This is a genomic window from Azospirillum sp. UENF 312511 (assembly GCF_058780635.1).
In genome coordinates, this window is sequence record NZ_JBSNCG010000003.1 from 452,698 (window position 1) to 509,041 (window position 56,344).

The 56,344-nt window shown below is 69.9% G+C and carries 49 protein-coding genes, 1 tRNA gene and 1 pseudogene; 30 read left to right on the forward strand and 21 right to left on the reverse strand.

Features of this window, described 5'->3' with window-relative positions:
* Nucleotides 1-10 precede the first annotated feature (10 nt).
* A complete protein-coding gene (locus tag ACWPN7_RS13485; RefSeq protein ID WP_038528724.1) occupies nt 11-202 on the forward strand; it encodes a DUF4169 family protein in 192 nt (63 codons plus the stop codon).
* A gap of 144 nt (nt 203-346) precedes the next feature.
* Nucleotides 347-1,186, forward strand: coding sequence for a DUF2189 domain-containing protein (locus tag ACWPN7_RS13490; protein ID WP_038528727.1), 840 nt, complete (start codon nt 347-349; stop codon nt 1,184-1,186).
* A 175-nt stretch (nt 1,187-1,361) separates the two neighbouring features.
* Here the strand turns inward: ACWPN7_RS13490 and ACWPN7_RS13495 are convergent, their stop codons facing one another.
* Nucleotides 1,362-1,550 (reverse strand): DUF1192 domain-containing protein, encoded by a 189-nt coding sequence (locus tag ACWPN7_RS13495; protein ID WP_014239921.1) that lies wholly within the window; start codon nt 1,548-1,550, stop codon nt 1,362-1,364.
* 184 nt (nt 1,551-1,734) lie between these two features.
* On the opposite strand from ACWPN7_RS13495, the gene ACWPN7_RS13500 reads away from it, so the two are divergent.
* The 5 genes from ACWPN7_RS13500 (at nt 1,735) to ACWPN7_RS13520 (ending at nt 6,782) form a co-directional block, all read left to right on the forward strand.
* Entirely contained in the window at nt 1,735-2,742 is a 1,008-nt protein-coding gene (locus ACWPN7_RS13500) for an NAD(P)H-quinone oxidoreductase (protein ID WP_014239920.1), read from the forward strand.
* A gap of 321 nt (nt 2,743-3,063) precedes the next feature.
* Nucleotides 3,064-3,681, forward strand: coding sequence for a DUF1013 domain-containing protein (locus tag ACWPN7_RS13505; protein WP_014239918.1), 618 nt, complete (start codon nt 3,064-3,066; stop codon nt 3,679-3,681).
* Nucleotides 3,682-3,838: 157 nt separating this feature from the next.
* Nucleotides 3,839-4,432, forward strand: a complete 594-nt coding sequence (locus ACWPN7_RS13510) for a UbiX family flavin prenyltransferase (RefSeq protein WP_041810970.1) — start codon at nt 3,839-3,841, stop codon at nt 4,430-4,432.
* A gap of 57 nt (nt 4,433-4,489) precedes the next feature.
* Nucleotides 4,490-5,182, forward strand: coding sequence for a carbonic anhydrase (locus tag ACWPN7_RS13515; RefSeq protein ID WP_137102645.1), 693 nt, complete (start codon nt 4,490-4,492; stop codon nt 5,180-5,182).
* A 229-nt stretch (nt 5,183-5,411) separates the two neighbouring features.
* Nucleotides 5,412-6,782, forward strand: coding sequence for a flagellar hook protein FlgE (locus tag ACWPN7_RS13520; protein WP_459197979.1), 1,371 nt, complete (start codon nt 5,412-5,414; stop codon nt 6,780-6,782).
* On the opposite strand, the gene ACWPN7_RS13525 is transcribed toward ACWPN7_RS13520, so the two are convergent.
* Entirely contained in the window at nt 6,772-8,553 is a 1,782-nt protein-coding gene (locus tag ACWPN7_RS13525) for a tetratricopeptide repeat protein (RefSeq protein ID WP_459197980.1), read from the reverse strand. The two genes, ACWPN7_RS13520 and ACWPN7_RS13525, sit on opposite strands and share 11 nt — an antisense overlap.
* Before the next feature lie 216 nt (nt 8,554-8,769).
* On the opposite strand from ACWPN7_RS13525, the gene ACWPN7_RS13530 reads away from it, so the two are divergent.
* Nucleotides 8,770-9,162 (forward strand): hypothetical protein, encoded by a 393-nt coding sequence (locus ACWPN7_RS13530; RefSeq protein WP_014239913.1) that lies wholly within the window; start codon nt 8,770-8,772, stop codon nt 9,160-9,162.
* Here the strand turns inward: ACWPN7_RS13530 and ACWPN7_RS13535 are convergent.
* From ACWPN7_RS13535 to ACWPN7_RS13545, 3 genes are read right to left on the reverse strand one after another with little or no spacing between them, the layout of a single operon-like run.
* Nucleotides 9,146-9,730 carry a GNAT family N-acetyltransferase gene (locus ACWPN7_RS13535; protein ID WP_492273320.1) on the reverse strand — a complete coding sequence of 195 codons (585 nt, stop codon included), beginning with the start codon at nt 9,728-9,730 and terminating at the stop codon, nt 9,146-9,148. The genes ACWPN7_RS13530 and ACWPN7_RS13535 overlap by 17 nt on opposite strands.
* Before the next feature lie 13 nt (nt 9,731-9,743).
* On the reverse strand, nt 9,744-10,202 hold the full coding sequence (locus ACWPN7_RS13540) for a TIGR02444 family protein (RefSeq protein ID WP_349621393.1): 459 nt from the start codon (nt 10,200-10,202) through the stop codon (nt 9,744-9,746).
* Nucleotides 10,203-10,231: 29 nt separating this feature from the next.
* Entirely contained in the window at nt 10,232-11,317 is a 1,086-nt protein-coding gene (locus ACWPN7_RS13545; RefSeq protein ID WP_014239910.1) for an ATP-dependent 6-phosphofructokinase, read from the reverse strand.
* 217 nt (nt 11,318-11,534) lie between these two features.
* Between ACWPN7_RS13545 and ACWPN7_RS13550 the strand changes: the two genes are divergently transcribed.
* The 4 genes from ACWPN7_RS13550 (at nt 11,535) to ACWPN7_RS13565 (ending at nt 15,426) form a co-directional block, all read left to right on the forward strand.
* The gene (locus ACWPN7_RS13550) at nt 11,535-11,720 is read left to right on the forward strand and encodes a YdcH family protein (RefSeq protein WP_014239909.1); all 186 of its coding nucleotides are present in this window, start codon (nt 11,535-11,537) and stop codon (nt 11,718-11,720) included.
* A 162-nt stretch (nt 11,721-11,882) separates the two neighbouring features.
* On the forward strand, nt 11,883-12,350 hold the full coding sequence (gene purE, locus ACWPN7_RS13555) for a 5-(carboxyamino)imidazole ribonucleotide mutase (RefSeq protein ID WP_051140162.1): 468 nt from the start codon (nt 11,883-11,885) through the stop codon (nt 12,348-12,350).
* Nucleotides 12,351-12,353: 3 nt separating this feature from the next.
* Complete coding sequence (locus ACWPN7_RS13560; protein ID WP_103041187.1) at nt 12,354-13,436, forward strand: 5-(carboxyamino)imidazole ribonucleotide synthase; 1,083 nt, start codon at nt 12,354-12,356, stop codon at nt 13,434-13,436.
* 274 nt (nt 13,437-13,710) lie between these two features.
* A complete protein-coding gene (locus tag ACWPN7_RS13565; protein WP_492273321.1) occupies nt 13,711-15,426 on the forward strand; it encodes an EAL domain-containing protein in 1,716 nt (571 codons plus the stop codon).
* Nucleotides 15,427-15,492: 66 nt separating this feature from the next.
* On the opposite strand, the gene ACWPN7_RS13570 is transcribed toward ACWPN7_RS13565, so the two are convergent.
* The 4 genes from ACWPN7_RS13570 to fumC form a co-directional block, all read right to left on the reverse strand.
* A complete protein-coding gene (locus tag ACWPN7_RS13570; RefSeq protein ID WP_155903422.1) occupies nt 15,493-15,669 on the reverse strand; it encodes a hypothetical protein in 177 nt (58 codons plus the stop codon).
* A 143-nt stretch (nt 15,670-15,812) separates the two neighbouring features.
* On the reverse strand, nt 15,813-16,526 hold the full coding sequence (locus tag ACWPN7_RS13575; RefSeq protein ID WP_014239904.1) for a DUF599 domain-containing protein: 714 nt from the start codon (nt 16,524-16,526) through the stop codon (nt 15,813-15,815).
* A gap of 103 nt (nt 16,527-16,629) precedes the next feature.
* Nucleotides 16,630-16,833, reverse strand: a complete 204-nt coding sequence (locus ACWPN7_RS13580; RefSeq protein WP_014239903.1) for a ribbon-helix-helix domain-containing protein — start codon at nt 16,831-16,833, stop codon at nt 16,630-16,632.
* Between the two features lie 19 nt (nt 16,834-16,852).
* Entirely contained in the window at nt 16,853-18,253 is a 1,401-nt protein-coding gene (gene fumC / locus ACWPN7_RS13585) for a class II fumarate hydratase (RefSeq protein ID WP_014239902.1), read from the reverse strand.
* Between the two features lie 218 nt (nt 18,254-18,471).
* Here fumC and ACWPN7_RS13590 point away from each other — a divergent pair, with 218 nt between their 5' ends.
* Complete coding sequence (locus tag ACWPN7_RS13590; RefSeq protein WP_103041188.1) at nt 18,472-18,726, forward strand: hypothetical protein; 255 nt, start codon at nt 18,472-18,474, stop codon at nt 18,724-18,726.
* Nucleotides 18,727-19,095: 369 nt separating this feature from the next.
* Nucleotides 19,096-19,311, forward strand: coding sequence for a hypothetical protein (locus tag ACWPN7_RS13595; protein ID WP_038528762.1), 216 nt, complete (start codon nt 19,096-19,098; stop codon nt 19,309-19,311).
* 107 nt (nt 19,312-19,418) lie between these two features.
* On the opposite strand, the gene ACWPN7_RS13600 is transcribed toward ACWPN7_RS13595, so the two are convergent.
* Nucleotides 19,419-19,910 (reverse strand): GNAT family N-acetyltransferase, encoded by a 492-nt coding sequence (locus tag ACWPN7_RS13600; RefSeq protein WP_038528764.1) that lies wholly within the window; start codon nt 19,908-19,910, stop codon nt 19,419-19,421.
* Nucleotides 19,911-20,008: 98 nt separating this feature from the next.
* Here ACWPN7_RS13600 and ACWPN7_RS13605 point away from each other — a divergent pair, with 98 nt between their 5' ends.
* A complete protein-coding gene (locus ACWPN7_RS13605; RefSeq protein ID WP_459197982.1) occupies nt 20,009-21,133 on the forward strand; it encodes a GNAT family N-acetyltransferase in 1,125 nt (374 codons plus the stop codon).
* An 11-nt stretch (nt 21,134-21,144) separates the two neighbouring features.
* Here the strand turns inward: ACWPN7_RS13605 and ACWPN7_RS13610 are convergent, their stop codons facing one another.
* Complete coding sequence (locus ACWPN7_RS13610; protein WP_038528767.1) at nt 21,145-22,227, reverse strand: glycosyltransferase; 1,083 nt, start codon at nt 22,225-22,227, stop codon at nt 21,145-21,147.
* Nucleotides 22,228-22,628: 401 nt separating this feature from the next.
* Nucleotides 22,629-23,705: a CgeB family protein gene (locus ACWPN7_RS13615; protein WP_459197983.1), complete on the reverse strand. Its 1,077-nt coding sequence runs from the start codon at nt 23,703-23,705 to the stop codon at nt 22,629-22,631.
* 334 nt (nt 23,706-24,039) lie between these two features.
* Between ACWPN7_RS13615 and ACWPN7_RS13620 the strand changes: the two genes are divergently transcribed.
* Nucleotides 24,040-24,807 (forward strand): phage tail protein, encoded by a 768-nt coding sequence (locus ACWPN7_RS13620; protein ID WP_149650517.1) that lies wholly within the window; start codon nt 24,040-24,042, stop codon nt 24,805-24,807.
* A 48-nt stretch (nt 24,808-24,855) separates the two neighbouring features.
* Entirely contained in the window at nt 24,856-25,623 is a 768-nt protein-coding gene (locus ACWPN7_RS13625) for a phage tail protein (RefSeq protein ID WP_051657896.1), read from the forward strand.
* 51 nt (nt 25,624-25,674) lie between these two features.
* Here ACWPN7_RS13625 and ACWPN7_RS13630 read toward each other — a convergent pair whose 3' ends face one another.
* The 4 genes from ACWPN7_RS13630 to ACWPN7_RS13645 all read right to left on the reverse strand — a co-directional run bounded on the left by ACWPN7_RS13630 (nt 25,675) and on the right by ACWPN7_RS13645 (nt 30,919).
* On the reverse strand, nt 25,675-26,982 hold the full coding sequence (locus tag ACWPN7_RS13630) for a hydroxyacid-oxoacid transhydrogenase (RefSeq protein WP_103041687.1): 1,308 nt from the start codon (nt 26,980-26,982) through the stop codon (nt 25,675-25,677).
* 82 nt (nt 26,983-27,064) lie between these two features.
* A complete protein-coding gene (locus ACWPN7_RS13635) occupies nt 27,065-29,719 on the reverse strand; it encodes a DUF2339 domain-containing protein (RefSeq protein WP_459197984.1) in 2,655 nt (884 codons plus the stop codon).
* A gap of 44 nt (nt 29,720-29,763) precedes the next feature.
* Entirely contained in the window at nt 29,764-30,534 is a 771-nt protein-coding gene (locus ACWPN7_RS13640) for a DUF72 domain-containing protein (RefSeq protein WP_459197985.1), read from the reverse strand.
* Nucleotides 30,535-30,568: 34 nt separating this feature from the next.
* Nucleotides 30,569-30,919 (reverse strand): hypothetical protein, encoded by a 351-nt coding sequence (locus ACWPN7_RS13645; RefSeq protein WP_038528786.1) that lies wholly within the window; start codon nt 30,917-30,919, stop codon nt 30,569-30,571.
* A 230-nt stretch (nt 30,920-31,149) separates the two neighbouring features.
* On the opposite strand from ACWPN7_RS13645, the gene ACWPN7_RS13650 reads away from it, so the two are divergent.
* Together ACWPN7_RS13650 and ACWPN7_RS13655 are read left to right on the forward strand one after the other, a co-directional pair.
* Complete coding sequence (locus ACWPN7_RS13650; protein ID WP_201044567.1) at nt 31,150-32,460, forward strand: lytic murein transglycosylase; 1,311 nt, start codon at nt 31,150-31,152, stop codon at nt 32,458-32,460.
* A gap of 15 nt (nt 32,461-32,475) precedes the next feature.
* Nucleotides 32,476-32,859, forward strand: a pseudogene (locus tag ACWPN7_RS13655) (YkvA family protein); the annotation flags it as partial.
* Nucleotides 32,860-32,878: 19 nt separating this feature from the next.
* Here the strand turns inward: ACWPN7_RS13655 and ACWPN7_RS13660 are convergent.
* Entirely contained in the window at nt 32,879-33,298 is a 420-nt protein-coding gene (locus ACWPN7_RS13660; RefSeq protein WP_201044568.1) for a secondary thiamine-phosphate synthase enzyme YjbQ, read from the reverse strand.
* 92 nt (nt 33,299-33,390) lie between these two features.
* Between ACWPN7_RS13660 and ACWPN7_RS13665 the strand changes: the two genes are divergently transcribed.
* The 3 genes from ACWPN7_RS13665 to ACWPN7_RS13675 all read left to right on the forward strand — a co-directional run bounded on the left by ACWPN7_RS13665 (nt 33,391) and on the right by ACWPN7_RS13675 (nt 34,815).
* Nucleotides 33,391-33,834, forward strand: coding sequence for an SRPBCC family protein (locus ACWPN7_RS13665; protein WP_038528798.1), 444 nt, complete (start codon nt 33,391-33,393; stop codon nt 33,832-33,834).
* 119 nt (nt 33,835-33,953) lie between these two features.
* Entirely contained in the window at nt 33,954-34,580 is a 627-nt protein-coding gene (locus tag ACWPN7_RS13670) for a nitrogen fixation protein NifQ (protein WP_349621400.1), read from the forward strand.
* Between the two features lie 149 nt (nt 34,581-34,729).
* A tRNA-Tyr gene (locus ACWPN7_RS13675) sits at nt 34,730-34,815 on the forward strand.
* Between the two features lie 74 nt (nt 34,816-34,889).
* Here the strand turns inward: ACWPN7_RS13675 and ACWPN7_RS13680 are convergent.
* The 3 genes from ACWPN7_RS13680 to ACWPN7_RS13690 all read right to left on the reverse strand — a co-directional run bounded on the left by ACWPN7_RS13680 (nt 34,890) and on the right by ACWPN7_RS13690 (nt 36,282).
* On the reverse strand, nt 34,890-35,252 hold the full coding sequence (locus ACWPN7_RS13680; RefSeq protein WP_459197986.1) for a hypothetical protein: 363 nt from the start codon (nt 35,250-35,252) through the stop codon (nt 34,890-34,892).
* A gap of 8 nt (nt 35,253-35,260) precedes the next feature.
* Entirely contained in the window at nt 35,261-35,665 is a 405-nt protein-coding gene (locus ACWPN7_RS13685) for a response regulator (protein ID WP_014239878.1), read from the reverse strand.
* A 236-nt stretch (nt 35,666-35,901) separates the two neighbouring features.
* A complete protein-coding gene (locus ACWPN7_RS13690; RefSeq protein ID WP_459197987.1) occupies nt 35,902-36,282 on the reverse strand; it encodes a hypothetical protein in 381 nt (126 codons plus the stop codon).
* A 621-nt stretch (nt 36,283-36,903) separates the two neighbouring features.
* Here ACWPN7_RS13690 and ACWPN7_RS13695 point away from each other — a divergent pair.
* The 5 genes from ACWPN7_RS13695 to ACWPN7_RS13715 all read left to right on the forward strand — a co-directional run bounded on the left by ACWPN7_RS13695 (nt 36,904) and on the right by ACWPN7_RS13715 (nt 53,430).
* Nucleotides 36,904-38,274 carry an ATP-binding response regulator gene (locus ACWPN7_RS13695; RefSeq protein ID WP_051657897.1) on the forward strand — a complete coding sequence of 457 codons (1,371 nt, stop codon included), beginning with the start codon at nt 36,904-36,906 and terminating at the stop codon, nt 38,272-38,274.
* A 52-nt stretch (nt 38,275-38,326) separates the two neighbouring features.
* The gene (locus ACWPN7_RS13700) at nt 38,327-39,778 is read left to right on the forward strand and encodes a c-type cytochrome (protein ID WP_459197988.1); all 1,452 of its coding nucleotides are present in this window, start codon (nt 38,327-38,329) and stop codon (nt 39,776-39,778) included.
* A 46-nt stretch (nt 39,779-39,824) separates the two neighbouring features.
* Nucleotides 39,825-40,322, forward strand: a complete 498-nt coding sequence (locus ACWPN7_RS13705; protein ID WP_038528813.1) for a (2Fe-2S)-binding protein — start codon at nt 39,825-39,827, stop codon at nt 40,320-40,322.
* Nucleotides 40,322-42,571, forward strand: a complete 2,250-nt coding sequence (locus ACWPN7_RS13710) for a xanthine dehydrogenase family protein molybdopterin-binding subunit (protein ID WP_492273322.1) — start codon at nt 40,322-40,324, stop codon at nt 42,569-42,571. Before ACWPN7_RS13705 ends, ACWPN7_RS13710 begins: the two co-directional genes overlap by 1 nt.
* 506 nt (nt 42,572-43,077) lie before the next feature.
* Entirely contained in the window at nt 43,078-53,430 is a 10,353-nt protein-coding gene (locus tag ACWPN7_RS13715; RefSeq protein ID WP_492273323.1) for an Ig-like domain-containing protein, read from the forward strand.
* Between the two features lie 96 nt (nt 53,431-53,526).
* On the opposite strand, the gene ACWPN7_RS13720 is transcribed toward ACWPN7_RS13715, so the two are convergent.
* Nucleotides 53,527-54,435 carry a LysR family transcriptional regulator gene (locus ACWPN7_RS13720; protein WP_459196999.1) on the reverse strand — a complete coding sequence of 303 codons (909 nt, stop codon included), beginning with the start codon at nt 54,433-54,435 and terminating at the stop codon, nt 53,527-53,529.
* A 107-nt stretch (nt 54,436-54,542) separates the two neighbouring features.
* Here ACWPN7_RS13720 and ACWPN7_RS13725 point away from each other — a divergent pair, with 107 nt between their 5' ends.
* Genes ACWPN7_RS13725 through ACWPN7_RS13735 form a run of 3 tightly spaced genes read left to right on the forward strand, consistent with a single transcriptional unit; the run spans nt 54,543 to nt 56,162 of the window.
* The gene (locus tag ACWPN7_RS13725) at nt 54,543-55,274 is read left to right on the forward strand and encodes an SDR family oxidoreductase (RefSeq protein ID WP_459196998.1); all 732 of its coding nucleotides are present in this window, start codon (nt 54,543-54,545) and stop codon (nt 55,272-55,274) included.
* Nucleotides 55,275-55,299: 25 nt separating this feature from the next.
* Complete coding sequence (locus ACWPN7_RS13730) at nt 55,300-55,809, forward strand: carboxymuconolactone decarboxylase family protein (protein WP_459196997.1); 510 nt, start codon at nt 55,300-55,302, stop codon at nt 55,807-55,809.
* On the forward strand, nt 55,806-56,162 hold the full coding sequence (locus ACWPN7_RS13735; protein ID WP_035672441.1) for an Atu4866 domain-containing protein: 357 nt from the start codon (nt 55,806-55,808) through the stop codon (nt 56,160-56,162). Before ACWPN7_RS13730 ends, ACWPN7_RS13735 begins: the two co-directional genes overlap by 4 nt.
* The last annotated feature ends 182 nt before the right edge of the window (nt 56,163-56,344 follow it).

Consider the following 56,344-nt stretch of genomic DNA (forward strand, 5'->3'; position numbering starts at 1 on the left):
AGAGTCCCCCATGGCCGATGTCGTCAACCTGAACCGCTTCCGGAAGATGCGCCAGAAGGAAGAGCGTGAAAAAAACGCCGAGGAGAACCGCGTCCGCTTCGGGCGCACCAAGGCCGAGAAGCTGCGCGACCGCCAGGAGGCCGAGCGCCGCCAGGCGGAACTCGACGGCAAGAAGGTCGAGGACGGGACGGGCGACCCGTGACGGCCAAGCCCGTGCTTTGGTATCGCTTTTGTGACAATTTGGTACTCTAACAATTCGTCCATAAGACAATCTGGATCGCCGCGGACCGCTTTGCTACAGTTGCGCTCACGAGAGGCGCAATGGGCAAAGGGGAGGACCATCATCATGGTCGACATGTCGTCTCACCGCGGTGCGTCCCAATTCCATCGGCCGGTTCGGCGCAAGGAGCCCTCCGAGTTCCACAAGCCGGCACCCTATCTTCCGCGAATCCGCAGCGTCGACGTCGACCGCCCCTGGGTGTGGCTGAGCGCCGGCTGGCGCGACATGTGCGCCAGCCCCATGATCAGCGCCGCCTATGGCCTGCTGGCGGTGCTGTCCAGCCTCGCGCTGGTGGCCGTGCTGTCGATGCAGGACATGCAGTATCTGGTCCTGCCGATGGCGGCGGGCTTCATGTTGCTGGGGCCGGTGTTCGCCGTCGGCCTCTACGAGACCAGCCGCCTGCTGGAGCGGGGGGAGACGCCGACGCTGATGAAGGTCGCCGGGGCCTACCGCCGCAACGGCGTGCAGATCGCCGGGATCGGGCTGGCGCTGATGCTGGCCATGCTGGCCTGGATCCGCATCGCTTTTCTGATCTTCGCGCTGTTCTTCGCGACGGAGCCGCCGGCCTTCGACCAGCTCGTCGACCGCATCTTCTTCTCGGCCCAGACGATCCCGTTCCTGCTGACCGGCACCATCGTCGGCGGCGTTATCGCCACGGCGGTCTTCGCCATCAGCGTGGTGTCGATCCCGATGCTGCTCGACCGCGAAACCGACAGCTTCACCGCCATGGCGACCAGCGTCGCGGTGCTGCGCGAGAATCTGCGGACCATGGCCGGCTGGGCCTTCCTGATCGTGCTGTTCACCGCGGCGGGGATGGTCACCGGCTTCCTCGGGCTGGCTCTGGCCCTGCCGCTGATCGGCCACGCCTCCTGGCACTGCTACCGCGATCTGGTCGGCGCGGACTGAGATTCAACGGACCGAAGCCCCTCTCCCGTCCCGGGAGAGGGTGGCCCGAAGGGCCGGGTGAGGGTAAGGCCAGGATCATATGACAGCCCGTTGCCGGCACCCTCACCCTTCCCGCGCGGTGCGCGGGCCCCTTCCCTCTCCCGGGGCGGGAGAGGGAAAGTCTTCATTCCCCTTCTCAGGACGGCTTCTTGAAGAAGGCCTCCGCGGCGTTCTTCTGCGCCTCCTTGGCGGTGATGGCGGCGCGGGCGCGGGCGATCTCGGCCTCAAGCCCGGCGATGTAGTCCTTCAGCTCCGCCACGCCCAGCGTGGTCAGGTCCTTGAGCGCCGGCTTGGCCTTGCGCGGCTCCAGATCGTCGATGTCCATAGGGCTTCTCCTCCCGCTTTCACGCATCCCTGCCCCGCGCCGTCCGCTTCCCGCCCGTTGGAAAGGCTGGCGGGGCGTGCTTGTCAGCGCCGATGCGGAATTCTAACTTTGGACGCCTGCGGACACAAACGGCCCGGCCACCCGGAGCGGTGGCACCGCGTCAACGAGGAATGGGGGAGACACCATGGGCATCGCCCTGCCGGACAGCATGACCTGCGTTGAGATTTCGCAACCCGGCGGCCCGGAGGTCCTGCGCACCGTGCAGCGTCCCGCCCCGGTGCCCGGCCCCGGCGAGGTGCTGGTGGCGGTGGAGGCGGCAGGCGTCAACCGCCCGGACATGCTGCAGCGCCAGGGCCGCTACGACCCGCCGCCGGGCGCCTCCGACCTGCCCGGCCTGGAGATCGCCGGGCGCGTCGTCGCCATCGGCGAGGGCGTCACGGAGTGGGCCGCCGACGACGCGGTCTGCGCCCTGATCGCCGGCGGCGGCTATGCCCAGTACTGCGTGGTCCCGGCGCCGCAGCTCCTGCCCGTTCCGAAGGGCTACGGCATGGTCGAGGCCGCCGCCGTTCCGGAGACCTTCTTCACCGTCTGGACCAACGTGTTCGAGCGCGGCGCGCTGAAGCCCGGCGAGACTCTGCTGGTCCACGGCGGTTCCAGCGGCATCGGCACCACGGCCATCCAGCTTGCCAAGGCCTTCGGGGCCAAGGTCTTCACCACCGCCGGCAGCGCCGAGAAGTGCCGCGCCTGCGAGGAGCTGGGCGCCGACCGCGCCATCGACTACAAGACCGAGGACTTCGCCGCCGTCATCCAGAAGGAGACCGGCGGGCGTGGCGTCGACGTGGTGCTGGACATGGTCGGCGGCGACTACATCGCCCGCGACATCGGCATCATGGCTCCCGACGGGCGGCACGTCTCCATCGCCTTCCTCCAGGGGCCGAAGGTCTCCATCAACATGTTCCCGGTGATGACCAAGCGCCTGACCCTCACCGGCTCCACCCTGCGCGCGCGCTCGGTCGAGGAGAAGGGCCGCATCGCCGCCGCCCTGCGCGAGAAGGTCTGGCCGCTGCTGGAAGGCGGCACGGTCAAGCCGGTGATCCACAAGGTCTTCACGCTGGAGCAGGCGGCCGAGGCGCACGCCCTGATGGAATCCAGCGCGCACATCGGCAAGATCGTCATGACGGTTGGCGGCTGACCGCCGCCGCGACCGCTGCTGCACCCGCGAACCATTAAATTGCGAAGGGAATTCCCCGGTTTCACAGCCGGGAATTCCCTTTCAAGCAATTTTTTTCGCTTCATTCTTGTTCCCGGACAGCCGGGTGGGCTTGCTAAAGCGCGCCAAGACGGTTAGCAGAGGGATCGGCGTCCGGGTTTTCCCGGCCGCCTGCCCGAGCACGCTTACATCGACCGGTTCCGGCCCTATATGGAGGGCGAAGCTCGGGACCATCCGGTAAAGTATGGCCGATCGCGCCACCCGCCAGCGGGTGCGGTCGGGTTGGAGTTGTCAGGAGGGACGATGGCACTGCCCTTGATGCCGAAAGCGACGGCCGTCTGGCTGGTCGAGAACACATCCTTGACCTTCGAGCAGATCGCCGCCTTCTGCGGCCTGCATTCCCTGGAGGTCCAGGCCATCGCCGATGGCGAGGTGGCGGTCGGCATGGTCGGGCTGGACCCGGTGGCCAACGGTCAGTTGACCAAGGGCGAGATCGAACGCTGCGAGCGCAACCAGGATCTGCGCCTGAAGCTGCTGGTCCCCGACCTGCCGCTGCCGGCGGCGCGGTCCAAGGGGCCGCGCTACACCCCGATCACCAAGCGCGGCGACAAGCCCGACGCCATCGCCTGGCTGCTGAAGCACCATCCGGAGCTGTCGGACGCCCAGCTCTGCCGCCTGATCGGCACGACCAAGCCGACCATCGCGGCGGTCCGCGACCGCACGCACTGGAACGCCCCGAACATCAAGCCGCGCAACCCGGTGCTGCTCGGCCTGTGCACCCAGCGCGAGCTGGAGGAGGCTCTGGCCCTGGCGGTCCGCCGCGGCGGCGTCCCTCTGTCGCAGGAGGAGCGCGAGGCCCAGGACGGCGAGGACGGCTACGGCGACGAGTCGCCCTATTCGGAGCAGGAAGAGGCGCGCTGACGCCGCCTTCCCGGCCCCTCTCCCCCGGCGGGAGGGGGGCTTTTTGCTTTTGTGCGACCGGGTGCGGCCCGTCCCTCCGCCCCCGGCGCCGGGCCCGTGAAGGGGTCCACAAGACCGCGCTCTGGACGACGCCCGGCCCGCGCGCTACTTCTTCGGCATGACTGCACCCTCCCGTCTTGTCGTCGGCATCAGCGGAGCCTCGGGCGTGATCCTGGGCATCCGGCTGCTGTCCGTGCTGCGCCGGATCGGCGTCGAATCGCACCTCGTCGTCAGCCGCTCCGCCGAAGTCACCCTGGCCCATGAGACGGACATGAAGGTGGCGGAGCTGCGCGCTCTCGCCGACGTGTCCTACGCCGCCGCCGACATCGGCGCGGCCATCGCCAGCGGCAGCTTCCGCGCCATGGGCATGATCGTCGCCCCCTGCTCCGTCCGCACGATGAGCGAGATCGCCACGGGTGTGACCTCCACCCTGCTGACCCGCGCCGCCGACGTCACGCTGAAGGAGCGCCGGCCGCTGGTGCTGATGGTGCGCGAGACGCCGCTGCATCTGGGGCATCTGCGCACGATGACCCAGCTGGCCGAGATGGGCGCGGTGATCGCCCCGCCGGTCCCCGCCTTCTACAGCCGCCCGCAGACCATCGACGATCTGGTGGACCACGCCGTCGGGCGGGCGCTCGACCTGTTCGGGCTGGACGCCGGCATCGTCCGCCGCTGGGGCGAGCCGGCGCCTGCGGAGGTTCTGGAAACATGACCCGGCCTGGGCTATACCGCATCCGCTAAATCCCGACCGAAGAGGGGTATCAGAACGATGCCACACACCCGCGACCAGGACGTTCCGATTCGTCAGCTTCTCGCCGGGATGAAAGGCTTCCGCGCCCGCTATTACGAGCGCCGGCCCGACAGCATGCGCCAGCTCGTCGAGGAGGGGCAGAAGCCGAAGATCCTGATGATCGGCTGCTCCGACAGCCGCGTCGATCCGGCGCTGCTGACCCAGGCGGAGCCGGGCGAGATGTTCGTCGTCCGCAACGTCGCCAACCTCGTCCCGCCCTACCAGCCGGACGGCAGCTACCACGGCACCTCGGCGGCCATCGAATACGCGGTGCGGGTGCTTCAGGTCAGCCACGTCATCGTGCTGGGCCACGCCCTGTGCGGCGGCATCCAGGGGCTGATCCGCCTGCGCAAGGGCGAACCGGACCAGAACGACTTCGTGTCGCCCTGGGTGTCCATCGCCAGCGCGGCGCTCGATCCCTACATCCCGCCCGCCCAGGGGGACACCGACGAGGAACGGCGCAAGGCCGAGTTCGAGCGTCTCCAGCAGAAGCCCGACGTGATCGAGCGCGCCGCCGTCCGCACCTCGGTGGACAATCTGATGACCTTCCCCTTCGTCCGCGAGCGGGTCGAGGCCGGGTCGCTGGAACTGCACGGCTGGTGGTTCGACCTGGACAGCGGCGACCTGTGGGCCATCAATTCCCAGACCAAGATGTTCGAACCGGTCGATTGAGACCAACGAGGGCGCCGGCGGCTGGGCGAAAGCTGCCCAGCGCACGGTGAGGAGCCGCTTCCGCCGGGAAATTTCTGCCCATCCCTTGGTTTCGGCGGCCTGAACAAACCCCTCCCCACCACGGAAGAGGGTTGTTTCAGCGGCTCCCCGCCTTCTGGCACGACGGTTGCAATTCCCAGATCGGCGCGTTCCGGCGGACGCGCGTCGATGGGAATGAGGCGGCCGGACCATGGGCATCACCACGATCTTCAACAATGGCGTTCTCGGGCTGACGGCGCAGAACCGCGCCCTGGGCACCATTTCGAACAACATCGCGAACGCCTCGACGTCCGGCTTCAAGGCGTCGGAGACGCAGTTCTCCGACTTCGTGCTGAGCGACCGCACCGGCAACAAGGACCCCGGCAACGGCGTGCGCGCCTTCGAGCGGTTGGACCACAGCGGCGGCACGGTCACCCGGACCGACATCTCCACCAACGCGGCCATCAACGGCAACGGCTTCTTCATCGTCCAGGATCTGGCTGCCCAGACCGGCACGACCGCGACCGCCACACAGACCAGCGACGGTTCGGTCTTCCTCACGCGCTCCGGCGACTTCTCTCCCGACAAGGAAGGCCGTCTGGTGAACAGCGCCGGAAAGGCGCTGATGGGGTTCAAGCTCGACCCCGCCAGCGGCGCCGGCTCCTTCGGCAGCCTCACCAGCATGACGCCGGTCTCGCTGAGCGGGTTGCAGGACTACCGCGAAGCCTCGACCCAGGCGTCGCTGAACCTCAACCTGCCCTACGACCAAGCCCCGGTGTCCGGCCAGATCACCACGGCGAACACCACCGGCGTCGTTCTGAACATGGTGGACAAGAACGGCGCCGACGGGGCGATGGCGCTGCGCTTCCTGAAGACCGGGCAGGCGGAGGACGGCACCTCGACGTGGCAGGTCTTCAACGCCGGAGTCATCGGCGCCGACGGCAAGCCGGTTGGCAACGGCAACGTGAACGACCCCACCACGTGGCAATCGCTCGGAACGCTGAACTTCGCCCGCAACGGCACGCTGACCGGCGGCCCCACCGGCAGCCCGGTGACCCTGACCCTGAATCCCGGCGGCGATTTCTCCCAGACGACGCTGGATCTCGGTTCCTATGGGAAGATGACCAACTCCATCACCACCATCGCCGGCATGGATCTGGGGATCGTCCAAGGCAACAACGGCATCCGCGCCGGCACCTATCAGGGGGCGGAACTGACCGAGGATGGCTTCGTCGCCGCGAACTTCCAGGGCGGCAGGCAGCGCTACATCTACCGCATCCCCGATGCGACGGTGATCAACCCGACCGATCTGGAAAGCGTGTCCGGCACCATGTTCCGGACCACCGCCAATTCGGGCGCCATCCGTCTGAACTCCTTCGGCAACCTGACCAGTGAGACCGGCACCAGCGCGCCGAAGACCGTCGGGGCGTCACTGAACACGGCCAGCGTCGAGGGCTCCAACGTCAAGATCGAGGAGCAGTTCACCACGCTGATCCAGGCGCAGCGCACCTACTCCGCTGCCTCCAAGCTGGTGTCCACCGCCGACGAGATGACCCAGACGACGATCACGCTCAAGTCGTAAGAGCCACGGCGCGCAACGCGTCGGCGACGCGCCCGCCCACCTCCGCCCAGTCGCCGACGCGGGTCTGGCGGAACAGGCGGGCGGTGGGGTACCAGGGGCTGTCCTCCCGCCCCAGCAGCCAGCGCCAGTCCGGCGACAGCGGCAGCACAACCCAGACCGGCACCCCCAGCGCCCCGGCCAGATGCGCCGGCCCGGTGCAGGAGGAAATGACGAGGTCGAGGTTGGCCATGATCGCCGCGGTGTCGGCGAAATCGGCGATGTCCGGTCCCAGGTCGGTGAAGGTCGAGGGCATCGGTACCCGATCCAAATCCTCCCGCCCCGGTCCCTTCTGGAGGCCGAAAAAGCGCACGCCCGGCGCATCCAGCACCGGTCGCAGCCCGGCCAGCCGGGGCGAGCGCAGAGCGTCGCCGGGAAAGCGCGGGTTGCCCGCCCAGACCAGCCCGACCCGCAGCCCCGGCCCACCCGTCAGTTGCCCGTCCGCCAGCCGCTCGCTCCAGGCGGCGGCGCGTTTCGGGTCGGCGCGCAGATACGGCACGGCGGTGGGCACATCATCCAGCTTGGTGCCGAAGGCGCGCGGCAAGCTCATCAGCGGGCATTCCAGATCGAAATCCGGAAGCGGGTCGCCGCGGGCGATCAGCCGCTCCACCCCCGGCAGGCCCGACAGAACGCTCACCAAGGGCCGTTGCACCTCCAGGATCACCCGCGCGCCGCGCGCCGCCACCAACGGGACGTAGCGGACGAACTGAAGGGTGTCGCCCAACCCCTGCTCGGCGTAGAGCAGGATGGTGCGCCCGGCGATGTCGCCGCCGGTCCAGGTGGGCTGGGCGAAGCTGCGCCAGGGAGGTTCCGCCCGCGCGTCGTGGCGGCGCCAGTCGAACTCCGGCCAGCCGCCCTCGCAATCGCCGGCCAGCAGCCGGGCGAAGCCGCGGTTCCAGCGCATCCCGGCATCGCCGGGGCGGGCCTGCAACACCCGGTCAAAGTCGGCGAGCGCCTCCGCCGGCCGGGCCATGGCAAGCCGCGCGTTGCCGCGCGCCGACCACAGGGACGGTCCGGAAAAACCGCGTTCCTCCGCCGTGGCGAAGGCCGCCAGCGCCTCTTCGAAGCGGCCCAGCCCGGCAAGCAACGATCCGAGATTTCCCCACGCCGCGCCATAGCCGGGTGCGAGGTCCAGCGCCGCGCGGTAGGCGGCCTCCGCCTCGTCCCAGCGCTTCTGCGCCGCGCAGGCGGAACCGAGCATCATCCAGGCCGCCGGCGATCCCGGCGCCAGCGCGGCGGCGCGGCGGGCCGCCCGCTCCGCCTCCTCTCCCCGCCGTCCGGCCAGCGCCGATTCGGCAAGGTTCACCAAGGCGTCCGCCGAGGCCGGGAGCAGCGCCAGCGCCCGCTGCGCCGAACGGGCGGCCTCCGGCACCCGGTTCAGGTCGCGCAAGGCGGCGGCCCGGCTGGCGTGGGCGTCGGCGAGCAGCGGGTCGAGCCGCAGGGCGCGGGCGTAACCGGCCTCCGCCCCCGCCGCGTCGCCCATGGTCTGACGCGCCCCGGCGAGGTTGGAGTGCCCGCCCGCCGAGTCGGGACGCAGCGCCAGCGCCCGGCGCAGCAGGCGCGCCCCGTCGGCCGGCCGGCCCGTCTGTGCGTGGAGCACGCCCAGGAACTGCGCGGCGTCGGGCTGCTCCGGATCGGCTTCCAGAATCCGCCCGTAGAGCGTCGCCGCCTCGGCCAGACGGCCCGACTGGTGGTGGTCGATGGCGGCCAGAAGGGCCTCGATGATCGTCGCCATGGGACGCGCCTGATGATGGAAGGGGTACCGGAAGCCGAAGGACCGGACAGGTCCGCTGACGCATTGGTCACAAGTCCTGCCGTTCCCGCAACCCACCCACGAGAAGCCCCGCGTTGCATTTCACTTTTGCAAAATTTATTCTGCACACCATGCCCTGGAGCATACCGGGGTATTCAGCGCGAGGACCGCGTCCCGCTTATGAAAAGCATTCCGTCGATGACAAGCACCTTGAACGTCTGCGCCCTCGCCCTCACCTGCGCCCTCGTCCCGGCGATCCTGACCGCGGCGCCCGCCGCCGCCAACGAGAAGCCCGCCGGTGGCGGCTGCCCGTGGGCGCAGGACGTCAAGCTGGACCTCAACGGCAAGACCCTCACGTTGAACCAGGAGGCCTTCTCCGCGAAGGGGGAGCCGCTGGATCTCGAGGGCTATCAGATCTTCCCGCTGCTCGACCAGTTGAAACTGCGCATCCTCGGCCCGCGCGGCCAGGAGTGGGAGGCCGGGCTGACCCGCCTGTCCGGCGGCAAGCGCTGCCAAGCCTTCTACGTCGGCAAGCCCTTCCAGGTCTCCGACGAGACCGGCGACCGCAACAGCCTCATCCTGGTCCGCTGACACCAGCGCCGATCCCGTCCCGCCAGCGGCCGCGCCCGATCCGGTAGAGGACGTGCCGCTTCAGGCGATGCCCATCGGGAACCCGCGGGTGATCGAAGTCGCCCGCCGCGTCGCGCTCCATCCCCAGCCGCTCCATAACCCGCTGCGACCGCCGGTTCTCCGGCACGGTGAAGGCGACGATCTCGTCCAGCCCAACCGCGCCGAACCCGTGGGCCAGCGCCAGCCCGGCGGCCTCGGTCGCCAGCCCTTGCCCCCAGTGGGCGGGGTCGAGCCGCCACCCCACCTCCACGGCGGGGGCGAAGGGCGCCTCCCACGTCACGCGGGCCAAGCCGACGAAGCCGATAAAGGGGCTGTGGCCGGGCCGCTCCACCGCCCAAAAGCCGAAGCCGTGTTGGTCGAAATGCTCGCCGATGCGCTGAATCACCGCGTCGCTGGCCGCGCGATCGGAAAGCGGCAGCAGATGCTCCATCACCGCGGGATTCCGTGACAGCGCGTGAAAGGCGTCGCCGTCCCCGTCGCGCCAGGGACGCAGGATCAGGCGCGCGGAGGTGAGCGTGACATGCGGCATCGCACCGGTTCCGTCAGGGCTCAGGCGGCGTGTCGAGCGCCGCCAGCAACGCCATCACCGCCGGGTCGCCCTCCGGCACCAGCCGGTAGAGATTGACCGCGGCCAGCGCGACGCCGCCACCCGGCGTGGGGGTAAGTCCGGACAGGGCGAAGAGACGGTCCTGCTGGACGCGCTCCGCCTCCAGCTCCACCGCCTTCAGGCGCTTGTAGAGGGCATCGTCCTCCCCCTTCGCCCGGCGGCGGACGGCGCGCAGCGGGCGGACCACCTCGTCCCGCCAAGGGGCGACCGCGGAGTCGATCCGCGCCAGTTCGCCCGCCGGAAGGTCGGCGTTGCAGGCCATGCCCGCCCAGGCGGCGAACAGCAGAAGGTTCACGTCCTGGCCGAGCCGGTCCTGAAGATCGAGGCAGGCGGCGGACACGCCGGGCCGTCCGTAGACGGCGAGCGAGAAGTCCCAGAGCGGGTTTTCCGACATCGCCGCGCCTGCCTCCCCGAAGTCGCCGCTCAGTCGCCCAGGCTGATGCCCAGGCCGCGGGCGGTCTTGACCATGGCGCCGTCCAGCTCCACGCAGGCGTACTTGGCGATCGCCTCGGTGATCGGCACGTCGATGACGCCGCGGTCCGACCAGGCGACCATGCGGTCGAACTTGCCCTCGGCGATCAGGTCCACGGCGTGCACGCCGAAGGCCGAGGCGACCAGACGGTCGCGCGGGCTGGGCATGCTGCCGCGCTGGACGTGGCCCAGAACGGTGACGCGGGTCTCCGCCCCCGTCGCCTCGGCGATCTTCTCGCCGATGTAGTCGCCGATGCCGCCGTAGCGCTTCTGACCGCCCTGGAACAGCTTCTGCACGCCGGTGCCGTCCACGGTCTTCACCGCCTCCGACACCACGACCAGGGCGAAGTTGCGGCCGGTCGAGCGCACCTGCTTGATCTTCTGGGCGATCTTCTCGATGGAATAAGCGATCTCGGGGATCAGCACCACGTCGGCACCGCCGGCGATGCCCGCGGCCAAGGCGATGTGGCCGGCGTCGCGGCCCATCACCTCCAGCACCATGACGCGGGCGTGGCTGGCCGCGGTCGGCTGGAGCCGGTCGAGCGCCTCGACCGCCACGCCGACGGCGGTGTCGTAGCCGACCGACACCTCGGTCAGGCCGAGATCGTTGTCGATGGTCTTGGGGATGCCGACCATCTGGAAGCCGCCCTTGTCGGCCAGCTTCTTCAGGATGGCGAAGCTGCCGTCGCCGCCGATGCCGATCAGCGCGTCCAGCCCCAGCTCACGGTAGCCGCCGATGATCTCGTCCGACCGGTCCTTCTGGGTGCCGTCGGCCATCGGGTAGGCGAAGGGGTCGCCGCGGTTGGTCGTGCCGAGGATCGTGCCGCCCATGCGCATCATGTTGCCGTCGACCTGCGGCAGGTCGAGCACCTGATACTGCACCGGGCGCTGCAGCAACCCCTGGGTGCCTTCCTTGATGCCCAGGACCTGCCAGCCGTAGGTCAGGACGGCCCGGTGGACCACCGCGCGGATGACCGCGTTCAGCCCGGCGCAGTCGCCGCCGCTGGTGAGAATGCCGATGCGCTTGCCTGCTGTCATGGATGACTGTCCCGTGTCGTCTGGAACCGCTGCGAAAGGTAGTCATACCAGAACGTTGCTCCACCGCAATGGTTCTGGTCCTCCGAGTATATTACATTCCGGCGACCGGATTATAACCCTGCGAAGAATGCGTGGTTTCGCACTGCCGTTGCGCCGGAAATCTGGTATAGTCCCCGCCGCTCAGCCAGCGGGCCCCGCGCGTATGAACGAACAAGAGATGCTGAAGGAAAAACTGGCCACGCTTCGCAGCGAGCATCGCGACCTCGACGACGTGATCGCCCGACTGCACGAACGTGCGCCGTTCGACCAGCTTCAGATGCAACGTCTGAAGAAGCGCAAACTCGCGCTCAAGGACCAGATCATGGTTCTGGAAAGCCGTATGCTGCCCGACATCATCGCCTGACGCGGCGTTTCGGCGGGGAACATGGCCCGGCGCATCGCGTCGCGCTGGACTCCGCGTGCGCGCTTTCTATAATGCGCCGCTTTCCGGACCTAGAGGAAAGCGCGCGCCGTGTCCGCATCCATCGCCGCCACCACCGACCGCAAGCCGCTGGTCGGCATCATCATGGGCAGCCAGTCGGACTGGACCACCATGAAGCACGCCGCCGAGACGCTGACCGCGCTCGGCGTTCCGCACGAGGTCCGGATCGTCTCCGCCCACCGCACCCCGCAGCGTCTGGTCGAGTACGCGACCACCGCCCGCGAGCGCGGCCTGAAGGTGGTCATCGCCGGTGCCGGCGGCGCCGCCCACCTGCCGGGCATGGCCGCCTCCATGACCCCCCTGCCCGTCTTCGGCGTCCCGGTGGAAAGCCACGCGCTGAAGGGCATGGACAGCCTGCTGTCGATCGTCCAGATGCCCGGCGGCGTTCCGGTGGGCACGCTGGCCATCGGCAAGGCCGGCGCGATCAACGCCGCCTTGCTCGCCGGTTCGGTCATCGCCCTGATGGACCCGGCGGTCGCCGAGGCGCTGGACGCCTGGCGCGCCCGCCAGACCGCCGCCGTCGCCGAGGCCCCCGTCGACGAGCCCGCCTGAACCATGACCCACCGCATCCTTCCGCCCGGCTCGACCATCGGCATGCTCGGCGACGGGCAGCTCGGCCGCATGACCGCGCTCGCCGCCGCCCGGCTGGGCTACAAGACGCACGTCTACGCGCCGGGATCGGAGGGCAGCCCCGGCGCCCAGGTCGCGGCGGCCGTCACCTCCGCCGGCTGGGACGACCTCGACGCGCTGGAAGCCTTCGCCCGCTCCGTCGACGTGGTGACCCTGGAGTGGGAGAACGTCCCGGTCGCCGTAGTCGAGCATCTGAACCGCTTCACCCCCGTCCACCCCGGCGGGAAGGTGCTATCGGTCGCCCAGGACCGGGTGGAGGAAAAGTCCTTCGTCAACGCGCTGGGCATCGGCACCGCCCCCTGGCGCGCCGCCCGAAGCGCCGACGAGGTGGCGAAGGCCGTGGCCGAGATCGGCCCGCGCTGCATCCTGAAATCCACCCGCCTCGGCTATGACGGCAAGGGGCAGGCCCGCATCGAGCCGGGCAGCGACCCGGCGGAGGCCTGGGCGGCCATCGGCTCCGACGCCGGCATCGTGGAGGGCTTCGTCTCCTTCACCTGCGAGGTGTCGGTGATCGTCGCCCGCGGGCTGGACGGTAGCATGGCCGCCTACCCCGCCGTGGAGAACCGGCACAAGGACGGCATCCTCGACAAGACCATCGCCCCGGCCCGCGTTCCGGCGGAGACGGCGGCCGAGGCCGAGCGGGTCGCCCGCCGCATCGCCGAGGCGCTGGACCTCGTCGGCGTGCTGGCGGTTGAGATGTTCGTGACGCCGGACGGCGGCGTGCTGGTCAACGAGATGGCCCCGCGCCCGCACAATTCCGGCCACTGGACCATGGACGCCTGCCATTCCTGCCAGTTCGAGCAGCTCGTCCGCGCCGTCTGCGGCCTGCCGCTCGGCTCGGTGGAGCGGGTGGCCGACGCCGAGATGGAGAATCTGATCGGCGCCGACGCGGACCGCTGGCCGGCGCTGATGGCCGAGCCCGGCGCCCGCCTCCACCTCTACGGCAAGGCGGAGTCCCGGCCGGGCCGCAAGATGGGCCATGTGACCCGGCTCCATCCCCGCACCTGACCCTTCCGGTCGATTCTCCGCTTTCGATCGTCGCTGCGGGCCGTTTCCTGTTCGGAAACGGCCCGCAGTCGTTTTTTTCTCGCGGCGGGTGCGATAATCCGGCGCGGCTCAAAACCATATTTCTCTTTAAATCATTGAAAATTCTAGGTTCCGAATTTTTCTTCGGAACGGCGGGGCAAATCTTGCCGCTTTTTTCAGAACGGGAACACGGCTAGTCTCCATTCAATGAATGGCGCAATTCGATAAATTTTTTCTCAATTTCGGGCTATTGCCGATGCAGCTTGCGCATGACTCGATCAGACGCCCGGTGCCGCAGACCAGCACGCAGGTCCGACGCCCGTCGCACCGCGAGCGCGACCGCTTCGTCGGCTTCGCCTTCGCCGCGGCGGATCTGCTGATCGAGACCGACGCGAAGGGCACCATCCTGTTCAGCGCGGGGGCGCGCTGCCGCCTGACCGAAGGCGACGTGGCGGGCTTGGTCGGCAGCAGCCTGCTCGACGTCGTGGCGCCCAACGACCGCAAGTACGTCACCGTCCTGTTCAAGCGCATTCAGGACAAGGGCCGCATCAAGCCGGCGCGCGTCGTCTTCCAGGGCTGCGACGGCAACCGCTTCCCGGCGCTGCTCGGCGGCTGCCGGCTCGACTCCTGCCCCGGCTCGCTGTTCCTGACCGTGCTGCTGGCTTCCGGCCCGCGCAACACGAACGAGGCGCTGGCCGCCGCCGGCCAGCTTCTCGACGGCAACGCCTTCAGCCACATCCTGGAGGACCGCATCCTCAAGGCGCGGGAGAAGGGGCTGGACAACGCCCTGACCCTGCTGCTGATCGACGGCCTGCAATCGATGGTCGACGCCCTGCCCGAAGGGGCGGCGAGCGAGGTGATGCAGGGGATCGAGGCCTATCTGCGGGCGATCTCGGCCAACGGCGACAGCGCCGGGCAACTGGCCACCGACCGCTACGGCATCGTCCACGCCTCCGACATCGACGGGCAGGAGGTGCAGGACCACATCACCCAGATCATCCAGAGCGTCGGCGGCGAGCTGCCCGGCGGCATCCGCACCTGGTCGCTGGACGTGTCGGACGAGCGGCTGGACCCCGCCGACGCGGCGCGCGCACTGGTCTACACGGTGCAGGCCTTCGCGTCGGCCCAGGGCGGCGAGTTCACCATCTCCAGCCTGGAGGACGGCGCCAAGCGCATGCTGTCCGACGCGGTGGACCGCATCGGCCGGCTGCGCGCGACCATCGAGAAACGCAACTTCTTCGTGGTCTACCAGCCCATCGTCGATATCGGGACCCGGACCGTCCACCATCTGGAGGCGCTGACGCGGGTGGAGGGCATGCCGTCCCCGGCGGACTTCATCACCTTCGCCGAGGATGTCGGGCTGATCTACGACTTCGACCTGCTGCTGACGCAGTCGGTGCTGGACACCATGCACGCCCACCGCAAGGAACCGACCCTGCCGGACGTGGCGATCAACCTGTCCGCCAAGACGCTGATGAGCCCGATCTTCCTGCGCCAGTTCCTGGCGGTGACCGAGCCCTATGGCGAACTGGCCCGCAAGCTGCTGGTCGAGGTGACGGAGACCGTCGTCGTCACCGACATCGCCAAGCTGAACGAGGTCCTGCAGAAGCTGCGCGCCGCCGGGTTCCGCATCTGCCTGGATGACGTCGGGGCCGGTTCGACCTCCTTCCAGTCGCTCTACGGCATCCAGGCCGATTTCGCCAAGATCGACGGGCATTTCGTCCGCGGCGCCGTGAACAACGGGCGGGACATGGCAATGCTGCGCTCCATCGTCGACGTGTGCGGCCAGCTCGGCCTCGGGCTGATCGGGGAGCAGGTGGAGGGGCCGGAGCACGCGCAGCTCCTGACGGAGCTGGGGGTGCCGCTGGCGCAGGGCTATCTCTACAGCCGCCCGTCCCGCGACTTCGCCTATTTCGCGAAGGATTGGGCGAAGATGGCCGGCACGGGCGGCAAGGTCCTCAGGAAGGGCTGATGTGCGGCGGGAAGCGGCCGCTCCCGTACCTCGTCAAACCGGCATCAGGCCAGAATCGGGCCAGCGTCAGGCCAGTTCGTGCGCGGCATCGATGCAGTGGCGGGCCTGATCGAGCAGCTCGCGGTTGCGGTCCATGAACTCCTTGGCGGCGCCGCAGGCTCCCGGATGCAGCCGGACTTCCGCCAGGAGCCGTTCCGCCTCGTCCAGCGAATTCAAGACCGATACCGCTGTGTCGATGTCCATGGCCAACCCCCTCAAGCGTGGCGTGCTGCACCGCACGCGTTCATCAGGCGGCTATGACAAAAGCATTGATTTGCGCTGCAGCGTATTGGCCATAACGTCGCAGATTTAGAACATTTTAACATATTTATCGCCAAAAACGTGCATCATGGCCGTTTGCGTTTCTCCAGCGCATCCGCCTGTACGCGGATGACCTTCTCCGTCGCGGAGAAGCCCTGCCGGCGGGTCAGGACGACAATGACCGCCGCGGTGGACACCATGAAGAACCAAGGGCCGAGCATCCAGGCCAGCGCCGCCATGGCGAAGTAATAGGCGCGCATGCCGCCGTTCAGCGCCTTGACGGCCAGCGTCATGGCGGCGGCGATGCTGTCCGCCATCGCGGTCTTCTCCTCCGCCGGGACCGGTGGCAACGGGGCGGAGCCGATCAGGGCGCAGCAGTAATTGTACTGACGCAGCGCCCAGGTGAATTTGAAGAAGCCGAAGGTGAAGATCGCCACGAGCAGCAGCATCTTCAGCTCGAAGAACTCGCGCGTGGTCTGCACCGTGAAGGACAGCGTGCCGACCAGCTTGTGGGCGTTCTCCACCGCGCCGAAGGCGCCGACCAGACCGGCCAGCACCAGCATGTTCGTGCTGGCGAAGAAGGTGCAGCTCTGCATCGTGTGGCCGACGAGCTGTGAATCCATGATGCGGTTGTCGCGCTCCAGCATCCGCTCCATCCAGTGGCGGCGCACCTTCTTCAGATGCTGGTTGACGACCATGCGCCCGCCCAGCATGTGGTCCTGGATCAGCGTGAAGCCCGCCCAGCAGGCGAGGAACCACAGGAAGGCAACGGTGTCGAGGACGGTGATATCGGGCGTCACGGGCGGACACTCTGGCACGGGGGAAAGGGGACGGTCCGGCGCAAGGGTGTAGCCGTCCCCCCGCCGCCTGTCCAGGGGCGCCCCGGCGAGGGTTTCGGGTCCCCTACCCCCGCCCCTGCACCGCGTTCAGCACATGGACGCGGATCGCGCTCGACAGGTTGCCGCTGCGGGTCGAATCGATCTCCTCGATCAGCGCGTTGACCGACATGCCCCGCGCCTGCGCAAGGCCCTTCAGCGCCTCCCAGAATTCCTCTTCCAGGGAGACGCTGGTCGGGTGCCCGGCGATGAGGACGGAGCGCTTCTTCATGGATGGCGCGCAGCCCCGCTCACCGGGGCTTCACCATGGTTTCCGGCTTGACCCACTGATCGAACTGCTCCTCGGTCAGCAGGCCCAGCGCCACGCCGGCCTGTTTCAGGGTCGTTCCCTCCTTGTGGGCCTTCTTGGCGATCTTCGCCGCGTTGTCGTAGCCGATGTGCGGGTTCAGCGCTGTGACCAGCATCAGGCTCTCGTTCAGCAACTGGCCGATCCGCTCGCGGTTCGCCTCGATGCCGACCACCGCGTTGTCGGTGAAGCTGTTGCAGGCGTCGGCCAGCAGCCGGATCGACTGGAGGACGTTGTAGGCGATCACCGGCTTGAAAACGTTCAGCTCGAAATGGCCGGTGGCGCCGGCGATGCTGACGGTGGTCTGGTTGCCCATCACTTGGGCGCAGACCATGGTCATCGCCTCCGACTGGGTGGGGTTCACCTTGCCGGGCATGATGGAGGAGCCGGGCTCGTTCTCCGGCAGCGCGATCTCCCCGATGCCGCAGCGCGGGCCGGAGCCGAGCAGACGGATGTCGTTGGCGATCTTCATCAGCGACACCGCCAGCGTGTTCAGGCTGCCGTGGGCGTCGACCAGCGCGTCGTGGGTCGCCAGCGCCTCGAACTTGTTCTCGGCTGTGACGAAGGGCAGCCCGGTGATCGACGCCACCTCCGCGGCAAAGGCTTCGGCGAAGCCGGTCTTGGCGTTGAGCCCGGTGCCAACCGCCGTGCCCCCCTGGGCCAGCCGGTAGAGCTGCGGCAGCGACGCCTTCACCCGCTCGATCCCGTAGGCGATCTGGGCGGCGTAGCCGGAGAACTCCTGCCCCAGGGTCAGCGGCGTGGCGTCCTGGAGGTGGGTGCGCCCGATCTTCACAATGTCGGCGAACTCCGCCGCCTTCGCCGCCAGCGCCGCGTGCAGGTGCTCCAGCGCCGGCAGAAGCTCGTGGTGGATCTGCTCGGCCGCGGCGATGTGCATGGCGGTGGGGAAGCTGTCGTTGGACGACTGCCCCATGTTGACGTGGTCGTTGGGGTGGACCGGCTTCTTCGACCCCATCTCGCCGCCCAGCGCCTCGATGGCGCGGTTGGAGATGACCTCGTTCGCGTTCATGTTGGTCTGGGTGCCGGAGCCGGTTTGCCAGACCACCAACGGGAAATGATCGGCCAGCGTGCCGTCGATCACCTCCTCCGCCGCCTCGACGATGGCGCGGCCCAGCCGGGGGTCGAGCACCTCCAGCGCCATGTTGGCGAGCGCCGACGCCTTCTTCTGGATGCCGAGCGCGCGCACCAGCGCCGGCGGCATGCGCTCACCGCCGATGCGGAAGTTGCGCAGCGAGCGCTGCGTCTGGGCGCCCCAGTAACGGTCGGCGGCAACCTCGATCGGTCCGAAGCTGTCGGTTTCGGTGCGCATCCCGGTCTTGCCGGTCATGGTCAGGTCCTCGTCGGTTCGAACATCGTTCCGGTCAGCGAATTTTTTCCCGAATCGCCCGCCGGGCAAGGGGAATCAACGCGGAATCCCCTTTGGGCAAGGGTCCGGCCGAATTTGTTCTTGTTGCGTTCCGTTTCCTGCGTTACCGTTTCTGCGTGACCGGCCCCGCCGCCCTATCCCCCCATCCCGTTGCCCCTCTCCAGCCCTGGGAGATTCGAATGAGCGATTTCGCCATGGACCATGTCCGCGCCTTCATCGCCAAGACCCGCGTCGCCGAGATGACGGCGAAGGGCTGGCGCGTGGTCGGCCCCGGCGAGGAAGGCTCCCTGCTGATGGAAGGGCCGCAGCTTGGCGGCGCGCCGGTGCGCCTGTCGGCCTTGGTCAACGATCTGTTCGACGATCTGGTCGCCCAGGCGCTGGAGCGCGCCGACCGCATCGACCACGCCGCGGGCCGGCTGCCGCGCGCCGCGTAAGGAGCTACGCCCGGCGCACCGGGCCCCGCAAAGGATGTACTCCGCCCGGCGGGACGGCCTGTTAACGCCCCGCCGCGGCGGCTTAAGGCTTGTGGACGCCACCGTTAAGGCTCCGCCTCCCTCCCGCCTATGACGGTCCGGCCGCTACGACCTTCGCCGGAAGTCCTTGAAAAGTCTCACAGCCTCAGAAAAGCGTCCGTTCATTTCAAGAGAAGTGGTAATCCTTCCGGGTAAAAGCTCCCTATATTTGTCGGTCGCGGGATTACCCCTCAAGACACCAGCCCCGCGGAGCCCCCGTTAGTAAGTCGTTAACCGGGACATGGCCAAATAGAGACATCACGAACACACAAGACAAAACGGAGTTTTAAAATGCTGATCGCCACCACCACCGAACAGATTACCTCGTCCTCTCGCGTTCACATCGCCCTGGTCGATGAGTTCATCCAGCTGGCGCAGAACCGGATCGACGGCCAGAACGACCCCTTCGTCCGCGAAAGCCTCGCCGACCTGCTGTCCACCCTGCGCGAAGAGCGGTCCGGCTACCTGGACCTGCTGAACGCCGCGATGCTGGCCAAGGCCGCCTGAGGGTCCCGCAGGACCAAGGCATAAGTACCGCGTGGTGGCGATGAGGTCGGGGCCGTCAACAAGCCCCGACCGTCAGCCCACCGGAACCGTCAGATACCGACGTTCCCTCAAGCCTCATCCGCCTGCGCGGCCAGTGCCGCGATCGCATCGCCGGTGAGACGGTAGGGAAGCCACTCCTCCATCTGTTTGAAGCCGATGCGCAGATAGAAATCGCGCGCCGGGTTCCAGTGCAGCACATTCAGGTCGACACGGCGGCAGCCCCGCTCGTCCGCCAGTTTCGCCACCGTCGCCAGCAGCTTGCGGCCCACGCCATAGCGCCGCGCTTCCGGGGTGACGTAGAGATCCTCCACGAACAGGCCGGCCCGCCCTTCCCAGGTGGAATAGTTGCGGAAGCACAGCGCGAAGCCGACGGGCTCCCCGTCCAGTTCGGCGATCAGCGCCTCGAACACCGGACGCTCGCCCCAGCCGTCGCGCCGGAAGTCCGCCTCGCTCGCCTTCACGGCGTGGGGTTCGTTTTCGAATTCGGCGAGTTCCCGGACGAAGCGGAGAATGGTCGGGCAATCGGCCTCGATGGCCGGACGGACGGTCACGGTGGGCATGGCAACTCCAGGTCTCACGATGGCGCGACGATAGCCGTGCCGGCCACACGGCAACAACCGCTTTGCCATCGGCCCTGGGCGGGCTTAGGCTGCGCGCCATGCGGGACATCCAGACCATCGGCCAGACCATCGGCGGCTTTTCCATCCGCGAAGCCCGGCCCGGCGAGCGCCACGCCCTGCTGGCCCTGGTCGCGCGGATCGACGCGGAAAGCGATTTCCTGCTGCGCGAACCCGGCGAGCGGCCCTTCTGGGCGCGCGACCTCACCGCCTTCCAGGCGCCCGGCAACTCGACCATCTTCGTCGCCGAGACCGTTGGCAACCGTCCCCCGGATCTCGTCGGCTATCTCAGCGCCCATGGCGGGCGGTTCCGCCGCAACCGCGGTGCGGTAACCCTGGCGGTCGGGGTGCGGCGCGACTGGAACGGACGCGGCGTCGCCACCGCACTGTTCGCCGCGGCGGAGAGCTGGGCGCGGCGGACCGGCGCGCACCGGCTGGAACTCACCGTGGCTGAGAGCAACGGTCGCGCCCTGTCCCTTTACGAACGGCTCGGCTTCCTCGACGAAGGGCTGATGCGCGACGTCCTGCGCGTCAACGGCGCGTGGCGCAGCGAGCGGCTGATGGGCAAGATCATCGGGGCGGACGGTGTTCCCGAATGGCCCGTACCGGCTCCCGACCCGACCGTCGAGGCGCCACGCCAAGAGCGGATCGGACGGCTGGAAATCCGCCCCGCCCTGCCGGCGGACGCCGGCGCCTACCTCGCCTACGACCACGCGGTGCGGAGCGAAACCCACTTCCTGATGCGCAGCGCCGCCGAATCCCTGCCGGACGTCGCGGCAGCCCGGCGCTTCCTCGCCGAACAGAGGATCGGCGACCGGACGGTCACCCTGCTGGCCGTTGCGGACGGGACCATCGCCGGGTCGCTGTCGCTGTGGACCGGCGCCTACGCCCGCACCGCGCACGAGGCCGGTCTGGGGTTGGCGGTGCGCCGGGACTTCTGGGCGCTGGGCGTCGGCGGACGCCTGATCGCCGCGGCGGACCTCTGGGTGCGGGCGCGGCGGCTGCACCGGCTGTCGCTCTGGGTGTTCGGCCACAACGGCCGCGCCCGGCGTTTCTACGCCAGGCACGGATTCGAGGAGGAGGCGGTGGCCCGCCGCCACAGCCTGATCGACGGGCGCTTGGCCGACCAGCTGTCGATGGCCAAGCTCTATGGAGCCAAGCCGTAAAGGAAGGGGCGCTACGCCACCCCCGCCGCGGCCGCCGTCCCTCCCGCGACCAGTTCCTCGAAGCGCGCCAGATAGCGTTCCGTCATGCCGTCCAGCGAGTAGCGGGCGCGGGCGACGGCGCGGCAGGCGTCGGGGTCCAGGCCCTCGCAGTCCTCGATGGCGCGGGCCATCTCCTCGGCGTCCTTGACCAGAAAGCCGGTGACGCCCGGTTCCACGAGGTCGGCCAGGGCTCCGGTCGGGAAGGCCACCACCGGGGTGCCGCAGGCCAGCGCCTCCAGCGCCGCGACGGGGGTCGGCTCCGACATCAGGCTGGGCGCCAGCAGGCAGCGCGCCGCCCCCAGCATCCAGCGCTTGCGCCCGAAGCCGATCCGCCCGAGGAAGCGGCGCTTGGGGTCAAGCCTGGGCCGGATCTCCTCCTGAAGGTAGCGCTGCTCCTCCGCGCCGCGGGACAGGCCGCCGCAGAGAAGAAGCTGCATGTCGATCTGCCGCGCCGCGTCCAGCGCGATGTGGAAGCCCATCTCCGGCTCGATGTCGCCCAGGCAGACGGCGAAGCGGCGCTTCGGCACGCGGATGTGCAGGCGGTCCACCGCCACCCCGATCTCCAGCGGCGGCAGGAAGGTCAGCCCCGGCGAGGCCCCGCGCACCTGGGCGGCGGACACCGGCTGGAGATGCAGCTTCGCCCGCCGCGACATCAGGGCCTCCGGCCGGTAGCGGTCCAGCGGCTCGTAGAGCGTCGCCAGGACCGGCACGTCCTGCGGCGGCAGCAGGGCGTCGAAGTCCCGGACATGGATGTGGACGAGGTCGGGTGCGTGGTCCTCCACCGCTCCGGCGACCACGGTGGCGACGCGCCTCAGAACGGCGGCCTGCGCCCGCTCGTCCGGCGCCTGCCCATGCGCCCCGCCATGGACGCGCGCCAGCGGGATCAGCGTTCCCGCCACCGCCGAATCCTCCGGCGCGATGACGACCGAGCGGTGCCCGGCGCGGACCAGGGCGGCGTCGATGGCGCCGGCCACCTGCTCCGCCGTGCCGTCGTTCTCCGGGTCGGCGCCGACCGGGGCGAAGGGCGACGCCACGGTGAGGATGGTCAATGCCATCGCGCCACCTCCAGAAAACGAAGGCCCGAAGGGACGCCGACGCTGGGGTGACGTTTTCCAGCCGGCCTGTTGCTACGCATCACCGCTTCGTTCATCCCATGTCCCTGTGGTGTTATTCATTGGAACTTATTGTCTGACGCACGCTCTTCTTTCTCTCCGTCCTCTTGACGGCCCGGAGAACAGCCGGAATCGGGACAGTCCTGTTGCCATAGCCCCCTCCTTGTTTTCTACGAAAACGGGCTTCGGGTAACCGGGGTATTGGAAGTGGATCGACTCGCGGAAGGGATAGCCGTCCTGCACCGGGTTGCCGACCTCGGAACCGGGAACCCGACCGGACGGCCAGAGCGCCCAGGGCGGCTTACTTCCAACAGAAACAATCCGGGCAACCGGGGAACGTCGGATCAATCATCGCCGCCCCCCTTGATGTCGAGGATGGAGCGCAACTCCCGCACGCGCCGTTCCGCCGTGTGTTCCTCCAGAACGCGCGACCGCGCGCGCTGGGCCAGCGTGGCCAGATGGCCGCGCGGCAGCATCAGCGCCGTGGTCACGTCGTCGGTTTCCCGCGCGACCAGGATGTCGCGCCCCGGCTCGAAAAAGGCGCCGATCCCCTCCCATTCGTCGGAGATCACCGGAACGCCGCAGGCCGCCGCCTCGAACAGCCGGACGGACGGGCACCAGCCCATCGCCTTCAGTGGCTGGCGCGTCACGTTCAGCGTCAGGGTGGAGGAGCAGAAGAAGGCCGCGTGCTCCGCCGGCGGCAGATGCCGGACGCGCTGGATGTTGGGCCCCCAGGACGCGTCGTCCGGATAGCCGCCGCCGGCTAGGACGAAGCGCCGCCGTCCCAGCCGCCGGGCCGGCTCGATGAACAGCGCCTCCAGCGCCGCCCGCCGATCCTCGACCCAGGCGCCGAGGTGGCAGAGGTCGCCGAGATAGCGCCGCACCGGATCGGCGGGACGGTGCAGGTCCGGGTCGACCCAAGCGTAGAGCGGCGCCACGAACCGCGCGCCCAATTGCGTCTTCAGCGCCTCCAGCGCCTGCCCGCCGGTGCTGCTCAGCACGGTGTCGAATCCGCCCAGCCCCTCCGGCGGCAGATAGGCCGGCCGCTCCCCCGTTTCGGAGCGGGACAGGGTGATGTGCGTGTCGAGGTCGTAATAGACCGTGCGCTGCGCCGTCGACCCCAGCACGAGGTGGGAGGCCGCCGCCCCGTCCGCACAACCGGAGGTCACCATCGCGACGTCCGCCTCGTTGGCGTGACGCTGCGCCGCCTCCGCCACATCCTCCCAGCGGCCGTAGAGCAGAAGCTCCCCGCCGGGGATGTCCCACAGGTCGCGGTGCTCCGCCCGTTCGGGCGTGTCGCGCTCCAGGAAGACGACGCGATTGCCCCGCCGCGCCAAGGCCTTGACCAGCCCCCGCCACAGGGTGGCGTGCCCGTTGCCCCAGGAGGAGCTGATGGATTGTCCGAAGATGATGATTTTCATGATGTTGGCGCCATGCCTCCGCCCCCGAGCCTCCATCCCGATGGCCCTTACGGAACAACGTGCCCCGTCCGATCGTGTTCCGGACGCCGGACCCGCGCGGAGGGGGTGCCCCAGGGGGCCGCCGTCCGGCCGACCGGCCGCTCTTCTGCCGACACCGCACGCTTTGCGTGTCGATTACAGAACAGACCCAACTATGAATAAATTTGTATAAAAATGCCGTTTAACCACCCAAGAGGGTTATGAGATAATAAATTCGTGAAAAAAGAAAATCATTCACTTGTGTGACAACCAGTCGTCAAAACTCAAAAAACAATCCCAACGCGAAGGACACATCATGCGCAAGGCTCTTTTCACCGCCGCGCTTGCGATGGCAAGCGGGATGGCTCTGTTCAGCACCCCCGCCGCTGCCTGCAACGACGAGGCGTACATCGGCACCGTCTGCACCTTCGCGTTCGACTGGTGCCCCCGCAATTACATTCCGGCCGATGGCCGGACGCTGGCGGTCCGCGAATATCAGGCTCTCTTCTCCCTGGTCGGCTACCGCTACGGCGGCAACAACGCGGACATCTTCGGCATCCCCGACCTGCGCGGCCGCGCCGCCATCGGGTCCGGCACCGGCCCCGGTCTGGCGAATGTCGCCATCGGCGCCAAAGTCGGCCAGCAGGAGCTTCTTCTGTCCGCGGCTCAGGTGCCGCTGCAGCCGCACACCCACACCGCCACCTTCACCGGCACCGGTGGTGGCTCGGGCGGTTCGACCACCGTTCCCTTCACCGGCACCGTCAGCGTTCCCGTCACCAACGGCGGCACCCCGGTGTCGGCCCCGGCCTCGGGCACCGTCTACCTCGGCGACACCTCGATCGACGACGGCGGCGCCGGCATGACCCTGAAGGGACCGTACAACACCAGCGGTCCAGGCACCGGCGCCAAGGTGGCCGGCACGGCCAGCGGCTCCATCACGGTTCCCAACACCGGCATCACCGGTGGGACCGTGGCGGTCGCCCCCGCGTCGGCCGGCGCCACCCAGAAGGTCTCCACCCAGTCCCCGGCGATCGGACAGACCGTCTGCATCGTCGCCAACGGCCTCTACCCGAACCGTCCGTAACGGATCGCGGACCCGGAATCCGAACCCTTCCAACGCCGAGGACCCACCATGCGCAAGATTCTCCTCTCCGCCGCCTTTGCGATGACCGGCGGCCTGGCCCTGTTCAGCACCCCCGCCGCCGCCTGCAACGTGGAGCCCTACATCGGCACCATCTGCACCTACTCGTTCGACTGGTGCCCGCAGGGCTATGTGGTGGCCGACGGCCGCACGCTGGCGGTCCGCGAGAACCAAGCGTTGTTCGCCCTGATCGGTTACCGCTACGGCGGCAACAACGCGGATCTCTTCGGCATCCCCGACCTGCGCGGCCGCGCCGCCATCGGGTCCGGCACCGGCCCCGGGCTGGCGAACATCGCCATCGGCGCCAAGGTCGGCCAGCAGGAGCTTCTGCTGTCGGCGGCCCAGGTGCCGCTGCAGCCGCACACCCACACCGCCACCTTCACCGGCACCGGCGGCGGTTCGGGCGGCTCGACCACCGTTCCCTTCACCGGCGATGTCAGCCTTCCCGTCACCAACGGCGGCACCCCGGTGTCGGCCCCGACCTCGGGCACCGTCTACCTCGGTGAGACCTCGCTCGACGACGGCGGCGCCGGCGTCACCCTGAAGGGACCGTACAACACCAGCGGCCCGGGCACGGGCGCCAAGGTCGCCGGCACGGCCAGCGGCTCCATCACGGTTCCCAACACCGGCATCACCGGCGGCACCGTGGCGGTCGCGCCCGCCTCGGCCGGCGCCACCCAGAAGGTCTCCACCCAGTCCCCGGCCATCGGGCAGACCGTCTGCATCGCCACCGTCGGCCTCTATCCGAACCGTCCGTAACACCGGTACGGGCGGCCTCTTCCCACAGGAAGGGGCCGCCCGCTGGTGCGCTCACCAGTAGGTCATGGCGTCGGCGTAGAGCCCGCGCAGGTCCTCCTCCGTCACCGGACGGGGCGCGATGGTCAGCAGCCGTTGCTGCGCCATCGCGCCGCGCACCAGATCCGGGATGTCCGCCGCGCCGTAGCCGAGCGCCGACAGGCCGTTGGGCAAATGGGTGGCGCGCATCATGGCGATCAGCCGGGCGGCCAGAACGGCACCGCCATCCGCGGGCGACACGTCGCGGACCTCCGCCCCCAGCGCCTCGGCGGCGCGGAGATGGCGCTCGGGCTCGGCGGAGCCGGTGAAGCGGAAGGCGGCCGGCGCGTTCAGCACCACCGAGATGCCGTGCGGCACCATCGGGTTGGCCTTCTCGTAGCCGCGCGCCGTGAAGCGGTGGTTCATCCCGGCGACGGAATAGGACATGGCGTGCGGGATGTGCACGCCCGCGTTCCCGAAGGCCAGACCGGCCAGCGTCGCCGCGAACATCAGGGCGTCGCGCGCCTCCTCGTCCGCCGGATCGTTGACGGCGCGCTCCAGATACTGCCCGCCGAGCCGGATCGCCTGAAGGCTGCCGATGTCCGACCAGGGGTTGGCGCCTTGGTAGGGCGGACGCGGGTTGGCCGCGTCGGGCTTCGGGCGGGAGCGGTAGGAGCGCGCGGTGTGGCTCTCGATGGCGTGGGTCAGCACGTCGAAGCCGGTGGAGGCGATGACGCCGGGCGGCAGGCTGTCGATGGTGGCCGGGTCGACCAGCGCCAGATTGGGACGCAGGTAGCGGGAGGAGATGCCGGTCTTCACCCGCATCTCCACATGGTCGAAAATGGCGACGCCGGTCGTCTCGCTGCCGGTGCCGCAGGTCGTCGGGCAAGCGATGTGAGGCTTCACCGGGCCGGGCACCGGACGCCCCTCGCCCAGCGGCTTGTTGACGTAGGCGAGGAAGTCCGCCGGGTGGGTGGCGTAGAGGTTGGCCGCCTTGGCCGTGTCGATCACCGACCCGCCGCCGACCGAGACATAGCCGTCGAACCGGCCGTCACGGGCGAAGTCCGCCGCCTCCAGGAAGGACGCGCTGGTCGGCTCCACCGCGCAGCGGTCGTAGACGGCGACGTCCAGCCCGGTCGCCTTCAGCGAGTCCAGCGCCGCCGCGAAGGGCGCGATCCCGGCCACATGGGGATCGGTGAACAGGGCCACCCGGCGCATGCCCATGGCCTTGGCATCGTTCCCCGCCTCCGCCAGCATGCCGCGGCCGAACTTCATCGACGCGGCCTCCACCGTGAAGCCGCTGTCACCGTTGGGCAGGATGGGATGGGCGATGGGGTTGGTCATGGTTGCGGGCCTCCCTGGCTTTTCTGTGTTCGTTTCCACCATCGGAGCGCGAGAGGGGCCGCCTGTCAACCCGACCGTTCGCTCAGGCGACTGTTTGCCCTCCCTGCGGCGCAGTGCCCTGGAGCCGGCGGTAGAGATAGCCGACGCCGATCAGGCTCAGCCCCAGACCGAGGAAGGAGGCGACGCGGTAGAGCCCGCCCAGCTCGGCCATGTCGCTGAGGAAGACCTTGGCGACCACCGCCAGGATCAGCGCCATCGCGGCGTGGCGCAGCCAGCCCAGCCGGTACCGCAGGGCGGCCACCAGCATCAGCACCGCCGCCACCAGGAAGCCGGCGGAATAGCCGTACCATTCGGCGTCCGGCAGGTCCGGGCCGGAGAGCACCGGCCCCTGGAAGGCGTGGCGGATCTCCAGCGCCAAATTCGTGCCGAGCAGAACCAGAGGCAGCAGCGCGACCCACGGGCGCAGGCGGGCCGGCAGCGGCTCCACCCATAGGAACAGCAGCCCAAGCAGGGCCGGAAGCCCATAGGCGAGCAGCAGCGTGTTCGCCACCGGCCACGCGCCCACCGCCTCGTCGCTCCACAGCGGGTTCAGGGCGACGAGATGCAGCGCCGCCGCCTGGACCGCCGCCAGCCCGGCCAGAATGCGCCGCCCCCACACCGCCACCGGCCGCGTCCGCCAACGCCGCCCCGTTGCCAGCAGCAGGGCCAGCGCCAGCCAGACCAGCGTGTGCAGCGCCACCTCGCGCAGCGTGTCGGGCGGCTCGTCCAGCGTGCCGCGGGTCAGCGCCTGGATGCCGAGCGACAGCAGCAGCGTGACGAAGGCCAACCCGCCAGCCTCCAGCAGCGCGACCACCCCGTCGTCGCCCTTGCCGTCCGGCGCGGAGCGCAGCCAATGGGCGGCCAGGAAGAAGCCCGCCGCCGGCAGGCCGTAACCGTAGACGATCCAGCCGAGCCCGTCCTCCCCATACTCCAGCACGGACGGATTCAGTGCCAGCCGGACCAGGACGGCGCCCGCCACCAGCAGGATCACCGCGCGCAGAGAGCGCAGGCCCATCCGCCGCTCCAGCCACGCCAGCACCGGCACCTGGGCGGCCAGCGCCACGGTCAGCCACGCCTCGCGCAGCAACATGACGGCGCCGAGGCTGAGCGCCCCAACCGCCCCGGCGGCGAAGGCGGCCAGCCCCAGACTGACACCCGGCTGGTGGCGGTGGCGGGCCAGCGGGCCGGTTCCGGCGACCAACAGCGCCGCCAGCGCCAGGCTTGCCACCGGCCACAGCGTGTCGGCCTGCGGCGGGTCCAGCCGCCAATAGGCGAGCGCCAGAAGCACCACCGGCATCCAGGCCGCCAGCGACGACCACAGCGCCGCCCGCGACGACCGCCACAGGGCGATGAAGCCGCACACCCCGTAGAGCAGGGCGAAGCCGCCCACCGCCCAGAGGAACCGCCCGGACTGGAACGGCAACTCCGAACCGGGCGATGGCACGATGGGGTGCCCGTCGGCGGTGACGGCGGGCGGCGGCAGCGGCCAGCGCGGCACCGTCCAGCCGGCGAAGGCGAGCAGAACCGCCAGCGCGCCGATCCAGGCGACGCCGGCGATCCGCTCGATCCGCCGCCCCGCCGCGACACAGAGCAGCCCGAACAGGGCGAGCATCACCAGCGATCCGTCGCGGTGCCCATCCACGGTGACGAGCATCGCCATCAGCAGGCCCAGCACCGCCACCGCCGCGACGGCCAGACGGTCGGCGCGCGGGCGTCCCCTCCAGCGCAGCATGTCGAACAGGGTGGTGCGCGGCATCGCCTCGACCGACCCGGCCAGCAGGGCGGGCATCAGGAACAGCCCGGCGGTCAGCAGCAGGTAGATCCCGACCGGCAGGGCGTCGCCGGGGTTCCAGCCGCCGACGTACCAGACCGGCACCCAGCCCGCCGCCCCGACCAGCGTGCCCAGCCCCAGCCAGCGCCAGCCGCGCCACAGCACCACCGTCATGCCGGCGCCCGACAGAGCCAGCAGATAGGCGAACAGCCCCCAGGCCGATCCGCCGATGGACGAGACCAGCAGCGGCGTCGCGAAGCCGCCGAGCAGCCCCAGCGCCGCGATGTAGGGTCCCTGGAGCAGCGACAGCGCCATGCCCAGCGCCGCCAGCCCGCCGAGCAGCGCGAAGGCCAGCGGCGGGGCGAACAGGTCGTAGAGCACATATCCGCCATAGACGCTGGCGAAGCCGGTGAACAGCCCGGCCGCGGTCAGGGCCGGCGGCACCGGATCGCGCCCTCCCGCCTCCGCTCCTCCGCCGCGCTGCCGCAGCCATTCACCGCCGACCATCAGCGCCGCGGCGGAGAGCAGGCCGAGCGTGACGCGCACGCCGGGGCCGAGCCAGCCCTGCTCGATCGACATCTTGATGAAGAAGGCCGCCGCCAGCGCGACCGTGGCCCCGCCCAGCCAGATCAGCCAGCGCCCGGCCAGAGCGTCCTCCAGCCGGCTCCACACGGACAGCGGGGGTGGCGAGGGCTCCGGTGGCGGCTGGATCGGCGGCGGTTGAATCGGCAGCTCCGGCGGAGCCTCCACCATGACGGCGGTGTCCGCGACGGGAGCCTCGACCGGCGCGGCGTCGACCGCCGCCGGCCCCTGCACCCGCTCCAGCGCCTGCCGCAGCCGGGCGATCTCGCGCTCCTGCGCCGTCAGCCGGCGGTTGAACCGGTGGGCGACGATGGCCCCGATCAGCACCAGAAGAATGACGTCCATGCCCGACCGTCCCGGCTGCGCTTGCGTTCGCGCAACGATAGCGGTCAGGCGCCGGGCTTGTCTCTCTGACCTGTGGAGGCACCCAAACGGCTCATCAGCGTCAGCGCGTCGTCGACCGCGTGGAAGTCCGCCGTGTTGTCGAAGACGCACCAGACCGGCCGCTCCCGCGCCTCCTCGCGGAAGCGCCGGGCCAGCCGGTCCAGCACGTCCAGCGGGTAGGCGCTGCGGTACATCACCGGCGAGCCGTGGAGGCGCCAGTAACGGAAACCGTCCCAGCCCGCCGGCTCCGCCGCGGCGGGCACCGGGGCCGGGTCGGCGGCGGCGCGGGCCACGGCGTGGTCGATCAGCAGGCGGTCCGGCTCCACCGCGAACCAGCTCGGATGCCGCGGCTCGCAGACGACGAGGCCGGCGAACCGCTCGCGCAGGGCCGCGAAGAAGGGGCCGGCCACCGCCGGCTCGAAGCGCAGCGTCGGCGGCAACTGCACCAGCAGCGGCCCCAGCCGGTCGCCGAGATGCCCGACCTCGTGCAGGTAATGCTCCAGCTGGGCGGCGCAGTTCTTGAGCCGCTGCTCGTGCGTGATGGCGCGCGGCAGCTTGACCGCGAAGCGGAAGTCCGGCGGCGCCGAGGCCGCCCAGCGCTCCCAGGTCTCCGGCTTGTGCGGGCGGTAAAAGCGGCTGTTGACCTCGGTCATCGGGAAGACGCGGGCGTAGCGCTCCAGATGCGTGCCCTCCGCCGGGAAGGCCGGGGCGGAGAGCTTCGGGATGCTCCAGCCGGCGCAGCCGATGCGGATGGCGTTGATGGTCCCTTCGGCCAAGCCTCTGCTCTCCCTGGACGCGTGCGTTCCCGCCTTAGAACAGCGTCGGCTGCCGCTCGTCCCGCCGTGCGGCGCCACCCGATTGGTCCGCGTCCGCGATCAGCCGGGCCATCTCCCGACGCGCCTTCTCCGCCTCGTAGCCGCCACGGTAGCGCCCGATGAATCCCTTCCGGCAGGCCCGGCTGAAGCGCTGCGACGCGGTTTCCCAGTCGTCGCCGGGGCGCAGCCAGCTCACATAGGTGGTGCCGCTGCGCGGGTCGGTGCGCAGGTAGCGGCCATGCCCCTTCGGACCCCGCACCCATTGGCCGGGATTCAGGCGCAGAGCCCCCCGCGCCAGCAGCAGGGACACCTGCGGGGTGAGTTCGATGGTCGGAAAATACGGCATGGCGAACCCTCTCGGCGGCGCGCCGGGGGGCGGGCCGCGAACGTCTCGTCTCTGGTTTCGGAATGCCCTGGATATGGGGATTTCAGCCCGTTTGTTCAAGTTTTGTTCATGGTCAAGCCCAGGCTGCTTGAGCGGTTATTCGGGCCGCGCCCCCTGAACTTGTCCGTTGAGTGAAAGGGCCGTCCGTCCTAGGCTCCGGCACAGCTTTTCCCTGATGGTCACGAGAGCGCATGCGCCCCCTGCTGTCCCTTCCCGTCCGCCTCCTGCTCGCCACCACGATCCTGGCCGGCTGCCAGACGACGGGCGCCCCGCCCGTATCGGCCACCACCACGTCCGGAACCGCGAAGGCGACGGCCGCCGCACCGGCCAGCGTGGCCCCGGCCCAGCCCGCCGTCAGCTTCGCCGACTGGCTGAAGGCCCTGCGCGCCGAGGCGCTCGGCCAGGGCATCCGCGCCCAGACCTTCGACCGCGCCTTCGCCAACGTGAAGCTGTCGGACCGGGTGGTCGAGCTGGATTCCTCCCAGCCGGAGTTCAACCGCCAGCCCTGGCAGTATCTGGACAGCGCGGTCAACGACCGCCGCATCCAGGCCGGGCGCCAGCGCATCCAGGACAACGGCGCGCTGCTGCGCCGCATCAGCCAGCGCTCCGGCGTGCCGGCGGAGATCCTGGTGGCCTTTTGGGGCGTCGAGACCGACTTCGGCAATTTCACCGGCGGCTTCTCCGTCGTCGACGCTCTGACCACGCTGGCCTATGAGGGCCGCCGCGCCAGCTACTTCCGGACGGAGCTGCTTGCCGCCCTGCGCATCCTCGACAGCGGCGACATACCGCCGGAGAAGATGAGCGGTTCCTGGGCCGGCGCCATGGGCCAGACCCAGTTCATGCCGACCATCTTCCTGAAGCACGCCACCGACGAGGACGGCGACGGGCGGCGCGACATCTGGGGCAGCCTGCCCGACGTCTTCGCCTCCACCGCCAAGTTCGTGCAGGCCAACGGCTGGCGCACCGGGGAGCGCTGGGGCGAGGAGGTCACCCTGCCCGCCGGCTTCCCCTACGAGCAGGCCGAATACAACATCACCAAACCGGTCTCCGAATGGCGCCGCCTCGGCGTCCGCCCGGTCACCGGCGGCGAGCTGAGCGGCGGCGAGGAGGAGCGGGCCGCCGTCCTGATGCTCGCCGGCGCGCAGGGACCGGCCTTCCTGGTCCGGGAGAACTTCCGGGCGATCATGAAGTACAACCCCTCCACCAGCTACGCGCTGGCGGTGGCGCTGCTGTCCGACCGCCTCGCCGGCCGTTCCGGCGTGCAGGGAAGCTGGCCGCGCCACGAGCCGGCGCTGAGCCGCGACGAGCGGATCGAGCTTCAGGAGCGGCTGGCCTCGCTGGGCATGGAGCCGGGGACGGCGGACGGCATCGTCGGCGCCAACACCCGCAACGCCGTGCGCCGCTTCCAGCAGTCGATCGGCGCCGTGCCGGACGGCTTCGCCACCAAGACCCTGCTGGAACGGCTGCGCCAGTCCGCCGCTCCCGTCCCGGCGGCGGGCTGACGGCTCGCGATGCTGGCGGCGGCGAAGGGCTGGGCGCGGCGGATCAAGCGCGACGTGATCGCGCTCTATCTGGCGGCGCGTGACCCGCGGACGCCGTGGTACGCCCGTGTGGCCGCCGCCGCGGTGGCGGCCTACGCGCTCAGCCCCATCGACCTGATCCCCGATTTCGTGCCGGTCCTGGGCTATCTGGACGACCTGCTGATCGTGCCACTCGGCATCCTGCTGGTCATCCGCCTGATCCCGGCGGAGGTTCTGGAGGAGCACCGCGCCACCGCCGCCCGGCTGGCCGCCCGGCCGGTCAGCTACGCCGCCGCCGCGCTGATGGTCGGGATCTGGCTGGTCGCCGCCGTCGCCCTTTTCTGGTGGCTCGAACCCCATGTCGCGGGTTGGCTGGGGTAGACGCGCGGGCGCCTGGCCCTCATTCGCCCAGCAGATGCAGCGCCAGGGTCCGGTCGTGGGGCCGGATGCGGTGCTCGAACAGGTAGATGCCCTGCCAAGTGCCCAGCGCCATCCGCCCCTCCAGCACGGGGATGGACAGCTGCACCGTGGTCAGCGCGCTGCGGATGTGGGCGGGCATGTCGTCCGGCCCCTCCAGCGTGTGATCGTAGAGCGCCGGGTCTTCCGGGACCAGCCGCTTGAAGAAGCGCTCCAGGTCGCTGCGCACGTCCGGGTCGGCGTTCTCCTGAATGACCAGAGAGGCCGAGGTGTGCCGGCAGAAGACGGTCAGCAGACCGCTCTCCATGCCCTGGGCGGCGACCCAACGGGCCACCGGCTCCGTCACCTCGGACAGGCCCTGGCCGCGGGTCCGGGTGGTCAGCGTCGTGACGGCCTGCCGCATGTTTGTCGCCCTCCGTGCTCGATTGCGCGTCTTGGAAGCGGGTCATCCATACACCAAATCGCTTGGCGTTCCCGACCAACAACAGGTGATTCATGGAACTGAACGGCCAGTACCGGATTCCGGCGGCGCGCGAGCGGGTCTTCACCGCGCTCTGCGATCCCGCCGTGCTGCAACGCTGCATCCCGGTGCTGGAGGAGATGGACCGCCTGTCGCCCACCGAATACACCGCGCGCGTGCGCGCCACGGTCGGGCCGCTGAACGCGCGCTTTGCCGGCAACGTCCGGGTGGCGCCCGAGGACGCGCCACGCTTCTACATCCTCTACGCCGAGGGCAAGGGCGGCCTCGCCGGGGCGGTCAAGGGCGAGGCCCGCATCACGCTGGAGGAGGTGGATGGCCACACCGACCTGTCCTTCACCCTCGCGGCGGCGCTGGGCGGAGCCGTCGGCCGGCTGGCGGTCAAGCTGGTCAAGGCCAAGGCCGACCGCGTCATCGACGGCTTCTTCGAGCGCTTCACGGCCGAGGTCCTGAACGGCTGAGGCGGATGCCGGGCAGGCCTCGACAACGCACCCGCAAAAAACCACTTCGCAGTTGCGGGAATTTGATCCACCATCATGGTCATGACCGAACAACCCCCCGATGCGGGAGTTCGCCGACCATGATTGCCGACATCGCCGACCCCGCGGTCTTCTCGCTCCACCCGCCCGCCGATGCCCTGGACGGCGTTCCGGATGGCCCGGCCCTCGACCGGCTGCTGTTCAGCCGCATCGTCGGGCTGGCCGCGCAGCATCCCGGCGGCGTCACCGCCTCCCTGGGGCTGGCGCGTGAGGCGCTGGCCGAACTGATCCGGCGGCACGCGGCGGGCTTCGCTCACCTTCTCCCCACCCTGCCCGACGGCAGCGGCGAGGACGCCATCGAGGAGGAGGACCTGCGGGCCTTCCTGCTCGACCACCGCGCCGCCGGAACGGTCGAGGAGGAATGGCTGGCCGCCATCGTCGCCCGCCGCGCCCTGGGGCCGAACCATCTCTGGCAGGACATGGGCTTCGCCAACCGGCGGGAGCTGAACGCCATGTTCCGCCGCCACTTTCCGTCGCTGGTCGCGCTGAACAGCGGCGACATGAAGTGGAAGAAGTTCTTCTACCGCCAGCTCTGCGAGCGCGAGGGGCTGATGCTCTGCAAATCCCCGAACTGCGAGGTGTGCGACGACTTCAGCGCCTGCTTCAGCGCGGAGGACGGCGACCCGCTGAGCGCCCTGGCCCGCGTGGCCCGCGGCGAGGGGGCCTGAACGACGCTGCCCGGACAAAGATGCGCTGCCGGTGAAGAAAGCCGCTTGACCGGAGCGCCGTCACCCGTTAGATAACGCCACCCGCCGGACGGAAGGCCAAGCAAGGCCCGATGAACGGCAGGTCTCCGATGGTCGCGTCAAGCATCAGCGGAAGGGTGGCCGAGTGGTTAAAGGCAGCAGACTGTAAATCTGCCCGCGTAAGCGTACGCTGGTTCAAATCCAGCCCCTTCCACCATCTGACGCAGCCGGTTCATGACAGGGTCATGACCGGCCGTTTCCTTTTCCAGACAGCGCTGAACTGTTGCTGCATCAGCGCGGCTGGGCTCCCAGATCCTCGAAGGTCAGACCCTTGTCGGTGCGGGTGAAGCGGCCCTTGCCGTTGACCGTCATCGCCGCGGCACCCGGCTGCGGCGCGAAGGTCGCCGCGTAATAGCAATCATACTGCTTGTCGTCCGGCTTCGGGGCGCCGTTGCGGTATTTGGTGTCGACGCAGCCCTGCTTGCGGAAGCCCTCGAAGCCGCGGAAACCGCCCTGCCCCTGGCCGTCCAGCGCCCGCCGGGTGTGCGTTTCCACCAGCTTGCGCATGTCGGACTCGCCCGGCTCCCCCGAACAGGCGGCCAGCGGCAGCAGCCCCAGACCGCACAGCACCGCGCGCCGCACCACGCCCCCCATTCTCGTCCTCACTTGCCGGCCAGCAGGCGGTCAACCCGCTCCTTCAGAGCGCCGAAGGACGGCGGCTTCACGACGAAGCCGTTGACGCCCAGGGACATGGCCTTCTTCACGATTTCCGATTCCGTGTGGTTGGTCAGGAAGACCACCGGCGTGCGGCGGTTCCGCACCTCGGCGCTGGCCCGCAGCTCGGCCAGGAACTGGAGGCCGGACACCGGTTTCATGTCGATGTCGCAGACGATCACGTCGGGGGTGGCGCGGATGCACTCCCGCATGCCGGTCTCCCCGTTGTCGGCCTCGGCGATCGAGCGAAAGCCGATCTGCGAGAGGATCTGCATGATGGTCCGGCGCACGAAGGGCTGATCTTCGATGACCAGGATGCTGTACTGCCCGTAATCGACCGGCTTCCTGTCCATCGCCGCACCCTCCTTCGCCCGCGCCCGGGGAATTGGCCAAGCACTGGTGGGACCAGCCCATGGTCATACAGTCGACCACTGATAATGTGAGTTCGCCGAACGAGCAACCAAAGGACGGTTACAACTTTTAAAGAATGGGGGATTCTCCCCGGCACGGCACGGCGAAGGGCCGCGCGACACCGCACGGCCCTTGGGTTTCCGTATGGATCGGACACCTTCCCGGCCCCCGCCGGATGCTAGCGCCGGCTGGGTCCCTGCAACCCCAGGAGGGAGGAGATCACGCCCGCTACGAACCGACGTTCCGGATGCAATTCATGCACCGCCACCGCACGCCCGGCGAAGGACAGAGCCGCCTTCGCCATGCCCCCTGGGTCCGGGCAGGCTTCGCCGTCGATGCGGAAGCGCGTGACGGTCTTGGTGAGTTCGTGCATCGCGGTCAGTGGCGGGATGCACATCAGGAAACGGGCGCTGGCGATCGGCGTGAAGCCGCAACGCTCGAACATGGTCTGCACGGTCACCGGGACACCGTCCGGCCCTTCGGTCCCAACCTGATAACGGAGCAGGCGCTGCGCCCGCTCCTCCACCGCCTCGGACCAACCGGCGGTGGCCGTAATCATGGGGTTGATCAAACCTGCCTCCAAATGCACCAGCCACGGGCGGCGCAGGCGCCAAGGACGTTAGATTGTTCGCCGAACGAACAAGGTCAAGAAACATCCCGTATGGTGGAAACCCGCATCCGTTTGCTTACGAAGCAATCACCGTGCCAGCGCACGGAAGCAACGGCGCAGGGCCGTCCTGCCTCGTCGCCGGGTTCCTGTATCGTCTTGAAACTCCACCTGATTGCTTCATGGTGCCCGTGTCGACGCCGGAGCGGCGCCTTGGGACTCAACAGCGCAGCGACCGTTCTGGTGCCGGCCGCTCCGCTTCCCGGACAAACGGGACACGGCGCATATGCGACAATCTGCCGCCCTTTTGGGCACAGCGTGTCGCTGCTCTGCAATCGACACCCTTGAGGTGATGATCAGGAACCCTGCACGCGCGTGAATCGTTATGCCCGCGAAAACAATTCCTGTTCTGCGCTGTTGTGACCTGACGCAGGTGGATTCATTGAGCCGGAAGTTGTTTTGCGGCGGCGAGCGGGGGCCATCGTGGAGACGTCCATGCCAAAAAATGCGGATTCGGATAAACCGGACAGGAGCGGCCCAACCAAGGGAAAGGCGCTGCGTGACAGTCTGGAGGTGCTGAACCGCAACCTTGCCGAAGGGCTCCGGACCGCGGACCGTCTCCAGCGCGACGCCAGCCGTCTGGTCGAAGAGAGCGCGCGTCTGGCCGCCGAGCTGGTCGAACAGCGCCGCGAGATGAGCCGGCTCCACGACCGGCTGCACCGTTCCGAGGGCCGCCGCGCCGCCCGTGAGGAGGAGCTGCGCCGCGCCTACGAAAGGGCGGAGCGCGCCGACCGGGCCAAGGCGCGCTTCCTGAGCGCCGCCAGCCACGACCTGCGCCAGCCGATCCAGGCGGCGGCGCTGTACACCCACATCCTGCGCGGCGCGGTCGACGCGAACCCCGCGGCCCGGGAGGCGGCCGATCTGCTCCAGGCGTCCATCGACAGCCTGAGCGGCATGCTGAGCGGCCTTCTGGACCTCGCCCGGCTGGAGGCCGGTGCGGTGGACGTCGCGATCACGGAGTTCCGTCCCGACGCGCTGATGCGCCATCTGGCCCAGGAGTTCCGGGAGAGCGCGGTGACCGAGGGGACGAGCCTGCACGTCCATCCCTGCGGCGTGGCGGTGCGGACCGACGCAAGGTTGCTGGCACGGATTCTGACCCACCTGCTGTCCAACGCCATCCGCCATGGCGGGGGGGATGGACGGCGGGTCCTTCTGGGCTGCCGGCGGCGTCCCGCTGCGCTGGAGTTCCAGGTGTGGGACGACGGGCGGGGCATCCCCCCCGACGCCCGCGCCGCCATCTTCGAGGAGTTCCACCAGCTCGACAACCCGGAGCGCAGCGCGGCCAAGGGTTTCGGCCTCGGCCTGCCGCTGGTGGCCCGCATGGCCCGGCTGCTCGGCCTCGCGCTGGACCTGCGGTCGGAGGTCGGCCGGGGCACCGTCTTCACGGTCACCGTACCGCGCGCCACCCTCCCCCCCGACCCCGACCGCCGCCTGACCGCTGCCGCCCGCGCCATGGCCGCGGTCGCCACAAGCGCAACGGCAACTGCGACGACGACGGCGTCACCGACCGAACGGATGAAGGGCCGGCGGGTGCTTCTGGTGGAGGACGACGAGCGGGTGCGCCACGCCATGACCATGCTGCTGAAGCGCTGGGGCGTGCGGGTGACCGCCGTCGGCTCGGCGGAGGAACTGGCCGACCGCCTGCCCCGGCTGCGCAGCCGTCCCCATGTCGTGCTTGCCGATCACCGGCTCCCGCGCGGGCAGACGGGCCGCACGGTGGCGGAGCTGGTGCGCCGCCGGTGGGACGTGCCGGTCATCATCATCACCGGCGATACGGCGCCGGAGCGGCTTCGCGAAGCGCGCTCCATCGGCTGCCGCCTGCTGCACAAGCCGGTGGAGCCCGGCGACCTCGCCGCCACGCTCGACGAGGTCATGGAGCGGTGAGCGTCGAGAACGATCCCCCGCTCCACCTGTTCGCATTGTGGGAGGAGCGCGCATGGGGCGACGCAGGACGCGGCACAACTCGATCAGGCGAGGTCTGATCGGCGGGATAGCCGTCCTGCTGGCGCTCGGCGCCGGGGCGGTGGCCTGGGCGTGGGAGGCGGCGATCCCGCCGCAGCCGCGCCCGACGGCGGACGGCTTTCCGCCGAAGCTGGTGGCGGAAGGGGCGCGGCTGGCGGCGGTGGGGAACTGCATCGCCTGCCACACGGTGCCGGGCGGACGGTCCTTCGCCGGAGGGCTGGCCCTGCCGACGCCCTTCGGCACCATCCATTCCACCAACATCACGCCCGACGAGGACACCGGCATCGGCCGGTGGAGCGAGGCGGCCTTCACCCGCGCCATGCGGCGCGGGGTGGACCGCGAAGGCCGGCATCTCTACCCCGCCTTCCCCTACGACCACTACACGCGGGTCAGCGACGCCGACAACCGCGCGCTCTACGCCTACCTGATGACGCGCACCCCGGTGCGGGCGGAGGCGCCGGCCAACGACCTGCCTTTTCCGCTGAACATCCGCATGGCGGTGGCCGGGTGGAAGCTGCTCTATTTCCGCGAGGGCGCCTTCACCCCCGACCCGGCCAAGCCGGAGGTCTGGAACCGCGGCGCCTATCTGGCGGAGGGGCTGGGCCATTGCGGCGCCTGCCACAGCCCGCGCAACGCGCTGGGCGCGGTGGAGAAGGATCGCGCCTGGGCCGGCGGCGAGGCCGAAGGCTGGACCGCCTACCCCATCAACCAGGACTCCCCGGCGCCCGTCCCCTGGACGGCGGACAGTCTGGCCTTCTACCTGCGGCACGGCTGGCACCCGGCGCACGGCGTGTCGCGCGGACCGATGGCGGAGGTCACCGGCAACCTCGCCGGGTTGCCCGACGCCGACGTGGCCGCCATCGCCGCCTACGTCGCCGACCGCATGGGCACTCCCACCGCCGAGCGCCTGCGCCGCGGCGAAGATCTGCAAGCCCTGGTTCCGCGCCTGAGCGCCGACGCCGGGACGCCGCCGGGCGCCAGCCTGCCCGCCGCGGACGGCTTGGCCCGTCCCCCCGCCGCGGACTCCGGAAGGGCCGGGGGCGACGAGCGGGGCGAGGCGATCTACCGCACGGCCTGCGCCACCTGCCACGAATCCGGGCGGCCGCTTCCCTTCGGCGGACTGCCCTTCGCGCTCAGCACCGCGGTGAACGCGTCCACCCCCCAGAACATTATCAACGTCACGCTGTTCGGCCTGCCGCCCGGCGACGGCACCGTCAGCGCGGTGATGCCGGCCTTCGGCGGCGCCCTGTCCGACGCCGACATGGTGGCCCTGCTGCGCCACCTGCGCGGGCGCTTCAGCGAGCAGCCGCCGTGGGACGGGCTGGAGCGGCTGGTGGCCGACACGCGCAGCGGCGCGCATCACGTCGCCGTCCGCCCCGCCGACGGCATCGAACGGGCACCCCGCAACGTCGGCGCCGCCGACTGAACGCATGCCCGGACTGACGGCCCGGACTGACGGAAGGAAGCCCATCATGGCGATCGACCTCACGGTGAACGGCACCCCCCAGCGGGTGGAGGCGGACCCGGACACGCCGCTGCTCTACGTGCTGCGCGACGATCTGGGGCTGAACGGGGCGAAGTTCGGCTGCGGGCTGGGCCAATGCGGCGCCTGCACGGTGATGGTGGACGGGCGCGCCGTGCTGTCCTGCGTCACGCCGATCCTGCTGATGCAGGGGCGCGCCGTCACCACGGTCGAGGGGCTGGGCACCGCCGAGGCCCCCGGCCCGATGCAGCGCGCCTTCATCGAGGAGCAGGCGGCCCAGTGCGGCTATTGCATCCCCGGCATGATGATGCGGGCGCAGGCGTTGCTCCAGGAGCAGCCGGACGCCGACGACGCCGCGATCCGCCGCGCGCTGGAGTTCAACCTGTGCCGCTGCGGCACCCATATGCGCATCCTGCGCGCCATCCGCCGCGCCGCCGACACCCTGCGCCACGCGGAAACCAACGCTCCGAACGGGAGGGCCGGCTGATGAGCGACCACAGCCCCTTCTCCCTGACCCGCCGCGGCCTGCTGGCCGGCGGTGGCGCCCTGGTCGTCACCGTGTCGCTGGCCCGCCCCCTGCCCGCCCAGACCGGGGGCGGCGGTGGCGCCCGGCCTTCCAAGCCCGCTCCGGGCAGCCTCGCGCAAACGCGCCGGCTCGACGCCTGGGTCCGAATCGGCGCGGACGGCGCCATCACCGTCTTCACCGGCAAAGCCGAACTCGGCCAGGGCATCCGCACCGCCCTGCTCCAGGTCGCGGCGGAGGAACTGCGCGTCCCGCCCGCCGCCATCACCCTGGTCACCGCCGACACCGCCCGCACCCCGAACGAGGGCTACACCGCCGGCAGCCAGTCCATGCAGAACAGCGGCACCGCCATCCGCGCCGCTGCCGCCCAGGCCCGCGCCCTGCTTGCGCAGGAGGCGGCGCGGCGCCTCGGCGCGCCGGCCGACGCGCTGGGCTTCGCCGACCAGCGGGTGACGGCGCCGGACGGGCGGACGCTCGGCTATGGGGAGCTGGCCACGTCGCTGGACCTGACGGTGGAGGTGCCGGCGGACGCCCCGCTGACCGCGCCGGACCGGCTGTCGGTGATGGGCAAGCCGCTGCCCCGCGTGGACATTCCGGCCAAGGTGACCGGCGGCGCGGCCTATGTGCAGGATCTTCGGCTGGAGGGGATGCTGCACGCCCGCGTCGTCCGCCCGCCCAGCCCGGCGGCCCGGCTGACCGCGCTCGACGCTGCCAGAGTGGAGGCGATGCCGGGGGTGGTCGCCGTGCTGCGCGACGGCAACTTCCTCGCCGTGGTGGCCGACAAGGAGTACCGGGCGGTCAAGGCGATGCGCGCCCTCGCCGCCGCCGCCCGCTGGGAGGAGCCGGCGACCCTGCCCGGCGATACCCCGATCCCCGACCTGCTGCGCGGGCTGGAACGCGAGGTCGGCACGGTGGACGCGAATGGCCAGGCCGGAACCATCGCCGACGGGCCGCGCAGCCTGCGCGCCCGCTTCACCCGGCCCTATCAGCTCCACGGCTCAATCGGGCCGTCCTGCGGCGTGGCGGTGATGGGCGAGGACGGGCTGACCGTCTGGTCGCACACCCAGGGCGTCTATCCCGACCGCAAGGCCATCGCCGAGATGCTGCGCCTGCCCGTGGAGCGGGTGCGGGTGATCCATACGGAGGGCTCCGGCTGCTACGGCCACAACGGCGCCGACGACGCGGCGGCGGACGCCGCTCTGATCGCCAGCAAGCTGCCGGGCCGCCCGGTGCGGGTGCAGTGGATGCGCGAGCAGGAGCATGCCGGGGAGCCCTATGGTCCGGCCATGATGATCGAGGCGGCAGCCTCGCTGGACGGGAACGGGCGCATCGACCGCTGGACTTTCGACGTCTGGTCCAACACCCACACCACCCGCCCCGGCGGGGCCGGCGCCCTGCTGGCCGCGCGCCATCTGGCCGAGCCCTTCCCGGCGGAACCGGCGGCGATGCAGATCACCCCCGCCGGCAACGGCGACCGCAACGCCATCCCGCTCTACGCCATCCCCAACACCCGCGTCCTCTGGCACTTCCTGCCCGACATGCCGCTGCGGGTGTCGGCGCTGCGGTCGCTCGGCGCCTACGCCAACGTCTTCGCGCTGGAAAGCATGATGGACGATCTGGCGCTTCTGGCCGGCGCCGACCCCGTGGAGTTCCGCCTGCGCCATCTGGAGGACCCGCGCGCCCGCCGGGTGGTCGAACTGGCGGCGGAGCGCTTCGGCTGGACAGGCACCGCGTCCGCGCCGGGCTTCGGCCATGGCTTCGCCTTCGCCCGCTACAAGAACCACGCCGCCTATCTGGCGCTGGCGGTGGAGCTGTCGGTGGACCGCGGCAGCGGGCGGGTGCGGATGACCCGCGCCACCGCCGCCATCGACAGCGGCGAGATCGTCAACCCGGACGGCATCCGCAACCAGACGGAAGGCGGCATCATCCAGGCGATGAGCTGGACCCTGTTCGAGCGCGTCGCCTACGACGACACCCGAGTCACCTCGGTGGATTGGGCCAGCTACCCCATCCTGCGCTTCGCCAGCGTGCCCGACCGCATCGACGTCCACATCGTCGAGCGGCCCGGCGATCCCTTCCTCGGCACCGGCGAGGCAGCGCAGGGTCCGACCGCCGCGGCCATCGGCAACGCCATCCGCGCGGCGACCGGCCGGCGCCTGCGCAACCTGCCCTTCACCCCCGACCGGGTACGGGAGTTGACCGCCACCGGATAGCGCCGGTCCGGGGAGGATTTCCGCAATCCTTCCAACGAACAGAACAAATGGCTTGGCGCCTTCGGACGAAGAGGGATGGGAGCCCAACCCAGGGCAAGCGGCTTTGCCGCCCCCCATCGGTTCACTATGCCAAGATGTGAAGGGCAGCAAACGGGGCACATTGCTTGCCGCCGCAACCCCCGCTTGCGCCGCCTTTATTGACCAATCGCTGCATATCCGGCAGCGCAGCATAATAAAAATCCAGTATATCCATGATTTCTTCAGTAGTTAATCAATGATTAACGATGCATGAATGCGTCAAATAGCGCAATATTCTGCAATATGTAACATTACAATGAAGATTTATGCTTGCCGTTAACAAAGAAACGCCTGTGTCAAATGCGGTTTCCACGCGCTGTATTCATTGACCAAGACGTCTGGTTGTGGGTATGTCAAATCAAACGAGGTAGCCACTTCTTTCGAGAAACGGCCACTCTGGATTGCATCCCATTCAGGAAATGTCCGCTATGACCGAAGCGTCCGCCGCCGCCCCCACCACGCGCGTTATCACCTCTGGCCGCTTCCTCGACACGGCGGCCGAGATTGCCGTCATCGACACTGCCCTCAGCGGTTGGCGGGACCTTCAGGCGGGCCTTCCCTCCGGCATGGACGCCGTGCTGATCGGCGAAGGCCGCGACGGCGTGGCGGCGATGGCGCAGGCCTTGGCCGGGCGCCAGGGGGTCCGGGCGCTCCATGTGCTGTGCCACGGCTTCGAAGGCGGCCTGCAACTCGGGACGGCGCGGCTCGACGAAGCGGCGCTGACGGCGCGCGCCGCGGAACTGGCGGCCACCGGCGCCTGCCTTGCCGACGACGGCGACATCCTGCTGTACGGCTGCAACGTGGCGAGCGGCCATGGCGAGTCGTTCCTCGACGCTCTGGCCGACATCACCGGCGCCGCCATGGCGGCCTCCCGGACCCCGACGGGCGCCGCGGACCTGGGCGGCGATTGGGATCTCGCCTGGACCCGCGGCACGCCGCGGACCGAAGCCCTGCGGATCGACCAGTATCGCGGTGTGCTGGCCGCGCCGTCCGTCCGGGAAGCGGTCGCCTACACCGGTGAAAGCATCATCACCATCACGTACGACGATGAGCTCGACACCTCAAGCAACCCGCTGCTGTCTCATTTCGTGGCGACCGACGGGACCCTGAACGCGGGCACCGGCTCCATTCTGATCAATGGAAATTCGGTCGCCCTGGTCAGCGCGGTTGTTTCCAGCAACGCCGTGACACTCACCGTCGGCCACCAATTCCAGGTCAATGACAGCATCGCCTTCCGGTACGAAGATCCGGCGGGTGACGACCTGACCGGGGTCATCCAGGCGTCCTACGGCCTGGACACCGTGTCGGTGGACGTCAACGTTACGGTTCTGACCGCTCGCCCCCCGGCACTCCTCTCAGCATCCGCGCAAATCGGGACCAACAAGGTCGTCCTGTCCTTCGATCAGGCGCTGGACGCCAACAATCCCCCGTCCACCCAGCAGTTCTTCGGGTCCTCGTCGACGCAGGGGCAGATTCGCATCAACGGCGTCTACTACAGCGTTTCGAGCGTCGCCGTCGTTGGAAGCACCGTCACCGTCGAGGTCGGCAACGGCTACATCTTCCAGAATGGGGATCTCGTCTCCCTCCGTTATTACGACGGGGACACGGTGGACAGCACCACGGCCATCCAGAACCAGGCCGGCGTCGATATTCCGGATTTCAGAACCAGCTTCACCGTCCAGCTCAACGCGCCGACCGTGACCGCGACGGGCAACGCGCCGACCTTCACGCAGAACGCGGCGCCTGTGGACCTGTTCTCCGGGGTGACCGCCAGCACCAACACCGGACAGGTCTTCACCAGCGTGACCCTGACGGTCACCAACGTCGTTGACGACGAGTGGCTGTCCATCGACGGCACCATCCCCATTTCCCTGTCCTCCCCCGCCACCGGGGTAACCGTGGCGACGATTCCGGGGGCGACGCTCTCCACCTCGTACAGCGGCACCACGGCAACCGTCACCTTGAGCGGGTTCAGCCTCACCGGCACCCAGTTGGCGGCGCTGATCGACGGCATCGCCTACGTCAACGCCGGCGACGCCGTCACCGGCATCGTCACGCCCGGCAACCGCGTCATCTCCATCACCAGCGTCACCGACGACGGCAGCAACAACAACACCTCCACCCTCAGCGGCGTTTCCTCCACCGTCGTCGTTGCGGCCGCGGCGCCCCCGACCCTGACGGCGACCGGCAACACGAACACCTTCGTCACCTACACGAGCCCGTCGGACCTGTTCTCGACGGTGACGGCCAGCACCAACGACTCGGGCCAGGTCTTCACCAGCCTGACGCTCACAGTGACCGGCGTGCTGGACGGCGCGTCGGAAATGCTGGTCTTCCTGGTCCCCGGATGGTCGTCCTCGACCATTGCCCTGAACCACGGCGCCACCTCCCTGCCCGTCGGCGGGGTGACGGCCAGCGCCACGGTCAGTGGCGGCACCGTCACGGTAACGATCAGCGGCCTGCAACTGTCGGACAGCCAGATGGCGTCGTTCATCGACGGCATCGCCTACAACAACATCGCGGCTCTGCAGAGCGCCACGCCGTCCGATGGCCCGCGCGTCATCACCATCACCGGCGTCACCGACGACGGCAGCAGCGACAACAGCACCAGCCTGAGCGGCATCACCGCCACCGTCAACATCGGCGCTCCCCAGGCGCCGGTCCTGCAAAGCGCTGCCGTGGACGGCACGTCCTTGGTGCTGACCTACGATGTGGCGCTCGATTCCGCCAACCCGCCGGCGGCGGGCGCCTTCACCGTCACGACCGGCAGCAGCCCGGTCACCGTCAGCGGCGTCGCCGTGGACGGCGCGAACAAGACCGTCACGCTGACGCTCGCCCAAGCGGTCGCCCATGGCAGCGCGGTCACCGTTTCCTATACCGACCCGACCGTGGGTGACGACGTCAACGCCGTTCAATCCGCCTGGGGCGGCATCGACGCCGCGACCGTCGCCACGCAGCCGGTCACCAACAACACGCCCAACCCGAACGCCACCCCACCGACCCTGACGCTGAGCACCGAAACCCCATTCTTCATGGGGAGCAGCGGCAGCAGCGGCTTTGACCTCTTCAACGCGGTGACCGCCTCGACCGTCGACGGCGGACAACACTTCACCGGCATGGTCCTCAAGGTCTACAACGTCGTCGGCAACGGCGGCACCGAGTTCCTGACCATCGGTGGCAGCGACATCACGCTCAGCACCGGATCGGGCACGTTCAACAACGGCAGCTACGCGGTCACACTGGCCAACGGCGTCGCCACCGTGACGCTGAACGGCATGTCGTTGAGCGACGGCACCATGGGCTCGCTGATCGACGGCATCACCTACAAGAACACCGGCCCGGCCAACGCGGCGTTCGGCTCCACCGAGACGCGGCCCATCGTCCTGCACTCCGTCACCGACAGCGGTCCCGTCGGCCAGAACACCACCGTCGTCGACCAGGTCGCCACGGTGACGATCGCCAACACGATGTCCGCGCCCGCGCCTCTCAAGATCGCGCCGACAAGCCCGACCGTGTCATTCGTTGCGGGGACGCCGAAGCAGGTGTCCTTCACCATCACGGCCACGCAGTCCATCACCCTGGTAGGGTCGATGGTCGAGTTCGGCGTCAGCGCGCCCAGCGGCTGGACGGTCGCGAACATCAGCCTCGACATGCCGGTCACCGGCATCATTACGATCGGCAGCGTCTTCACCCTGACCTTCGACATCACGGCGTCCGGCACGGACACGTCCGGTGCATTCCCCATCAGCATCGTCTCCACGGCGGCCGGGATCGACATGAGCACCGCCGCCATCTCGAACTCGGTGATGGTGATGCTCGCCCCACCCGCGCCGGTGCTGCAGAGCGCCACGGTCGACGGCACCTCGCTGGTCCTGACCTATGATGCCGCGCTGGACGCGGTGAACGGCCCGGCCGCAAGCGCCTTCGAGGTCAAGGTCGGCGGCAGCACGGTCACCGTCTCCAACGTCGCGGTGAACAGCGTCAACAAGACGGTCACGCTGACTTTGGCCCAGGCGGTCCAGCACGGACAGACGGTCACCGTCAGCTACACCGATCCCACCAGCGGCGACGACACGGCGGCGATCCAGAACGCCACCGGCGGCGCCGACGCGGCCACCGTCACCAACCAGTCGGTGACGAACAGCACGCCGGACACGACGCCACCGTCGATCACCAACGTCACGATCCCCAACCAGCCGGCCCAGGTCGGCGACACGGTGACCGTGACGATCACCGTGGCCTCGGACAGCGACACCTACACGCTGGGCAACGGCAGCACCGTCGGCGGCTTCGCGCTCGCCAATCTGACCAGGGTCAGCGCGACCACCTACACCGCCACCTTCACCGTCACCGCCGACGGCCAGCGCACCGGCAACCTCGCGGCCAACCAGGACATTCCGGTCAACATCGTCCTGGTCGACAGCGCCAGCAACGCCAACACCCCCTACACCACCCCGATCAGCCAGAACAACGACCGCATCGACACCAACGCCCCGCCGGTCCTCGCCGTCCCCACCACCCCGCCGACGCTGGTCGACACCTCGGCCACCGACACCTTCCCGCTGATCGACGGCCAGCTCTCCGCGACCGATCTGGAAGGCGACACGCTGACCTACTCCGTCGCCGGATCGCAGGCCTCCCCGGTCCAGCACGGCAGCGTCACGCTCAGCAACGGCGTCACCTACGACACCTGGTCCACCGGGCCGGGCGGCACCGCCTACGTCAACAGCCAGACCGGCCACTACGCCTACGTCTTCGACGCCGCCTTCCTCAACGGCGTCCCGGCCGGGCCGATGCAGGGCACCGGCACCTTCACCGTCTCCGACGGCAACCGCACCGTCGAGCGGCAGCTCACCCTCAACTTCACCGGCGCCAACGACAGCCCCATCCTGTCCAACGACGTCCGCAGCCTGGCCGCCATCGACCAGGGCATCGCCGACGCCGCCAACACCGGCACCACCGTCACCGCCCTGCTCGCCTCGGCCGGCACCGCCACCGACGCCGAGTACGACAGCCCCTTCCCGCTGGTCACCGTCCTCCCGCTGGGCATCGCTGTCACCGGGGTGACCAACACCAACGGCACCTGGCAGTACAAGGTCGGCACCGGCGCCTGGACCGACATCCCCACCGCCTCGTCCGCCGGCGCGGCGCTGCTGCTCGCCGGGTCGGACCGCGTGCGCTTCGTGCCGAGCGGCTCGGGCTTCACCAACACCGACACCGGCGGCCTGACCTTCAAGGCGTGGGACCTGACCAGCGGCACGGCGGGGGCCACCGCCGACACCACCACCGCCGACGCCTACAGCGCGGGCAGCGCCACCGCGACGATCACCGTCGACGCCGTGCCGACCCTGACCGCGACCGGCGGCAGCAAGACCTTCGGCGTCGGGGTGGACGGCACGACCACCAGCCTGTTCAGCGGCGTGGCCGCCTCCACGGTGGAGGCCGGGCAGAGCTTCCGCGGGGTGGTGTTCACCGTCAGCGGCGTGACCGACGCCACCGAGGTCCTGACCATCGGCGGCACCGACGTCGCCCTGACCAACGGCGCCACCGCCACCCTGAGCGGGCTGGGCGTCGCCGGCGGCAACGCCGCCGTCACCGTGTCGGTGGTCGGCGGCGTCGCCACGGTGACCGTCACCGGGCTGGAGCGCAGCGACGCGCAGATGAACGCGCTGCTGGGCGGCGTCACCTACAAGAACACCAGCGCGTCGGCGACGCTGGGCGACCGCACGGTGGCGGTCGCCAGCCTGACCGACAGCGGCGGCGCCACCGGAGCCGCGACCATCTCCGGGGTCAGCACGGTGGTGAGCGTGGCCGACGTGACGCCGCCCGTGGCTCCGGTGGTCACCAGCGCGGCGCTGAGCAACAGCGCCACGCCGATCATCGCCGGCACGGCGGAGGCGGACAGCACGGTCACCGTCACCATCGGCGGGGCGACCTACACCACGACGGCGACCAACGGCAGCTGGTCGATCAACCTCGCCACGGCGACGCCGGCCTCCGGGTCGCTGAGCCTCAACGCCAACGGCACCAACGCGGTGTCCGTCACCGCCCGGGACGCGTCCAACAACACCTCCACGGCCGGCACCCAGACGCTGACGATCGACACCACCGCGCCCAACGCTCCGGCGGTGACCAGCGCCGCGCTGACCAAGAACGCCACCCCGACCATTGGCGGTACGGCTGAGACCGGCAGCACCCTGACGGTGACCGTCGGCGGCGCCACCTACACCACGACCGCCACCAACGGCACCTGGAGCCTCAACCTCGCTACGGCGACACCGACCGCCGGATCGTTGAGCCTCAACGCCAACGGGACCAACGCCGTCTCGGCGACGGCAACGGATGCGGCCGGCAACGTCTCCTCGGCCGGCACGCAGACGCTGACCATCGACACCACCGCGCCCAACGCGCCGGCGGTAACCAGCGCGGCCTTGACCAAGAACGCTACCCCGATCATTGGCGGCACGGCGGAGACCGGCAGCACGGTGACCGTCACCATCAGCGGCGCCACCTACACCACGACGGCGACCAACGGCACCTGGAGCCTCAACCTCGCCACCGCCACCCCGACCTCCGGCTCGTTGAGCCTGAACGCCAACGGCACCAACACCGTTTCGGCGACGGCAACCGACGCCGCGGGCAACACCTCCACGGCCGGCACCCAGACGCTGACCATCGACACCACCGCGCCCAACGCCCCCACCGTTACGACGGCGCTGAGCAACAGCACGACGCCGACCCTCACCGGCACCGCGGAAGCGGACAGCACGGTCACCGTCACGGTGGGCGGCGCCACCTACACCACGACGGCGACCAACGGGACCTGGAGCCTCAACCTCGCCACCACGACACCGACCTCCGGGTCGCTCAGCCTCAACGCCAACGGCACCAACACCGTCTCGGCCACCGCCACCGACGCGGCGGGCAACACCTCCGCGGCCGGCGCCCAGACGCTGACCATCGACACCACCCTGCCCGATGCCCCGACGGTGACCAGCGCCGCGCTGAGCAACAGCACGACGCCCACCCTCACCGGCACGGCGGAGGCGAATGCCACGGTCACCGTCACCATCGGCGGAGCGACCTACACCACCACCGCCTCGGGGACCGGCGCCTGGAGCGTCAATCTCGCCACCGCCACCCCGACCGCCGGCACGCTCAGCCTCAACGCCAACGGCACCAACACCGTCTCGGCGACGGCAACGGATGCGGCCGGCAACGTCTCCTCGGCCGGCACGCAGACGCTGACCATCGACACCAACGCGCCCAACGCCCCCACCGTTACGACAGCGCTGAGCAACAGCACCACGCCGACCCTCACTGGCACCGCCGAGACCGGCAGCACGGTGACCGTCACGGTGGGTGGGGCCACCTACACCACCACCGCCACCAACGGCACGTGGAGCCTCAACCTCGCCACGGCGACGCCGACCTCCGGCACGCTCAGCCTCAACGCCAACGGCACCAACGCCGTCTCGGCCACCGCCACCGACGCGGCGGGCAACACCTCCTCGGCCGGCACCCAGACGCTGACCATCGACACCACCGCGCCCAACGCCCCTACCGTTACGACAGCGCTGAGCAACAGCACCACGCCGACCCTCACCGGCACCGCCGAGACCGGCAGCACGGTGACCGTCACGGTGGGCGGCGCCACCTACACCACGACGGCGACCAACGGCAGCTGGAGCCTCAACCTCGCCACCACGACACCGACCTCCGGGTCGCTCAGCCTCAACGCCAACGGCACCAACGCCGTCTCGGCCACCGCCACCGACGCGGCGGGTAACGTCTCCTCAGCCGGCACGCAGACGCTGACCATCGACACCACCCTGCCCGACGCCCCGACCGTCACCACCGCGCTCAGCAACAGCACGACGCCCACCCTCACCGGCACGGCCGAGGCCAATGCCACGGTCTCCGTCACGGTGGGCGGCGCCACCTACACCACCACCGCCTCGGGGACCGGCGCCTGGAGCCTCGACCTCGCCACCGCCATCCCGACCGCCGGCTCGCTCAGCCTCGACCCCAACGGCGCCAACCCCGTCGCGGCCACCGCCACCGACGCCGCCGGCAACACCTCCGCGCCGGGCACGCAGACGCTGACCATCGACACCACCGCGCCCAACGCCCCGGCAGTGACCAGCGCGACGCTGACCAACAGCGCCACCCCGACCATTGGCGGCACGGCGGAAAGCGGCAGCACGGTCACCGTCACCATCGGCGGCGCCACCTACACCACCACCGCCACCAACGGCAGCTGGAGCCTCAACCTCGCCACGGCGACGCCGACCGCTGGATCGTTGAGCCTCAACGCCAACGGCACCAACGCCGTCTCGGCCACCGCCACCGACGCGGCGGGCAACACCTCCTCGGCCGGCACCCAGACGCTGACCATCGACACCACCCTGCCCGACGCCCCGACGGTGACCAGCGCCGCGCTGAGCAACAGCACCACACCCACCCTCACCGGCACCGCCGAGACCGGCAGCACGGTCACCGTCACGGTGGGCGGCGCCACCTACACCACCACCGCCACCAACGGGAGCTGGAGCGTCAACCTCGCCACCGCTACCCCGACCTCCGGGTCGCTGAGCCTGAACCCCAACGGCGCCAACACCGTCGCGGCCACCGCCACCGACGCCTCGGGCAACGTCTCCGCGCCGGGCACCCAGACGCTGACCATCGACACCACCCTGCCCGACGCACCGACCGTCACCACCGCGCTCACCAACAGCACCACCCCCACCCTCACCGGCACCGCCGAGGCCAACGCCACGGTCACCGTCACGGTGGGCGGCGCCACCTACACCACCACCGCCTCGGGGACCGGCGCCTGGAGCCTCGACCTCGCCACCGCCACCCCGACCGCCGGCTCGCTCAGCCTCGACCCCAACGGCGCCAACCCCGTCGCGGCCACCGCCACCGACGCCGCCGGCAACGTGTCGAGCCCCGCCACCCACACGCTGACCGTCGACACCACCCCGCCGACGGCCAGCGTGCTGTTCGACGACGACAGCATCGACGCCATCGAGCAGTCCAGCACCGCCTTCACCATCAGCGGCGGCGAGGCCGGCGCCGCCTTCACCTGGACGATCACCTCCGCCGGCGGCGGCCAGGTCTCCGGCAGCGGCGTGATGAGCGGCCCGACCGCGCAGGTCGGCGGGCTCGACCTCTCCGGCCTGGGCGACGGCACGCTGACCCTGACGCTCGCCCTGACCGACCCGGCGGGCAACGCCTCGGTGCCCTTCACCGCGACGACGCAGAAGCTCACCGCCACCGTCGACAAGCCCGCCCCCGTCGCCCCGCCGCCGGTCGCCACGGTGGACGGCGCCACCGTCACCGGCGCGGTCACCACCAACGGCGACGGCAGCCGCACCACCACCGTGACCATCGAGGCCAGCACCGGCACCCGCGTCGAGGACACCAGCACCGCCAACCCCGACCTCGCCGACGTCCCGGTGGTGCGCGAGCAGGTGGTCGACGCGCAGACCGGCCAGGTCTCCACCCAGACCACGCTGACGGTCAGCGTCTCCACCGGCGTCGCCGTCACCGCCACCGGCGGCGCCGAGCGGCAGACCGCCGCCCAGGCGCTGACCGGGCTGACCGGGCTGATCGCCGCCATCGAGGCGCGCACCGACGAGGGCACCGCCGCGCGCGGCACCTTGACCGGCGGCGGCTCGGGCTTCCTCTCGGTGCTGTCGGCGCAGGCCCAGCTGCTGGTCCGCGCCATCGACTTCACCGCGCCCGGCGTGGCCGCCGGCCAGGCGGTGCAGACCAAGGTGACCGGCACCACGCTGGGCGGCACCGGCCCGACCAGCACGGCGCCGACCGCGGTAGTGCTCAACACCACGGGCCTGACCGGGCCGGTGACCATCCAGCTCGACAACGTCGAGTTCGCGGCGGTGGTCGGCAACGCCACGCTGGTCGGCGGCGACGGCGAGCAGATCGTCTACGGCGACGACCACGAGCAGTACATGCATCTGGGCGACGGCGACGACCTCCTGCACGGCGGCGGCGGCAACGACACGATCACCAGCGCCGGCGGCAACGACACGCTGTACGGCGACGAGGGCGACGACCTGGTGCACGGCGGCGAGGGCGACGACTGGCTGTTCGGCGGGTCGGGCAACGACCTGATCGGCGGCGGCACGGGCGACGACCGCGGCTTCGGCGGCGAGGGCGACGACGTGCTGTTCGGCGAGGAGGGCGACGACACGCTGACCGGCAACGAGGGCAACGACACGCTGAGCGGCGGGGCGGGCAACGACCTGCTGTTCGGCGAGGAGGGCGACGACCTTCTGTACGGCGACGAGGGCGACGACACGCTGAGCGGCGGGGACGGCAACGACACGGCGCTGGGCGGGTCGGGCAACGACCTGATCGCTCTGGGGTCGGGCAACGACCTGGGGCTGGGCGGGGACGGCAACGACACGCTGTTCGGCGAGGAGGGCGACGACACGCTGTTCGGCGGGGCGGGCGACGACGTGCTGCACGGCGGGGCCGGCAACGACGTGCTGTTCGCCGACGGCGGGGCGGACACGCTGTGGGGCGGCGAGGGCGCGGACGTCTTCGCCTTCGGGCGCAACTCCGGCGGGTCGGTGGTGATGGACTTCGAAGTGGGAGTAGACCGCCTGGCCTTCTACGAGGCCGGCGTCGACCTCGGCGCGGTGATCCGCTCGGCGCGGGTGGAGGGCGGCAACACCACGCTCGACGTCGGCGGGGGCAACCGCATCACCATCCTCGGCCAGACCGGCAACGTCGCCGCCTGGTTCGGCTGAGCGGCGGCGGCGCAGCGCGCTCCGCAAACGAAAGGCGGGTGCCGGCGCCTTCGGGCTCCGGCACCCGCCTTTTTCTTTGCGGGCGATAGACGACCCTCAGGCCATCGGGCGGCCGCCGTTCCGCGTCCGCAGATGGTCGATGAGGGCGCGCAACCGCGGCGGCACCGTCCGGCGGCTGGGATAGTAGAGATGGAACCCGGCGAAGGGCGGGCAGAACCCCTCCAGGACGGCCACCAGCGCGCCGCGCTCCAGATGGGGCCGGAAGGTCTCCTCCATGCCGCAGGTGAGCCCGGCGCCGGCCAGGGCCAGCCGGACCATCATCCCCATGTCGTTGGTCGCGACCCTCGGATTCACCGCGATGTCGAAGTCGCGGCCGTCCTCGGTGAACTCCCAGCGGTAGGGCGCCACGTCCGGCGCCGGGCGCCAGCCGATGCAGCGGTGGGCGAGAAGATCGCGCGGATGAACGGGGCGGCCGGCCAGCGCCAGATAGGCGGGTGAGGCGACCACAAGCTGCCGCTGCGGGGCGGAGACCGGCACCGCGATCATGTCCTGCTCGATCGCTTCGCCCAGCCGGACACCCGCGTCGAAGCCCGCCGCGACGATGTCGAACTCCTCGTCGGTCACCAGGATGTCGACGCCGATCGAAGGATAGGCGGCGAGGAAGCCGGCCAGCGCCTCGCCCTCCAGGATGCTTTCCGCGATGGAGGACACGGCCAGCCGCAGCGTGCCGGCCGGTGCGCCGTGCGTCGAGGCGATGGTCTCCAGCGCCGTGCCGATCTCCGCCAGCGCCGGCCGCGTCGCGGCGAGCAGATGCGCTCCGGCGTCGGTCAGCCGGACGCTGCGCGTCGTCCGCTGGAGCAGTGGCACGCCGATCCGGTCCTCCAGCCGGCGGACCGCCTGGCTGACGGCGGAGCGGGTGACGCCCAGACGCTCGGACGCCCGGCGGAAATTGAGCGTCTCGGCCACCGCCAGAAACGCCGCCATGCCTTCGAATGGATCGCTCATTGGTTAGAAAAACTAATCAGCCCGTTCACGATTGGCAACTCGAACATTCCAGTGGTCGGTCATAGCTTTTCCCCATCACCGCAACGATCGACGGAGAGGAGCAGACCATGACCGCGATCACCGACAAGACGATCCTCATCACCGGCGCCTCCAGCGGCATCGGCGAGGGCACCGCCCGCGTCCTCGGCGCCGCCGGGGCGAAGCTGGTGCTCGGCGCCCGCCGGACCGACCGGCTGGAATCCCTGGCCGCCGACATCCGGGCCGGCGGCGGCACCGCCGAGGTCCGCGCGCTGGACGTGACCAGCCGCGCGGACATGGCGGCCTTTGCCGCCTTCGCGCAGGAGCGGTTCGGGCGCATCGACGTGCTGGTCAACAACGCCGGGGTCATGCCGCTGTCCCCCATGGCCTCGCTGAAGGTCGAGGAATGGGACCGCATGATCGACGTGAACATCCGCGGCGTCCTCTACGGCATCGCCGCGGTGCTGCCGGTCATGAACGGCCAGGGCTTCGGCCAGATCATCAACATCGCCTCCATCGGGGCGCTCGCCGTGTCGCCGACCGCCGCCGTCTACTGCGCGACGAAATACGCGGTGCGGGCCATTTCCGACGGGCTGCGCCAGGAGAACGAACGGCTGCGCGTCACCTGCGTCTGCCCCGGCGTCGTGGAATCGGAGCTGGCCCACACCATCACCGACCCGGAGGCCGAGGAGCTGATGCGGACCTACCGTGCCGTCTCCATCAAGCCGGACGCCATCGGGCGGGCCATCCTGCACGCCATCGAGCAGCCGGACGACGTCGACACCAACGAGATCGTGATCCGACCCACCGCCAGCCACTGAGCCCGTCATCGAGGAGGATGTGAGCATGACCCACGGCACCGACACCCTCGGCCGTCCCCCCGCGCGCCTGCGCACCCTCGTCGCGGCGGGGCTGCTCGCCGCGGTTCCGGCGATGCCCGCCCCCGCCCTGGCCAGCGCCCTGACCACGGAGGAGCGCGCCAAGCGCGGCGGCGAGGTGATCCGCAGCCTGAACAACGGCCAGCCCCAGCCCACCCTGGAGCGGATGCGCGAGGAGTTCCCCTTCCTGGCGGAGGCCACCGAGGCCTACGCGCTGGGCGACGTCTGGTCCCGGCCGGGGCTGGACACGCGGACCCGCCAGTTGGCCGCGGTCGCCGCCTTCGCCGCCATCGGCGAGACGGCCTTCATGAAGATCCACGCCGGCTACGCGCTCAACGCCGGCGTCTCCGAGGACGAGTTGAAGGAGATCATCTACATGGTGACGGTCCCGGCGGGCTTCCCCCGCGCGATCTCCGCCGCACGCACCCTGTCGGAGCTGTTCGCCGAACGCCGCCCGTCGGAAGGAGACACGCCATGAAACGCGCGTTCGCCCGGACCGCCACCCTGACCGCCGCCCTGCTCGCCTCCGGCGCCGAGGCCCTGCCCGACCGCAAGGCGCTGGCCCAGACCGCCGACCGGCCTGAAGTGCAGCAAGCGGATCACCCCTATGTCGGCCTGTGGGTGACGGAGGACGGCCGCGTCCGCCACGAGCTTCTCCCCAACAACCGCTACGTCGAGGCGCGGGGCAGCCGGGAGAAGGCGTACCAAGGCCGCTATCGGGTCACCGGCGACCACATCGACTATTGGGACGACACCGGCTTCACCGCCGACGGCGACTTCATCGACGGGGTGCTGCACCATGGCGGGATGATCCTGCACCGGCGGCGCTGACCGCAACGCTTTTTCTCTCCTGTGCAAAACTGTGAAGTGGACAACAGTGCCGGATGCCCGATCCGGGAAGAATGGCTGTGCAAGGGCGAGGTCTTCGGAACGAACCGGCAAAAGGAACGCCGCAAAAGGAACGCCGAAGAATACCCCTCCCCCTGCACGGCACAATCCCCTGATCCGAAGGA

Excerpts from the sequence above, each read along its gene's own strand:
- ACWPN7_RS13620 (WP_149650517.1), top strand. The coding sequence starts at position 24,040 with ATGCGCAAGGCTCTTTTCACCGCCGCGCTTGCGATGGCAAGCGGGATG.
- ACWPN7_RS13690 (WP_459197987.1), bottom strand. The coding sequence starts at position 36,282 with ATGATTACGGCCACCGCCGGTTGGTCCGAGGCGGTGGAGGAGCGGGCG.
- ACWPN7_RS13715 (WP_492273323.1), top strand. The coding sequence starts at position 43,078 with ATGACCGAAGCGTCCGCCGCCGCCCCCACCACGCGCGTTATCACCTCT.
- ACWPN7_RS13645 (WP_038528786.1), bottom strand. The coding sequence starts at position 30,919 with ATGCCGTATTTTCCGACCATCGAACTCACCCCGCAGGTGTCCCTGCTG.
- ACWPN7_RS13530 (WP_014239913.1), top strand. The coding sequence starts at position 8,770 with ATGACAAGCACCTTGAACGTCTGCGCCCTCGCCCTCACCTGCGCCCTC.
- fumC (WP_014239902.1), bottom strand. The coding sequence starts at position 18,253 with ATGACCGGCAAGACCGGGATGCGCACCGAAACCGACAGCTTCGGACCG.
- ACWPN7_RS13570 (WP_155903422.1), bottom strand. The coding sequence starts at position 15,669 with ATGGACATCGACACAGCGGTATCGGTCTTGAATTCGCTGGACGAGGCG.
- ACWPN7_RS13630 (WP_103041687.1), bottom strand. The coding sequence starts at position 26,982 with ATGACCAACCCCATCGCCCATCCCATCCTGCCCAACGGTGACAGCGGC.
- ACWPN7_RS13685 (WP_014239878.1), bottom strand. The coding sequence starts at position 35,665 with ATGGACAGGAAGCCGGTCGATTACGGGCAGTACAGCATCCTGGTCATC.
- ACWPN7_RS13625 (WP_051657896.1), top strand. The coding sequence starts at position 24,856 with ATGCGCAAGATTCTCCTCTCCGCCGCCTTTGCGATGACCGGCGGCCTG.
- ACWPN7_RS13735 (WP_035672441.1), top strand. The coding sequence starts at position 55,806 with ATGAAACGCGCGTTCGCCCGGACCGCCACCCTGACCGCCGCCCTGCTC.
- ACWPN7_RS13535 (WP_492273320.1), bottom strand. The coding sequence starts at position 9,730 with ATGCCGCATGTCACGCTCACCTCCGCGCGCCTGATCCTGCGTCCCTGG.
- ACWPN7_RS13525 (WP_459197980.1), bottom strand. The coding sequence starts at position 8,553 with ATGGCGACGATCATCGAGGCCCTTCTGGCCGCCATCGACCACCACCAG.
- ACWPN7_RS13580 (WP_014239903.1), bottom strand. The coding sequence starts at position 16,833 with ATGAAGAAGCGCTCCGTCCTCATCGCCGGGCACCCGACCAGCGTCTCC.
- ACWPN7_RS13600 (WP_038528764.1), bottom strand. The coding sequence starts at position 19,910 with ATGCCCACCGTGACCGTCCGTCCGGCCATCGAGGCCGATTGCCCGACC.
- ACWPN7_RS13510 (WP_041810970.1), top strand. The coding sequence starts at position 3,839 with ATGACTGCACCCTCCCGTCTTGTCGTCGGCATCAGCGGAGCCTCGGGC.
- ACWPN7_RS13545 (WP_014239910.1), bottom strand. The coding sequence starts at position 11,317 with ATGACAGCAGGCAAGCGCATCGGCATTCTCACCAGCGGCGGCGACTGC.
- ACWPN7_RS13700 (WP_459197988.1), top strand. The coding sequence starts at position 38,327 with ATGGGGCGACGCAGGACGCGGCACAACTCGATCAGGCGAGGTCTGATC.
- ACWPN7_RS13500 (WP_014239920.1), top strand. The coding sequence starts at position 1,735 with ATGGGCATCGCCCTGCCGGACAGCATGACCTGCGTTGAGATTTCGCAA.
- ACWPN7_RS13485 (WP_038528724.1), top strand. The coding sequence starts at position 11 with ATGGCCGATGTCGTCAACCTGAACCGCTTCCGGAAGATGCGCCAGAAG.
- ACWPN7_RS13605 (WP_459197982.1), top strand. The coding sequence starts at position 20,009 with ATGCGGGACATCCAGACCATCGGCCAGACCATCGGCGGCTTTTCCATC.
- ACWPN7_RS13610 (WP_038528767.1), bottom strand. The coding sequence starts at position 22,227 with ATGGCATTGACCATCCTCACCGTGGCGTCGCCCTTCGCCCCGGTCGGC.
- ACWPN7_RS13595 (WP_038528762.1), top strand. The coding sequence starts at position 19,096 with ATGCTGATCGCCACCACCACCGAACAGATTACCTCGTCCTCTCGCGTT.
- ACWPN7_RS13490 (WP_038528727.1), top strand. The coding sequence starts at position 347 with ATGGTCGACATGTCGTCTCACCGCGGTGCGTCCCAATTCCATCGGCCG.
- ACWPN7_RS13720 (WP_459196999.1), bottom strand. The coding sequence starts at position 54,435 with ATGAGCGATCCATTCGAAGGCATGGCGGCGTTTCTGGCGGTGGCCGAG.
- ACWPN7_RS13615 (WP_459197983.1), bottom strand. The coding sequence starts at position 23,705 with ATGAAAATCATCATCTTCGGACAATCCATCAGCTCCTCCTGGGGCAAC.
- purE (WP_051140162.1), top strand. The coding sequence starts at position 11,883 with ATGGGCAGCCAGTCGGACTGGACCACCATGAAGCACGCCGCCGAGACG.
- ACWPN7_RS13540 (WP_349621393.1), bottom strand. The coding sequence starts at position 10,202 with ATGTCGGAAAACCCGCTCTGGGACTTCTCGCTCGCCGTCTACGGACGG.
- ACWPN7_RS13590 (WP_103041188.1), top strand. The coding sequence starts at position 18,472 with ATGAGCGATTTCGCCATGGACCATGTCCGCGCCTTCATCGCCAAGACC.
- ACWPN7_RS13560 (WP_103041187.1), top strand. The coding sequence starts at position 12,354 with ATGACCCACCGCATCCTTCCGCCCGGCTCGACCATCGGCATGCTCGGC.
- ACWPN7_RS13495 (WP_014239921.1), bottom strand. The coding sequence starts at position 1,550 with ATGGACATCGACGATCTGGAGCCGCGCAAGGCCAAGCCGGCGCTCAAG.
- ACWPN7_RS13705 (WP_038528813.1), top strand. The coding sequence starts at position 39,825 with ATGGCGATCGACCTCACGGTGAACGGCACCCCCCAGCGGGTGGAGGCG.
- ACWPN7_RS13730 (WP_459196997.1), top strand. The coding sequence starts at position 55,300 with ATGACCCACGGCACCGACACCCTCGGCCGTCCCCCCGCGCGCCTGCGC.
- ACWPN7_RS13550 (WP_014239909.1), top strand. The coding sequence starts at position 11,535 with ATGCTGAAGGAAAAACTGGCCACGCTTCGCAGCGAGCATCGCGACCTC.
- ACWPN7_RS13710 (WP_492273322.1), top strand. The coding sequence starts at position 40,322 with ATGAGCGACCACAGCCCCTTCTCCCTGACCCGCCGCGGCCTGCTGGCC.
- ACWPN7_RS13680 (WP_459197986.1), bottom strand. The coding sequence starts at position 35,252 with ATGGGGGGCGTGGTGCGGCGCGCGGTGCTGTGCGGTCTGGGGCTGCTG.
- ACWPN7_RS13725 (WP_459196998.1), top strand. The coding sequence starts at position 54,543 with ATGACCGCGATCACCGACAAGACGATCCTCATCACCGGCGCCTCCAGC.
- ACWPN7_RS13505 (WP_014239918.1), top strand. The coding sequence starts at position 3,064 with ATGGCACTGCCCTTGATGCCGAAAGCGACGGCCGTCTGGCTGGTCGAG.
- ACWPN7_RS13670 (WP_349621400.1), top strand. The coding sequence starts at position 33,954 with ATGATTGCCGACATCGCCGACCCCGCGGTCTTCTCGCTCCACCCGCCC.
- ACWPN7_RS13515 (WP_137102645.1), top strand. The coding sequence starts at position 4,490 with ATGCCACACACCCGCGACCAGGACGTTCCGATTCGTCAGCTTCTCGCC.
- ACWPN7_RS13650 (WP_201044567.1), top strand. The coding sequence starts at position 31,150 with ATGCGCCCCCTGCTGTCCCTTCCCGTCCGCCTCCTGCTCGCCACCACG.
- ACWPN7_RS13565 (WP_492273321.1), top strand. The coding sequence starts at position 13,711 with ATGCAGCTTGCGCATGACTCGATCAGACGCCCGGTGCCGCAGACCAGC.
- ACWPN7_RS13660 (WP_201044568.1), bottom strand. The coding sequence starts at position 33,298 with ATGCGGCAGGCCGTCACGACGCTGACCACCCGGACCCGCGGCCAGGGC.
- ACWPN7_RS13665 (WP_038528798.1), top strand. The coding sequence starts at position 33,391 with ATGGAACTGAACGGCCAGTACCGGATTCCGGCGGCGCGCGAGCGGGTC.
- ACWPN7_RS13520 (WP_459197979.1), top strand. The coding sequence starts at position 5,412 with ATGGGCATCACCACGATCTTCAACAATGGCGTTCTCGGGCTGACGGCG.
- ACWPN7_RS13635 (WP_459197984.1), bottom strand. The coding sequence starts at position 29,719 with ATGGACGTCATTCTTCTGGTGCTGATCGGGGCCATCGTCGCCCACCGG.